Below are 55,445 nucleotides of genomic sequence, written 5' to 3'. Positions count from 1 at the left end.
CCAACCTGTCGGCCATCACTGGCATCCTCAACACCCAGGTCGGCGATCGCTACATTTTCTCCGGCAGCGCCACCGACCGGCCGGCGATCGCGTCGGCCGACGACATCCTGAACGGCACCACGACGCAGGCAGGCCTGAAGCAGGTTATCGCCGAGCGGCAGCAGGCCGATCTCGGGCTCAACGGTCTCGGGCGTCTCAACCTTTCGGCGTCGGCCACGATGCCGATCACGCTGGCGGAGGACGTCGCCGGCTCGCCGTTCGGTTTCAAGCTGAGCGGCGTGACTTCGTCGCTCACCAACGCCACGGTGACCGGACCGTCCGGCTCGCCTGCGGGCATTTCGGTCGACCTCACGGCGGGTAATCCGAATGCGGGCGACCAGATCAGCTTCACCTTCAAGCTGCCCGACGGCACCTCGGAATCGATCAAGCTGACGGCGTCGACCACGACGCCGGCGCCGACCAATACGTTCGCCATCGGTGCGACGCCGGCGGCCACCTCCGCCAATCTCAACGCGGCGCTCAACACGGCGCTGTCGACCCTGGCCAACACCTCGCTGACCGCCGCCTCGGCAATCGTCGCCGGTGACAATTTCTTCAACACGGCGAGCTCCGTTTCGGGAACGGCCGTCAACAACAAGGCCGCGACGCCCGCGCCGATCACCGGCGCGACGCTGCTGTCGGGACCGCTCAGCAGCGATTCGATCGCGACCAATTTCACCGCCGGCGATACCATCACCGTCAATGGGCAGACGCTGACCTTCGTCGCCTCCGGCGCCAACGGCAACAACCAGATCAACGTCGGCGACAGCGTGCAGACGCTGCTGTCTAAGATCGACACGCTCAGTGGCACGTCGAAGCCGTCGACGATCAGCGGCGGCGTGATCACCTTGCGCACCGACGACGCCGCCAGCTTCTCGGTGTCGAGCTCGAACGCGGGTGCGTTCGCGGCGCTGGGCTTCTCCGGCACGGTGACGGCGGCGACGCCGCCCTTGCGCGTCTCCGGCTCGCCGCTGGGGTCGGCGACCAGCCTCGTCAACGGGTCGGCCAACACCGTCGCCTGGTACACCGGCAACAGCGGTCCCGGCTCGGCGCGGTCGAGCGCGACCATCCGGATCGACACCGCGCAGAGCATTCAGTTCGGCGCCCAGGGCAACGAGTTCGCGATCCGCAACCTCGTGCAACAGACCGCGGTCTACGCCGCCGTCAACACGCCGCCGGCGGGAGCGAATGCGCCGCAGCAGATCGGCGCGCTCAGCCAGCGCATCGCCGCCAACCTGACGCCGCAGCTCGGTCAGCAGTCGATCTCGGACATCCAGACCGATTTCGCCAACGCCCAGACCACGATGAAAGACGCCACGGCGCGTCAGACCCAGGCCAAGGCCGCGATGCAGAGCATGGTCGACCAGACCGAGGGCATCTCGCAGCAGGAGGTGGCGAGCCAGATCCTGCAGCTGCAGACCAACCTCCAGGCGTCCTACCAGACGACGGCGATGCTGGCCCAGCTCACGCTCGTGAAATATCTGTAGCGCCCCGGGGGCGGCGGTTAGGTTTTCGTTAACCACGTCTCTTTAGCTTTTGTTCAGATCTGGGGCGAGAGCCTCTTTGTCTGGAGGCGGACGTGAGTGACGGAACCGACGAGCGCATTCACCTGGTGATCGCGACACCATGCTTCGGCGGCCAGGTGTCGAGCATCTATGCGAGCTCGATCTTCGCCCTGCAGCGCGAGTTGCGCGCCACCTCGAACGTCGACCTGACCGTCCACATGCGCGACGGTGATGCGCTGATCACCCGGGCGAGGGCGAATCTGGTCACCCTGTTCCTCAATGATCCCTCCGCCACGCATCTGTTGTTCGTCGATGCGGATATCGGCTTCACGCCAAGGCAGGTGTTCCGGCTGATCGAGTCCGGCGGCGACATGGTCGCCGGTGTCTATCCGGTCAAGAAGGTCAATTGGAACAAGGCACGCCGCGCCATCAACGACAACCGGATGGACGTGCCGGCGGCGTCGCTCGATTACGTGCTGGAGATCGACAATCCGGACCACGTCGCGGTGGTCAACGGCTTCACCCGCGTGCGCTATGCCGGCACCGGCTTCCTGATGATCCGCCGCCGCGTCGTCGAGGCAATGATCGCGCACCCGGCCTACGCGCCGCTGCAGTTCTTCCGCGAGCATTCGCAGGACGCGCTGGCCGGCTGCCCGAACCGCTTCGCGCTGTTCGAATGCATGATCGATCCTGAAACGGGCACCTATCTCAGCGAGGATTTTGCGTTTTGCAGGCGATGGACCGATCTCGGCGGTGAGATCTGGGCCGATCTCGACAGCCGGCTCGATCATGTTGGTCCGTCCGTGTTCCACGGCAATGTCGCCTCGCAATTCGCGTCGGCGGTGGCGGTTCCCACCGCTGCCGCGGCCGACGCAGCCTGATGATCCGCGCGATGACCCCGGCGGCAACCCGGTCGCACATCTCTCAGCCATCCCCGATCGACCGGCGCGAGCAGGGCGCCGCGACCGGACTGCGTGATCTGTTTGCCTTGCTCGGCGATCTCCTGATCGACGGCGGCGACATCCGCCTGGCGCTCGATCGCCCCTGGGGCCGCAACGTCTATGGCTGCGGGCCGTCGCCCGAACCCGATGTGCTGTGCTTCGCATCGAGCACGGCCTCGCCGATTTCGGAACGCGCCTATGCGCGTGTCGAGCTGGCGCGCGAGCAACTGATGCATGCGGCGATCTCGCTCGGCCTCGACGCGGCGCTCGACCGGCGCACCGAGGAGATGCGCTGCGAATTGCGTGGATATCTCGGCCTTGCCGACGAGGTCGACATCGTGTTCTCGCCGTCCGGCACCGACTCGCAACTGCATGCGCTGGCGCTGGTGCGGGCGGTGCTGGGTGAGGCCGTCACGAGCATCGTCGTCGGCGGCGACCAGACCGGCAGCGGCACCGCCACGAGCGCCCGGGGACACCATTTCAGCACGCGGACGGCCAACGGTCTGGCGGTGCGAATGAACACTCCGATCGACGGGCTTTCGGGCGACGCCGTGTCGCTGCCGCTGCTCGACGGCGCATCGATGCAGCCGCGCGCTGATATCGACGCCGAGGTGCTCGACAGCGTCGAGGCGCTGGTGCGGAACGGTCGTAGCGTCTTGCTGCAGGTCATGGATTCCTCCAAGCTCGGCTGGCGCGCGCCGGACATGGCCTGCCTAGACGAGGTGGCGCGGCGCTGGCCGGGGCGCGTCCAGGTCGTCGTCGATGCCTGCCAGATGCGGCTCGGCGCGGCGCGGCTGCGCGATCATCTCGAGCGCGGCCATCTGGTGCTCGTCACGGGCTCGAAGTTCTTCGGCGGCCCCGCCTTCAGCGGCGCGCTGCTGGTGCCCGCGGCCGCAGCGGCTGCGCTGCGCGGCGGGCATCCGATCGCGCCCGGCTTGTTCGACTACGTCAATCGCAGCGATTGGCCGCTCGCCTGGACGGATCTGCGCGCGCGCACGGCGCCGCGCGCCAATATCGGCCAATGGCTGCGCTGGGAAGCCGCGCTGGCGGAGATCGCGGCGTATCACGCCGTGCCTGAGACGTTCCGTCGGATGGCGATCCGGCAGCTCGGCGAGTCTATCGAAAGCCTACTGATGCTGTCGCCGGTGCTGCGTCCGATCACCACCCGCGTCCCCGCGCAGGATGGGAGCGATGGCGAATTCGGCTTTCCCACCATCTTCCCGTTCGCGCTCCAGCGCGATGGCGGTCCGCTCGGCCTCGGTGAGACGCAGGCGGTGTATCGCGCGCTGCAGCGCGACCTCGGCAGCCGCTTCACTGGACGCGCGGCCGAGGTTGCCGCGCGCCAGTGCCTGATCGGCCAGCCGGTGCGGATCGAACGCGCGCGCGAGGCGCCGACGGCCGCGCTGCGGCTGTGCATCGGCGCGCGCCAGGTGACGGACGCGTGGTGCGCTGACGTCACCGCCGCCCGGGTCAATCTCGATTCCGACATCGACCGCGTCGCCGACATCGTCGCCAAAACAGAGCTGCTCGTATCGGATCTGAGCAGCCAGGATCTCAGGGACATCTGCAATGCCGACTGATTTGCTCGCGCTGGCCGAGGCCAGCGGCGCAGGATATGCCGACCGGATCGGCATGGCCAAGCTCGCCAAGGCCGCCTTCGACGGCCAGGACCTGAAACCGATGTGGGCCGCCTTGCTCGCCAAGCTGCTCGACGGCCGCGCGGAGCCGGGCGAGGGGCTCGATCTCGCGCTGATCGCGCAGCTCATCGGCGAGAAATCGTCCGGGCTCGCGATCCAGTACGACGTGCTGCAGTCGCAGCAGCTCTACCGCGTTGCCTGCAACAGTGCGACGCCGCGGCTGCGCGTGCTCGCGCTCGCCGCGGCCACCGACATGGGCAGCAACACGCCGATCGAGTTCCTGCTCGAGGACAGCGACATCGAGCTGCTGCTGCTCTATGTCGTTCCGGGCGCGGACCTGCTGGCGCCTTTGCCCGCTCATGACGTCGCCATCGTCATCGCCTCCGATTCCGAGGATTGTCAGCACGCGCTGCGCGAGATCGATGCCGCCGCGGCGCGCTGGCCGCGTCCGCTGCTGAATCCGCCGGAGCGGATCTGGCATCTCGATCGCGACAAGCTGCATGCGCTGCTGGCCGGCATCGACGGGCTTACCATTCCGGCGACCATCCCCGTCGACCGCGAGCGTCTGATCGAGATCGCCGACGAGCGCGAATGGATCACGGACGTCGACCACTCGCTCGCCTTCCCGGTCATTGTCCGGCCGCGCGGCTCGCATGCCGGCGTCGGCCTCGAGAAGATCGATGAGCCGCTCGAGCTGTCGCTCTATCTCGACGAGCGCAGCGAGCAGGAGTTCTTCGTCTCGCGCTTCGTCGACTATGCCAGCGAGGACGGCCAGTTCCGCAAGTACCGCATCGTGTTCGTCGACGGCACGGCCTACGCCTGCCACATGGCGATCGCGCGGCGCTGGGACATCTGGTACCTCAACGCCAACATGGCCGGCAGCGAGAGCAAGCGCCTCGAAGAGGCGACCTTCATGCAGACCTTCGATATCGGCTTCGGCCGCCGTCACCGCAGCGTGCTCGATGCGATCGCCGCGCGCGTCGGCCTCGATTATTTCATTATCGACTGCGCCGAGACCAGGGACGGCGCGCTGCTGGTGTTCGAGGCCGACAACACGGCCGTCGTCCACAACATGGATTCGCCGGAGGTCTTCCCCTACAAGCCGCCGCAGATGCAGAAGATCTTTGCGGCCTTCGCGGCCATGATCGACAAGCGCGCCGCGTCGCGGGCGGAGCAGGCGGCGTGACCGCCGGGCTGCGCATCGATCCAGCATCGCGGACGGCGGAGACGCTCGATCCGCAACATTGGGACGAGATGCGCGCGCTGGGTCATCGCATGCTCGATGACATGATCGACTATGTCGCTGATATCCGCGACCGGCCGGTATGGCAGCCGATGTCGCCTGCGACGCGGCAGAGCTTTCGCAGCGCGCTGCCGCATGCGCCGACGGATCTCGCCGAGGTCTATCGCGATTTCGGCGAGCTCGTCGTTCCCTACGCGACCGGCAACGTGCATCCCGGCTTCATGGGCTGGGTGCATGGCGGCGGCACCGTGGTCGGCATGCTCGCCGAGATGCTGGCTGCCGGACTGAACGCCAATCTCGGCGGCCGCGACCACGCGCCGATCGAGATCGAGCGGCAGGTCGTCGACTGGATGCGCCAGCTGTTCGGCTTTCCGGCAAGCGCGAGCGGCATCTTCGTCACCGGCACGTCGATGGCGAACCTGATGGCGGTGCTGGTGGCGCGCCGCTCCGCGCTCGGCGCGTCGGTTCGCACGCTGGGCCTCGGTGACGACGGCCGGCGCTTGCGCGCCTACACCTCGAGGGCCGCGCATGGCTGCATCGCCAAGGCGATGGACATTTGCGGACTGGGCAGCGACGCGCTCGGCTGCATCGCGGTGGATGCCGCACATCGCGTCGACGTCGGCGAGCTGCGGACCGCGATCGCGCGCGATCGCGCCGCGGGACTGCATCCGTTTCTCGTCGTCGCCTCGGCGGGCACCGTCGATATCGGCGCCATCGACGGCCTCGCTGATATTGCCGAGCTCTGTCGTGCCGAGGGGCTCTGGTTTCACGTCGACGGCGCCTTCGGTGCGCTCGCGATGCTGTCAGCGGAGCTCGCACCGAAGCTCGCCGGCATCGAGCAGGCGGATTCGATTGCGCTGGATTTTCACAAATGGGGGCAGGTGCCCTACGATGCGGGCTTCCTGCTGGTGCGCGATGGCACCAAGCATCGCGACGCCTTCGCCTCGCCGGCCGCCTATCTGCGCCGCGAAACCCGTGGTCTCGCGGCGGGCACCGAGTGGCCCTGCGATCTCGGTCCTGATCTGTCGCGCGGCTTCCGGGCGCTGAAGACCTGGTTCACGCTGAGGACGTTCGGCACGGACGCGCTCGGCGCCGTGATCGCGCGAAGCTGCGAGCTCGCGCGCCATCTGGAGGCGCGGGTGCGCGCCGAGCCCGAGCTCGAGCTGTTGGCGCCGGTCAATCTCAACATCGTCTGCTTCCGCTATCGTGTCGACGATGCCGATGCGCTCAACGGCGAGATCGTCGCCGACATCCACGAATCCGGCCTCGCCGCGCCGTCGACCACGATGCTCGACGGACGGCTGGCGATCCGTGCCGCGATCGTCAATCATCGTACCGGGACGAGCGACATCGACCGGCTGATTGCGGCGGTCCTCATGTTCGGCCGCCAGCGCGCGGCCGGTCTCACGCCGTTGATCGAGGTCGATGCGCCGCCGCTGGCGCTCTGAGCGCAAACCGCATCTCGGCGTCGTCCGCTGGTCGATGACGACCGCCGGCGGAATGTTGCCGCGCGTGTCGAAACCTTTCCAAAGGTGGTTGACGCGTTGTGAACGACGGGCGCGTTTGTTGAATCAACGAGCCTTTTCAAAGGGCGTTCTTGCGCGATGACGCGGCAATGAGCCGCGCCGATGCGCCTGTTCCGCTGATTGAGGCGGCTGCGCACCACAGCCCTTCAGCGTTTGTTAGCCACTGCCATTCACCGTGACGCCCGTCGTCCGGGGTCGTTCAAATCGACCTGGGCTGCACCCTGATCTCGAAGGGATCGGGGTTTATTTCACACCAGAAGGGTATGAAAATGTCAGGTATCGTCCTCTCGGCGTCGGTGCGCCAGAATCTGCTGTCGCTTCAGTCGACGGCTCAGCTCCTCGCCACCACCCAGAACAATCTCTCCACGGGCAAGAAGGTCAACTCGGCGCTCGACAATCCGACCAACTTCTTCACCGCCCAGGGTCTCGACAACCGCGCTTCCGACATCTCCAATCTGCTCGACGGCATCGGCAACGGCGTGCAGGTGCTGCAGGCCGCCAACACCGGCATCACCTCGCTGCAGAAGCTCGTCGACAGCGCCAAGTCGATCGCCAACCAGGTGCTGCAGAGCTCCGTGGGCTATTCCACCAAGTCCAGCGTCACCTCGGCGGCTCTGACCGGCGCGACCGCCACCGACCTGCTCGGCTCCAGCTCGACGGCTGTGACCGGCTCGGTCGTGAACAACGACAATACCTCGAGCGCGGTGGCGATCACCGGCTCGACCAAGCTGTCGGGTACGGCAGGCACCGCGTCGAACAACCTCGCCACCGGCATCACCTCCGGTGAGACGCTGGTCGTCAACGGCACCACCTTCACCTTCGTCACCGGCACGTCCTCGTCCGGCACCAACATCGGCATCGGCGACAGCGTCAGCAACCTGCTGTCGGCGATCCAGACCCAGACCGGCGTGACCGCGTCGATCACCGCGGGTGCGATCACCCTGACGCCTCCGGCGGCGGGATTGACGCTCTCGGGCAGCACCGGCACCTTGGGCAAGCTCGGGCTGACTGCTGTCGGCGACGGCTTGTCAGGTCAGACCTTGACGGTCGGCGCCACAGGAGGTGGCACGGCGACCAGCATCACGTTCGGTCTAGGGACAGGACAGGTCAAGTCGCTGAACGATCTCAACGCCAAGCTCGCAGCCAACAACCTGCAGGCCACGGTCGACTCGTCCACCGGCAAGATCTCGATCACCACGACCAACGACGCGGCTTCGGCCACGATCGGCGCGATCGGTGGTACGTCGGCTGCGGCCAGCCAAGCCTTCAACGGTCTGACGGCGGCGGCTCCGGTGGCGGACGCGACCGCGCAGACGCAGCGCGCGAGCCTGGTCTCGCAGTACAACAACGTGCTGGCGCAGATCAACACGACCGCGAGCGATGCGTCGTTCAACGGCGTCAACCTGCTGAACGGCGACACGCTGAAGCTGACCTTCAACGAGAACGGCAAGTCGACGCTGTCGATCACTGGTGTCACGTTCAACTCGGCGGGCCTCGGCCTCTCGACGTTGACCTCGGGCACCGACTTCCTCGACAACAGCTCGGCGAACAAGGTCATCGGCGTGCTCACCACCGCGAGCTCCACGCTGCGCAACGAGGCCTCGACGCTGGGTTCGAACCTCTCGGTCGTGCAGGTTCGTCAGGACTTCAACAAGAACCTGATCAACGTGCTGCAGACCGGCTCGTCGAACCTGACGCTGGCCGACACCAACGAGGAAGCGGCCAACAGCCAGGCGCTGTCGACCCGCCAGTCGATCGCGGTGTCCGCGCTGTCGCTCGCCAACCAGTCGCAGGCGAGCGTGCTGCAGCTGCTGCGCTGATCCGCAAGCATCGCATCTCGACAACGAAGGCGGCGGGGGAAACCCCGCCGCTTTTCATTGGAGGGGACGAGGAGGGGGGCCGACGGTGCGGATGGCGTATTGCGACGAGCCCGTCAGGACAAAAAAGCCGGCCCGCCATGGGCGGGGCCGGGCCTTCGATCTACGATGTGTTCGGCGGAGGCTCAGGCCGCCGAGCTCACCGGCTTGTCCTGCTGTTCGGCTTCAGCCTGCTCGATCAGCTTCTTCTCATAGGCGACGAGCTTCTTGGCTTCCTTCAGCGCCTGGTAGAGATCGCCGTTGAGGATATGGCCGTTGATCGCCTCGATGATCGGCCAGGCGCTCGGCACCGTCGTGATGATGTCGCGCAGCAGGTTGAAATAGGTGCCGTGATCCGCGTCTGCCCCCGGCGAGATGTACATCAGCTGGACCGCAAGATAGACGAGCTTGGCCGGCGTGTCGGCCGTCTCCGGCGTCAGGATGTCCTTCTCGCGCAGGATCGGAATGTTCTCGCCGTCGATCAGGAGACGCGCGCGCTGGTCGGTGTTGGTGATCACGCAGGAGCCGATGATGATGCGCTCATGCGGCTTCAGTTCGACTTTCAGGGCCATTCTCATTCTCCGTTGCCGCATCGGCGTGGCGCCGAACCTGCTGCGTCGAGGCCGATGACCGGTCCAGCTGCCAGTCTAGATCGCGCGGGGAGTCTGCGCGCTCGATCGGTCGGCGCGCAGCAATCCTTTCCGATCATGGTTAACGGACGGTAAACGGCCGCGCACGCCCGGCGAATATGCGGTGTTTTCAAGGTGATCCGCGGCGAATCACCTCTGCGCGGCCGTGCCGATGCCGCGCATCGGGGACCGCGAGCGGCCGTGACTTCACTGTTTGTTAGCCGCTCGCATTTACCTTAACGCCCGTCGCCCGGTGGTGCAGTCACCGACGGGCTTCGCCTTGATCCTGAATGGATCGGGCAGTTTGTTTCACACCAGAAGGGTATGAAAATGTCAGGTATTGTTCTCTCGGCGTCGGTGCGTCAGAATCTGCTCTCGCTTCAGTCGACGGCTCAGCTCCTCGCCACCACCCAGAACAATCTCTCCACGGGCAAGAAGGTCAACTCGGCGCTCGACAATCCGACCAACTTCTTCACCGCCCAGGGTCTCGACAACCGCGCTTCCGACATCTCCAATCTGCTCGACGGCATCGGCAACGGCGTGCAGGTGCTGCAGGCCGCCAACACCGGCATCACCTCGCTGCAGAAGCTCGTCGACAGCGCCAAGTCGATCGCCAACCAGGTGCTGCAGAGCTCCGTGGGCTATTCCACCAAGTCCAGCGTCACCTCGGCGGCTCTGACCGGCGCGACCGCCACCGACCTGCTCGGCTCCAGCTCGACGGCTGTGACCGGCTCGGTCGTGAACAACGACAATACCTCGAGCGCGGTGGCGATCACCGGCTCGACCAAGCTGTCGGGTACGGCAGGCACCGCGTCGAACAACCTCGCCACCGGCATCACCTCCGGTGAGACGCTGGTCGTCAACGGCACCACCTTCACCTTCGTCACCGGCACGTCCTCGTCCGGCACCAACATCGGCATCGGCGACAGCGTCAGCAACCTGCTGTCGGCGATCCAGACCCAGACCGGCGTGACCGCGTCGATCACCGCGGGTGCGATCACCCTGACGCCTCCGGCGGCGGGATTGACGCTCTCGGGCAGCACCGGCACCTTGGGCAAGCTCGGGCTGACTGCTGTCGGCGACGGCTTGTCAGGTCAGACCTTGACGGTCGGCGCCACAGGAGGTGGCACGGCGACCAGCATCACGTTCGGTCTAGGGACAGGACAGGTCAAGTCGCTGAACGATCTCAACGCCAAGCTCGCAGCCAACAACCTGCAGGCCACGGTCGACTCGTCCACCGGCAAGATCTCGATCACCACGACCAACGACGCGGCTTCGGCCACGATCGGCGCGATCGGTGGTACGTCGGCTGCGGCCAGCCAAGCCTTCAACGGTCTGACGGCGGCGGCTCCGGTGGCGGACGCGACCGCGCAGACGCAGCGCGCGAGCCTGGTCTCGCAGTACAACAACGTGCTGGCGCAGATCAACACGACCGCGGCCGACGCCTCGTTCAACGGTGTCAACCTGCTGAACGGCGATACGCTGAAGCTGACCTTCAACGAGAACGGCAAGTCGACGCTCTCGATCACCGGCGTGACCTTCAATACCGGCGGTCTTGGCCTGTCGACCCTTACCTCGGGCACCGACTTCCTCGACAACAACTCGGCGAACAAGGTGATCACCCTGTTGAACTCGGCCAGCTCGACGCTGCGCTCGGAAGCCTCCACGCTGGGTTCGAACCTGTCGGTGGTGCAGATCCGTCAGGACTTCAACAAGAACCTGATCAACGTGCTGCAGACCGGCTCGTCGAACCTGACGCTGGCCGACACCAACGAGGAAGCGGCCAACAGCCAGGCGCTGTCGACCCGCCAGTCGATCGCGGTGTCCGCGCTGTCGCTCGCCAACCAGTCGCAGGCGAGCGTGCTGCAGCTGCTGCGCTGATCCGCAAGTATCGCATCTCGACGACCAAGGCGGCGGGGGAAACCCCGCCGCTTTTTTCGCCTGGTTTGGCCGTCCGGCCCGTATCAATACTGGCACGGAACCGGACGCGAGTGGAGCCCAGGATCGCAACCAGTCGTTAAGCAAGAAATTTAAAGCGCCATTAACCATGTTTTAAAAGTGGCTGGACTAGAACCTCCTGGTGAATAACTAGGAAGGTTTCACACATATGTCCGGTATCGTTCTCTCGGCTTCGGTTCGCCAAAACCTGCTGGCGCTGCAAAACACCGCATCGCTGCTGGCCACGACTCAAAACAACCTGGCCACCGGCAACAAGGTCAACACGGCGCTCGATAACCCCACCGAATTCTTCACCTCGCAATCGCTCAACAACCGCGCGAGCGACATTGCGAATCTGCTCGACAGCATCGGCAACGGTGTCCAGGTTCTCCAGGCTGCGAATACCGGTCTCACCTCGCTTCAGAAGCTCGTCGATAGCGCCAAGTCGATCGCAAGCCAGGTCCTCCAGGCCCCGACGGGGTACACCACCAAGTCGAGCGTGACCTCCGCGGTCATCTCAGGGGCGACGGCGAACAACCTGCTCGGCAGCTCCTCAAACAATTTCGTGACCGGCAGCGCGGTCAACAACGACAACCTCAGCTCGGCCGTTGCGATCACCGGATCCACCAGGCTGTCGGGTACGGCGAGCTCGACCTCGAACGACCTGGCGAGCAGCGTCACCACCGGCGATACGCTCGTGGTCAACGGTGTCGTGTTCACCTTCGTGGCCGGCTCGGTCTCGGCCGGTACCAACATCGGCGTCGGCGACACCGTCAGCAACCTCCTGGCTGCCATCGATTCGGTGACCGGAGCCACCGCAACGCCGTCCACGGTGGCAGCCGGCAAGATCCAGCTGGCGACAGGCACGGCGCAGGATCTGACAGTATCGGGCACGGCCCTGGCCAAGCTCGGATTGACCGCCGGCACGACCACACGAAATCCGCCAGCCTTGACAGGACAGACGCTGACAATTGCCTCGACAGGAGGCGGCGTCGCAACGAACATAACGTTCGGCACAGGTGCTTCGCAGATCTCGACGCTGGCACAGCTCAATACGGCTCTCGCGACCAACAACCTGCAGGCCAGCCTGAGCACGACGGGTCAGCTTACGATCCTCACCACCAACGAAGCGGCATCGTCGACGATCGGCGCGGTCGCCGGCTCTTCGACCGCGGCCAGCATGGCCTTTAACGGCGTGACGGCATCGACCCCGGTGGCCGACACCAACTCCCAGACGACGCGTGCCGGCCTGATCGCGCAGTACAACAACGTCCTGGCGCAGATCAACACCACGGCGCAGGACGCCTCGTTCAACGGCATCAACCTGCTCAACGGCGACACGCTCAAGTTGGTGTTCAACGAGACCGGACGGTCCACGCTGAACATCACCGGCGTGACCTTCAACAGCACCGGTCTCGGCCTATCGGCGCTGGTGGTCGGAAGCGACTTCCTCGACAGCAACTCGGCCAACAAGGTGCTCACGACCTTGAACAGTGCATCGACTGCGATCCGCTCTGAAGCGTCGTCGCTCGGTTCGAACCTCTCGATCGTGCAGATCCGTCAGGACTTCAACAAGAACCTGATCAACGTGCTGCAGACCGGCTCGTCGAACCTGACCTTGGCCGACACCAACGAGGAGGCGGCCAACAGCCAGGCGCTGTCGACCCGCCAGTCGATCGCGGTCTCCGCGCTAGCGCTGGCCAATCAGTCGCAGGCGAGCGTGCTGCAGCTCCTGCGCTGAGCGCGAACGCGCTGGAATGATATCTCATCGAAGCGGCGGGCCATGCCCGCCGCTTCTGCTTTTGGCTATGCCGTGCGTGGCAGCGCGGGTCTCCGTTCGATGTCGGTGGGTGAGCTGCGTGAAGGCGCCGTTGTTCGTGTAGTTCGCGCCGCCGAGGCGTGATGAACAACGTACGATCCTCGTCCGGACATTTTGAATCATCGCGTTCGCAAGAAATTAAGAGGTGCACCAAACAAGGCGATTTGCGGTGCTCCGTGACGCTACGAAACGAATTCCGCTAACGGCCGCTAACCATATTTTAAAGGCACGCAAAGTACAAAACCTGAGCAGTTTGGTCGTGTCCCTGCGTCAGTCCGGAGTAGTTGATGTCATATGCCGCTCAAGCCTATGCCCGCACGTCGCAGACGACGGCATCACCACGGGAGATCGAAGCTCAGGCTCTGTTGAAAGCGGCACGGCAGCTGCAGGAAGTCCAGGCCAATTGGAGCGGCCCTGATCGCAACATGTACAAGGCTCTGCTCTTCAATCGTCGCTTGTGGACGATCTTCATGAGCGCGATGGAGGCGGACGACAATCCGAATCCGCTCGACATCCGCCAGAACATCGCCAACATCGGCGTGTTCGTGATGAAGCAGACGATCGAGATGCAGATGGATCCGGATCCGGCGAAGCTCAAGTCGCTGATCGACATCAACTGCCACATCGCCGCGGGATTGTCCGGGCGGAGCTGACCGTCGGGGACAGGGGCGGGTGGCGCGTCGTGATGACCGATATCACCAGCATCCTGTCTGCGTCCTACAAGTCGAACCTGCTCAGTACGGCGCGAAGCAACAGCAAATACGTGGCCGTCGATCCGACGCTCTATCAGGGCGGCTGGAGCGGAAAATATGCCAACGGGAAGTCGTTCACGGTCTCGGTCTCCAACGTCAAGGGCTTTCACGCCAAGGTTCGCGACCAGAGCGAGGGCGTGAACAAGTATCAGGACGTGCTGATCAAGGATAATGCGTTGGGGATCGGCGATACGAAGTTCACGCTGACCGGCAACGGCAAGGCCCAGATCAAGAACGTGGTCACCGACGCCGCCTCGGGCCAGACCTATCTCGACACCGCCTACGCGACCCGGAGCAGTTGATCCGCCAAAGCTGCGCCGCTCGATACGGCAACGCCGCCCGGTGGGGCGGCGTGCAGGCGGCGGCGGAATGAAGCGGTAGGCCCCGTGGGGGCTCAGGCGGTGCGATCGGTCGCCACGACGCGCGGCACGTCCGCCTTCTGCATATCCTTCTGAAGGTCGAGCGTGTTGAAGTAGGCCCGGCGGCGCAGCACGGCCTCATCCGGATATTGGGTCACGACCTGATCGGTCTTGCGGTTGACCACCTGGAACACCAGGGCGGCAGCGGCGCGATCGTAATAGGCCTGCCGCGACACCGACAGATCGTTCGCGACGTTGACCGGGACGTCGTTGCGCACGGAGGCGCCAGGCTCGGCCGCGGTCACGGTCTGGCTGGGAGGAAGGTCCGTTGGAACAGCGCTCACCACCGCCTGGCTCGACGGCGGAATTATCGGAACGGACGCTGGCGTCCCTACCGCTCTTACGCTGAAATCGGAACTCATGGCAGCCTCCTCATGGCCATCGAGTCAATTCCCAACCCATCCCGCTTGCAACTATGCCGATGACCAATCAACGTTATGTTAGGAAATAGGATGAACGGCGCGTTGTGATTCGCCAGGGCCTTTTAAGCTTATCCGAGCGTTAAACGGCGACGGCCGCGCAGCCCTCGAGGCGGCGCGGCGCTGCAATGCAGTGGGGGGTGCCGGTGGTGAGGCTCAGAGCGTCCGGCTGACGGCGAGCGGGGTGAGGTGCCGTGCGCCCGGGGCGGCGCGGCGGCCGCCGGCGGTATACGTGCTGGGGATGTTCTTGCGCTGAACCTCGGCATTGACGCCGCGCACGATCTTTTCCGAGATCGCGTGCGCAGTCGCCAGCACGGTCAGGTTCACCTGCAGCAGGGCGCGGAAGGTGTCGTGGTGGCGGTGCAGGGTGGCGAGCAGCTCCGGCGCGGTCTGCTTCATGAACTCCTGGCTCGCCTTGAGGCGGCCCACGGTCGTGACGTAGTGGCGGGACAGCTCGGTCTTCTTCGGGCCGAACGCCATGCCTTCGCGCAGCTTGCCGGCGCGGACCAGCTCGGTCTCCTGCTCGATGACCGCGATCAGCTCGCTCATGACGCTCACCATCTCGTCGGCGAGCGCGCGTGCCTCTGCGGCGCTGGTGGCGGCGGCGTAGGTCGTCTTCTTCGCTTGGCCCTGTGCGGTCATTTCATAACTCCCTTCGGCGTGAGCGTTTGCCGCCCACGCGCTTGTCACGCGAACATTTACGCTTTGCCGTTGGCGCCGGAGCTGCTGCCGGCCTGTTGCAGGATGAGAGTGCGGAAGACGTCGTTGGAGATGCCGACGCCGCCGGCCTTGGCGAAGTTCTTGGAATATTGCTCCGTCAGCATCGAGCGCCAGACGCCGGTGCCCGGCGTGTCGCCGAACGGCCCTTCGCCCTTCACGCCGCTGGTCATCTGCGAAAACATGCTGTTGAGGAACATTGCTTCGAAGTCGGTCGCCGTCGCCTTGGCCCTGGCCTGCGCCTTGGGCGAGACCTTGGTCAGGGCCTCGGCGAGATCGAGATCGGTGCGCGGCGCGGTGACGGCCGCGGCCGTCGGCATGTTGAGAGCGACGCGGCCATGATAGGAGTCGATGAAGGACGTCGCCATCACATCACCTCGATGTCGGCTTCGATCGCACCCGCCGCCTTGATGGCCTGCAGGATGCTGATCAGGTCGCGGGGACCGATGCCGAGGCCGTTGAGGCCGTCGACCAGCTGCTGCAAGGACACACCGTCCTTGACGACCGCGAACTTCTTGCCTTCCTCGGTGACACCGACGCTGGTGCGCGGTGTGACCACGGTGCGGCCGCGCGACAGTGGATTGGGCTGGCTGACCTGCGGACTTTCGGAGATCGTGACGGTGAGGTTGCCTTGCGCCACGGCGACGGTCGCCACGCGCACGTCGCGGCCCATCACGATGATGCCGGAGCGCTCGTCGATGACGATCTTGGCGGCGAGATCAGGATCGACCTGCAACTGCTCGATCTCGGTCAGGAAGGCGACGACGTTGCCCTTGAACTCGGCGGGAACGCTGAGCTGCACCGTCGAAGGGTCGATCGGCTCGGCGGTCTTGACGCCGAGGAAATCGTTGATGGCGGCGGCGATGCGCTTTGCGGTGGTGAAGTCGGCGTTGCGCAGGGCGAGCCGCACGTTCGGCAGCCGGTTCAGGGCGAACTCGATCTCGCGCTCGATGATGGCGCCATTGGCGATGCGGCCGACCGTCGGCACGCCGCGCACGATCTTGGCGGCCTCGCCCTCGGCCTGGAAGCCGGAGATCGCGAGCGAGCCCTGCGCCACCGCATAGACGTTGCCGTCGGCGCCGAGCAGGGGGGTGACGAGCAGGGTGCCGCCCTGCAGGTTCTTGGCGTCGCCGAGCGCGGACACCGTGACGTCCATGCGCGTGCCTTGCGTCGCGAATGGCGGCAGGTTGCCGGTGACCATGACAGCGGCGACGTTGCCGGTGCGGATGGTGGCGCCGCGGATGTTGACGCCCATGCGCTCGAGCATCGCCTGCAGCGACTGCTTGGTGAACGGGATGTTGTTCAGCGTGTCGCCGGTGCCGTTGAGGCCGACCACGAGGCCATAGCCGATCAACTGGTTCTGGCGCACGCCCTCGATATTGGCGAGATCCTTGATCCGCGAGGTCGCATTCGCAGACATGACGGTAGATGCCAGCGCCAGCACGGCGGCGCAGGCGACCTGAAACAGGCGCGTGGTTCGGACGCGTCGCATCCTATGCTCCCCTCGAACTCTTCAAGTGATCACTCGGCCACTCCCATGACCGCATGATCGACGTTAACTATGCGAGCGTCGTGCCACGGCGATGCTCCGGGCTAACTCATTGAAAGAGTGTGAAATCGACTCGAAGCTTTGTCGCGGTCCAGGGGGACTCCGGGGGAACGAAGCTGCCGCCCCGGCAGAATTTGCCGGGCCGTTTACGCACCGTTAACCACGGCGGAGCCAATCTCCCGCTCGACACGCGAAGCTTGCGGGAGCCATCGATGCGCATCTACGGACCGAACGGCACGACCCTGGGCTCGTCGACCAGCTCCACGCGGAAAACCTCGTCCAGCGGCTTCAAGCTGCCTGACGTCGGCACCACGCAGGACACGCGCGCGACGCTCGCGCCCAAGCAGACGGCGAACATCGATGCGCTGCTGGCGCTGCAGGGTATCGAGGAGGAGCCGGCGGAGCGCCGCAAGCGCTCGGTCCAGCGCGGCAAGCGCGCGCTCGACGTGCTCGATGATCTCAAGCTGACGCTGCTGTCCGGCAAGCTCGACACCGCGATGGCGCTGCGGCTGCGCGATGCCGCGGCCGACCTGAAGCAGACCTCGGGCGACCCGGGACTGGATGCGATCCTCTCAGAGATCGAGCTGCGCGTCGAGGTCGAGCTCGCCAAGGCCGGGCGGAGCTGAGACGCTTCGCGCGTTCAAGCCGCCTTCGACGGCTGTTGCGCGTCGTAGCGCCGCTGCGCGGCGGTGACCTCCTTGAGATGGCGCTCGGCCCAGTCGCGCAGCGGATCGACCGCGGCGGCGAGCGTCAGCCCGAGCGGCGTGATCGAATATTCGACGGTGACCGGGACGGTCGCGATCGCGCGCCGCCGCACCAGGCCGTCGCGCTCCAGGCTCTTCAGCACCTGGGACAGCATCTTCTGCGAAATCCCTTCGATCGACCGCCGCAACTGATTGAAGCGCAAGGGGTCGTTGCGCAGCAGGATCAGGATCAGCACGGCCCATTTGTCGCCGACGCGATCGAGGATCTGTCGCGTTGGGCAGTCGGCCGAATAGACGTTCGCGGCTCTCATCGGTTACTCCGGCGTGACCAGGTGATCTTAAAGTGCGCTCTTAACACCAGCATTCGTTCCGCTATCTAGTCACTATCGGATACCGAGGCGGCTTCGTCCAGACCTCGGATCCGACCTCGTGATCTCGAACATAGGAGTCTCCCCATGAAGATCGCCGTCGCCGGCGCCTCCGGCCGTGCCGGGTCCCGCATTACCGCCGAGCTGGCCAGCCGCGGCCACCAGGTCACTGGCATCGCCCGCAACCCGGAGAAGATCGCCGGTCACGCCAACGTCAAGGCGGTGCGGGGCGATGCCAACGACCGCGCCGCGCTGGCAAAGCTCTGGGCCGGCCATGACGTCGCGATCAGCGCGATCCATTTCTCGGCCAGCGATGTCGAGACCCTGGTCGGGGCGGCCAAGGACTCCGGCGTATCGCGTTACCTCGTGGTCGGCGGTGCCGGCTCGCTCGAGGTCGCGCCGGGTGTGCGGCTGGTGACGACGCCCGGCTTTCCGGCCGCCTACAAGGCCGAAGCGGAGAAGGGCGCCGCGTTCCTCGATCGTCTGCGCCAGGAGAAGGAGCTCGACTGGACCTTCCTGTCGCCCTCGGCGATGATCGATTTCGGTGCCCGGACCGCCAAGTTCCGGCTCGGAACGGACCAGTTGCTGGTCGATGCCGACGGCAAGAGTTTCATCACCTTCGAGGACTTCGCGGTCGCGATGGCCGACGAAATCGAGCGTCCGGCGCACCGGCGGGCCCGTTTCACGGTCGGTTACTGAGGCCGTCCGCGGCGTCCCGCCGGCTGCGGCCGAATTTGCCTGTGCAACGGCCCGAACGGCGGGGCGCCCGTGCCGATCGAAATATTGTCTGTCACATGAGGCCGCTATATAACGCGGCCGCGAACGGGCGTATTCCGTCCGCCGGTGCCGAAACCGGCGCCAGCACGTACAGATGGGCTGACCTTGGAAAAGTTGAAGAACTACAAACCTTCCGAAAAAGAGCCTTTCATGAACGAACGCCAGCGCGACTATTTCCGCGCCAAGCTGCTGGCATGGAAGGAGGAGATCCTGCGCGAATCGAAGCTCACCCTGCAGGCTCTGCAGGAGGAGAACGTGAACCATCCGGACCTCGCCGACCGTGCGTCGTCCGAGACCGACCGGGCGATCGAGCTTCGCGCCCGTGACCGCCAGCGCAAGCTGATCTCCAAGATCGACGCGGCGCTCCAGCGCATCGAGGACAACACCTACGGTTATTGCGAGGAGACCGGTGAGCCGATTTCGCTGAAGCGGCTCGAGGCCCGGCCCATTGCGACGCTGTCGGTGGAAGCGCAGGAACGCCACGAGAAGCGTGAAAAGGTCTATCGCGACGAGTAGGTCGCGACACTGACCTGAACGAGCGGGGATTGCGGCCGCCTGCCGGGTGCGGCCGCAGTATCTGTTGACGGCTGAGACGGTGCTTGTGCGATCCGCACAGGCTGTGCGGGAGCGAGCGCAAGCGCCCTTGGTTTTCCGAACGTCAGGAACTTTTTCGCGCCTGCTGAATTAACTGCGGTTCCATCTCGGAACGCCGCGGGGAATCATGGGCGAGCCGGACATAGCCAGAGGCGCGCTGGCGACGATGCAGCGCTCCTACGGCGCCCTGAGCATCAAGGGACGCCTCCTTCTGCTGGCCGGCATTCTGTTCCTGCCCTGCGTCGGACTGATTGCCTATGTCATCGTGTCGATGGCGCAATCCGCCGACGCCTCAATTCGGCACGGCCTGTCCTATGCCGCGCAGACGATCTCCGGAGCTGTCGACGCCGAATTGCGGCGCTATATCGCGCTCGCCGAGGTGCTGGCGAAGTCTCCTGAACTCAGCGCGGCCGATCTCAGCGACTTCGAGGCGGAGGCGCGCCGCGTCGGTGCGGTCAGCGGCGAAGGCTGGATCATCGTGTCGGACGCGAGCGGCCGCATCCTACTCAACACCGGGGCGACGCCGGGCAAGCCGCTCGGCGAGCGCACGCCCGAAGGCCGGCACTCGCAGGAGCGCGCTTTTCAGTCAGGAAGGCCATCGATCTCCGACATCTTCACCGGTCCCAATTCCGGCGCGTGGGTGGCGACTGTCGATGTCCCCGTCGTCAAGGATGGCAAGCCGTTCCGTTGCCTGTCGATCGCCATGCCGGCCGCGAACTACACCCGGCTGCTGGCCCAGCAGCAACTGCCGGCCGACTGGCTCGTCGGCATCATGGACGGCCAGGGCCGCTACATCTCGCGCATTCCGAAGAACGCCACCACGATCGGGCAGCCGGCGTCGGCCGGCTGGCGGGCGACTGCCAAGGCCGAGGGGATCGCCGAGTTTCCATCGATCGAGGGCGATCGTGTCATCAACGCCAATGCGCGTCCCCAGCTGAGCGACTGGACGGTCGGGGTCGGCATCAAGCAGGCGGCTTTCGCCCAGGCGATCTCCTCGACGGTGCAGACCGCAACCATGGTGGCAACGACGATCTGCGCCCTGGCGCTGCTGCTGGCGGCCGGCATCGGCCGAAGCATCGCCCGGCCGCTCGAAAGCATCGCCGTCAAGAGCGCCATCCCCGGCGAGGCCGCGCCCTCCGATCCTCCGGAGGTCCGGGCGCTCAACGCCCGACTGGCTGCGGCCGAAAAGGCGCAGGCGGAGAGTGCGCGCGTCATCCAGGAGAATTTCGGAATGCTCGCCCAAGCCAGGGACGATGCGTCGCGCACGGCCGGGCAGCTCAAACTCGCCGCGAAATACGGACGGCTTGGCACCTTTACCTGGGACGGCAGATCCGGCGCCAGCCACTGGTCCGATGAGATCGAAGAACTCTATGGGCTCGCGCCGGGCACGTTCCCAGGGACCTATGACGCTTGGCTGGCGCTGGTGCATTCCGAGGACCAGGCGCGTGCCGATCGGGACAACAAGCAGGCGCTGATCACCGGCGAGCTCGATTCGGAGTGGCGGGTGGCGCTGCCCGACGGCTCGATCCGGTGGATCGAGGCGCGCGCCCGCATGTTGGGCGGCGAGGGCGGCGGCGATCCGTACATGATCGGCGTCAACATCGACGTCACGGCCGCGAAGGAAGCCGACCGCAAGCGCGAGCTGCTCGTGCATGAGCTCGCCCATCGCGTCAAGAACAGCCTCGCCGTGGTGCAATCGCTGGCGCATCAGCTGCTGCCGCGGCACGACGCCAAGGTCCGCGATTTCACGTCACGCCTGCATGCGCTGGCGACGGCGCACACGAGCCTTGCCGAGAACGACTGGCAGGGCGCCGATCTCGCCGCCCTCATCAGGAGTCAGGTCGCGCCGTTCGCCAGCACACCGGATCAACTCGCCACCAGCGGCCCCGCCATCCTGGTCCCGGTCGAGCTGACGACGCAGCTGGCTCTCGTCATCCACGAGATGGCCTGCAACGCCAGCAAATATGGCGCGCTCACCACGCCCAACGGTCACGTCGATGTCAGCTGGTCGTTGGCCCAGGACGCGCTGCATGTCCGTTGGCAGGAGAGCGGCGGCCCGCCGGCGCGCGAGCCTCCGGTGGTCGGCTTCGGCAGCCGGCTGCTGACCCGCACGGTCAGGCATCTGCAGCGCACATTTGCCGAGAGCGGGCTGACCTGCCAGTTCGAGCTGCCCTGGCTCACGACACGTGACGAGAGCTCGATGGCCGCAACGGGCGAGGCGAGTTGAGCGTCAGCGCGCGAAGCGCCACTCGGCTGGTCCTGACATGGCCTCACATGGCCTCGCCATCGCGCTCTGCCATACCCACGTCCGGGGTATCGACGCAGAGACGGCAATTCCGATGAGCGAGGTACTGGTTATGGGCGGCTGGTCGGTTGAAAGTGCCGCTTGCGCCCGCGGCCGCGCCGTCTCAAATTGTTGATGAAGCTGAGATGGGAGCCAAAATCTCGTTAATAAACAATCCGTTCACCATAAATCCTGCGATGCCGGTTCGGGCCGCGGGCCAGGGGAGTTGAAGGGCCATGGGAGCAGACGAGATCCTTGCCGCTGCGCAACTGATTGTAGATGCCCGCAAGCGGCGGGCGCCCTTGGGCGCTCTGCCGCCGCAGCTTCAGCCGAAGGATGAAGCTGCCGGCTACGAGATCCAGCGTGAAGTCCATTGGCTGCTCGCCGAACAGGCCGGTGACTTCGCTGGCTACAAGATCGGCTGCACCAGCAAGGTGATGCAGGACTATCTTGGTATTCCGCATCCCTGCTCCGGCGGGGTGTTCGCGCGCGGCGTTCACCAGACGGGGGTCGGATTGCGCACGGCCGACTTCGTCCGCGTGGGCGTCGAATGCGAGATCGCCGTGCGGCTCAAGCACGACCTGCTGCCGTTGGACGCGCCGTTCACCATGGATCGTGTCGTCGAGGCGATCGGCGACTGTCATGCGGCGATCGAGATCGTCGACGACCGTTATGTGCAATGGCAGACGCTGGGGGCGCCGACGCTCGTCGCCGACGATTTCTTTGCTGCCGGCTGCGTCCTCGGCCCGGCGCTCCCGCGCGCTGCCGTAGCGGACTTGGCCGCGGTGCAGGGCCGTGCCATCGTCAACGGCACCCTGGTCGGCGAGGGCACCGGTGCGGATGTGCTGGGACATCCGGTCCACGCGCTGGCCTGGCTTGCCAATCATCTCGCCGCCGGTGGTGACGGGCTCGAGGCCGGACAGCTCGTGCTGACCGGCAGCCTGGTCAAGACGATATGGCTGAGCGCGGGCGACCGGGTGCGGATGGAGCTGGACGGCCTCGGTGTGGTCGAGGCGGCGTTCATGTGATCCCGCGTCGAGGAAGACCTGCCGATCTCTGAGCGGGGCGTTGCTCCGCTCCAGCTAGACGAGCTCCATGCGCAGATGACGGCCTACGGCTCTGGCGGCGCGCGCCAGCGTGCCGAGCGTGACGGATTCATTGTCGGGATCGAGCAGCCGGTCGAGCTGGGCGCGGCTGGTCTCCATGCGGGCCGCCAGCTCGGTCTTGGAGATCGCCTCGCGCTTCATTAGCTCCTCGAGCTGCCGTACCAGCACGCGCTTGATCGCGCGCGCCGTCACGGTCTCGTAGAGACCGTCCTCCTTCAGAAAGTCGTCGAAGGCAGAGCCGACCTTGCCGGCAGTCTTAGGTGCGCGCATCACGAAATGTCTCTCATGCGTTTGACGGCCAATTCGATATCGGATGCCGGAGTCTTCTGACTCTTCTTGATGAAGGCATGGAGCAGGATCATCCGGCCGTCTCGCAAGCAAAAGATCACACGGGCGATCCGGCCCTGCGTGAGGCTGCTGCGAACCTCCCACAGTCCATGACTCAATGGCCGACACAGAGGAAGCCCGATCGGCCAAGCAAACTCGACGTCCTTGATATCCTCGCCGAGGATCCGACGATCCTCGGCAGGCAATTCCTTGAGCCAGTCCCGGACGGGTTCGCGGCCGGATGGCAGCGCGTAGAAGAACGCCGGTAGCCGTTTCATTGAAATGTACCATTTTTGGTACGTTCTGCAACAGGGAAAATGCTGAGCAGGCTCTCAGTTGATCGCCAAGTGAACGACACTTGTCTAGGCAAGTAAACGAACACGGCCTCCGGCAGGGGAGCTACCGGAGGCCGCGTATACATCGCCCGCTGCGCCTAGGTTCGCATTGGGCAATGTGGGAGCTCGCTTTCAGAGAAGGGCGGCGGCTGCGGATCATCTCATGACCAGTGTCGCGCTCGGCCAAGTCCTTGTCTGACCCTCCGGGGAGGGATTTTCATCGTGTCTCTTCATCCTTGTCCGATTGCCGACCCAAGACATTCAGGTCGGAGCTTTCGCGGCGACCGGGCGTGGTTGGCTCCGCCCGGCCTTTCGATGTGATCTCCGCCTCAGAACGGCAGCAGGATGTCCATCACCTGCTGGCCGTAGCGCGGCTGCTGGACGTCGGAGATCTGGCCGCGGCCGCCGTAGGAGATACGGGCCTGGGCGATCTTGGTGGAGTCGATGGTGTTGTCGCTCTGGATGTCCTCGGGCCGCACGATGCCGGCCACGATCAGCTCGCGGATCTCGTAATTGACCCGGATCTCCTGCTTGCCTTCGACGACGAGGTTTCCGTTCGGCAGCACCTGCGTCACCACCGCGGCGACGCTGGTGGTCAGGGATTCCGAGCGCTGGATGGTACCCTTGCCGTCGGAGGACGAGGTGCCGTCGGCGGTCAGGATGCGGCCGGGCAGCACCTTCTGCGCCTGCACGCCGAGCGTCTTCGCGCCGATGAAGTCGGTGATGCCCGAATCCTCCTTGTTGGTGCGGCTGCGCTGGGTCTCGTTGGCGAAATTGGCCTTGTCGGAGATGCTGACCGTGACGGTCAGGAGGTCGCCGACCTGACGGGCGCGCTGGTCCTTGAAGAAGGCGCGCGAGCCGTTGCGCCACAGCGAGTTCGGCGCGTAGGACACCGTCTCGGGCTTGGGCATCGGCATCTGCACCGGCTTGTAGCCCGGCTGCGTGGTCGGGTTGTCGATCTCCGTCAGCTTCGGCCGCTCGCCGATCTGCGACAGCCGGTCGATCGAGGAGCATCCGCCGGCCATCGACAGCACTGCGAAGGAGACCGAGACCAGCGCAACCCGGCGCAGGCTCGAGGCGCCCCGACCATCAAACTTGAACTTCGACATGAAACTTACTCGGCTTTCGGGGTGGCGGAGGTGGGAAGGCGGCTGGCGACGGCGACGGGCGCGGCGATGTCGGCTTCGGAGGTCTGCGCCGGCTTGGCGACGGCGATGTCGACGGAGACCTGGCCGCGACCCGAGACGCGGCCGGTCACGGTGCGCTTGGACTGCAGATTGAGCACGCTGACGACGTCGCCTTCGGTGCCCGACTCCAGCGCCTTGCCGCGCGTGGTGAGATAGATGCCGGCGGTCTGGTAGATCAGCGTGACCGCCTGGTCGCGCTGCACGAGGTCGGGCTTGGCGAGGTCGGTGGTCTTCAGCGCCTGACCCGCGCGCACCGCGCGGCGCATCTGCATGCCCACTGCGAGCTCGCGCGAGGCAGGCTCGCCGCCGCCGAGCTCGGCGCGCGGCCGCCGCTCGGTCTGCAGGTCGCCTGAGCGGATCATCTCGTTGCGATCGATGTTGCGGGTCAGCACCACGGCCTCGACGGTCTCGATCGCCGTGCCGGTGTAGCGCAGCTTGGTCGGGCTCGCGCCATTGGCATGGCCGAGCTCGAAGGTGATGTCGAAGCGGCCGCTGCGGGGGTCGAAGCGGGCGCTGGTCGGCGCCAGCGTGCCTGACGTCGAGGCCTCGAATTTGAGATCCTGCACCGGCTGGTCGAAGCTGATGCTGAGGTTCGCGGCATCGCCAAGTCCGTTGCGGTGATCGAGCGCCTGGGCCACTGCCGTGCTGATCTCCTTGGCGTCGATGGCGCGGGCCAGCCGCGTGACCGCAACCTCCTTGATGTCGCGGACCTCGACGCCGATGACCTGGTGGGTGCGCAGGGTCGCGATCACCTGCGCGGCCGGCAGCACGCCGGTCGTGCCGAGATCGGGCGCGCGGTAGACGGCGATATTGGCCGCGACGCCCGCATTGTCGATCAGGTCGCCGACGCGCACGATGTCGCCGGTGACGTTGACGGTGGAGCGCAGCACGGGCGCCTTGATCTGGTCGTCGGCCTCGCCGGCCAGCGCCGACAGCGCGGTCGAGGCGAGCAGGGCGGCTGCGAGCAGGAAGGGACGGACGGTGCGGGTCATGATGGCGATCTCCCTTCGAACCTCAGCGGAACAGCGCAGTGGTCGATTGCAGCATCTGGTCGGCGGCCGAAATGACCTTGGCGTTCATCTCATAGGCGCGCTGGGCGGCGATCAGCTCGCTCATCTCGCTGACGACATCGACGTTGGCCTGCTCCAGGCTGCCCTGGGTGATGCTGCCGAGGCCATCCTGGTTGGCGACGCCGTCCTGCGGTGCGCCCGACGACGGCGTGTCGGTGAACTGGTTGTTGCCGACCGGCTGCAGGCCGGCCTTGTTGATGAAACGGGTGACCTGGAGCTGGCCGATGATGTTCGAGGTGGTCGAGCCCGGCAGCGTCACGGAGACCTGGCCCTGCGCGTTGACGGTGATGCCCGAGGCGTTCTGCGGGATCGTGATCGTCGGCTGCACCGGGTTTCCCTGCGCGGTGACGATGCGGCCTTGATTGTCCATCTGGAAGGTGCCGTCGCGGGTGTATTGGAAGGTGCCGTCGGGCATCAGCACCTTGAAGAAGCCCTCGCCCGAGATCGCGAGGTCGAGATCGTTGCCGGTCTGCGACAGCGTGCCCTGCGTCATCGAGCGCGGCGTGCCGACGGTCTTGACGCCGCCGCCGATGTCGATGCCGACGGGCAGGATCGTGCCCTGGTCGGAGGACTGCGCGCCGACGCGGCGCATATGCTCGTAGATCAGGTCCTGGAACGCCACCGTCTGCTTCTTGAAGCCGGTGGTGCGCAGGTTGGCGATGTTGTTGGAGATCACCTGAACGTTGAGTTCCTGGGCCGCCATTCCGGTCGCAGCGGTGTGAAGCGCCTGCATGTCACGTCTCCTTCAAGATCTGTCAGGCCGGAACGTCGGCGAGTTTCTCGATCGCGTTCTTGCGCAGGTCGCTCTGGACCTGCAGCATGTTGGCGACCTGGGTGTAGGCGCGCATCACTTCGACCATCTTGCTCATCTCGCCGACCGCGCTGACGTTCGACTTCTCGATGTAGCCCTGCTGGATGGTCGACTTGGTGTCCTGCTGCGGGATGGCGCCGGCGGCGGCGTAGAGGTTGTTGCCCTGCTTCTGCGCGGCCTGCGGATCGGCGAAGTTGACGATGCGCAGCTTGCCGCGGATCGAGTCGGTGCGGTTGACGCCCTCGACCACCGTCACGGTGCCGTCGGGCGAGATGTTGACGTCGTGGTCGGTCGGCTGAAACACGATCGGACCGCCGGTGCCGAGCACCAGGTCACCGGCGGAGGTGACGAGCTGGCCGAGATTGTTCATGTGCAGGTTGCCGTCGCGGGTGTAGCGCTCGCCGGCCGCGGTCTGCACCGTCAGGAAGCCGTCGCCCGTGACGGCGACGTCGAGCGCGTTGCCGGTGCGCTGCATCGAGCCCTGCGAGAAGTCGCGATAGGTGCCGCGGTCCTGGACATAGGACACCCTGCGGGCGGCGCCCGGAAAATTGTCTTCATGCGCGCCGGAGGAGAGATACTCCTCGAACAGCTGCTGATCGGCCTTGAAGCCGTTGGTGTTGACGTTGGCGACGTTGTTGGCAACGACGTCGAGCTGCCGCTCCAGCACCATCTGCCGCGACAATCCGATGAGAAGCGCATTCTCCACCGGTCGATCTCCCCTTTTAACGAATCCCGTTCGCGGCACCTCTCCCAAGGCGATCTCGATCGGGTCTTCAACGAACCGTTCGGCTCTCCCAAGCCGGCGGGTTCGCAAGGGGTACAGCGAAAGCTGTGCCAACTCTGAATCTATCGATAAATCAACGATTTGGATTTAAGCCCGGGTTCAGAACGCCCGGCAATAACGTCTCGCTAACCATAATTGCCCGGCAAGTTTTTCCCACCGCCTCGGCAAAAGAAAGCTTCCGTTAACCATTGTTACCGTAGCGTTCCCTCAACAAAGCGCAGATGCGCTGGGAGCGTTGGTTTCGCGTCATTAAGCTTTCTGGCGGCATCGGCTCGATTTTCCGGAAGGATCCGAAAGCCATGGCCGAGAACGACGCCGGAGCAGGCGAAGGCGAGGAGCAAGCAGGCTCGCCGAAGAGCAAGCTCAAGCTGATCATCATGGTCGTCGGCGCGCTGGCGCTGCTCGGCGTCGGTGGTGCGGCCTATTTCTTCTTCTTCAGCCACAAGAACGACGAGCATCACGCCGAGGCGGCGCCGCCGCCGAAGCCGCCGGCCTTCGTCGAGGTGCCGGACCTTCTCGTCAACCTGGTCGGCAATCCCGGTGACCGCGTCCAATATCTGAAAGTGAAGATCGTGCTGGAGGTGAAGGAGGAGAAGCAGGTCGAGACGATCAAGCCGACGCTGCCGCGCGTCACCGACATCTTCCAGACCTATCTGCGTGAGCTCCGGCCGAGCGACCTCAACGGCTCGGCGGGCCTGTTCAGGCTCAAGGAGGAGCTCACCAAGCGGGTCAACGTCGCGCTGGCGCCGAACCAGGTCAACGCGGTGTTGTTCAAGGAAATCGTGGTCCAGTAAGGCAAAGAAGCTCAACGATCATGGCGGGCAACGATCAAGTCGACCAGGATGCGATAGCCGCGCAATGGGAAGCCTCGCTCGACTCGGAGGATCCCACAGAGGCCGCGGAAGCCGCAGCAGCCAATGAACTCACCGAATCGATGGCTCTGCAATGGGCCGCGATGGTCGAGGACGGCAGCCGCGATTTCGGCGCCACCAAGAACGGCGGCGAGCGGGTGCTGTCGCAGGAGGAGATCGACAATCTCCTCGGCTTCACCGCCGGCGAGGTCAGCCTCGACGACCATTCCGGCATTCGCGCCATCATCGATTCGGCGATGGTTTCCTACGAGCGTCTGCCGATGCTCGAAATCGTCTTCGACCGTCTGGTGCGGCTGATGACGACCTCCTTGCGCAACTTCACCTCCGACAACGTCGAAGTCTCGCTCGACCGCATCACCTCGGTGCGCTTCGGCGACTACATGAACTCGATCCCGCTGCCCGCCGTGCTCAGCGTGTTCAAGGCGGAGGAGTGGGAGAATTTCGGGCTCGCCACCGTCGACTCGACCCTGATCTATTCGATCATCGACGTGCTGCTCGGCGGCCGCCGCGGCAACACCCAGCTCCGCGTCGAGGGCCGCCCCTACACGACGATCGAGACCAACCTGGTCAAGCGCCTGATCGAGGTGGTGCTGAGCGATGCCGAGCAGGCGTTCCGGCCGCTGTCGCCGGTGCGCTTCACCATCGACCGGCTCGAGACCAATCCGCGTTTCGCCGCGATCAGCCGGCCCGCCAACGCCGCGATCCTGGTGAAGCTGCGGATCGACATGGAAGACCGTGGCGGCAACATCGAGCTGCTGCTGCCCTATGCGACGATCGAGCCGATCCGGCCGGTGCTGTTGCAGATGTTCATGGGTGAGAAGTTCGGCCGCGATCCCGTCTGGGAAGGCCACTTCGCCACCGAGATCACCAAGGCCGAGATCGCCGTCGACGCCGTGCTCTACGAGGCCGACGTGCCGCTGAAGCAGCTCATGAAGCTGAAGGTCGGTGACACCCTGCCGCTCGACATCCGTCCCGATGCGCTGGTCGCGGTCCGCTGCGGCAGCACCATGCTGACGGAGGGGCGGATGGGCCGGGTCGGCGACCGCGTCGCGATCCGTGTCACCAAGAATTTGCGCAAGCCGAATACGACGCTTGCGATGTTCGAAGGCTCCGAAGGCCAGAACAAGTTGATGGAGGCCCAATGAACCACTCCCTCGGATTGATCATCGAAAGCCTGGTGGCGGTCCTTTTGGTGCTGACCATCGGCTATTGCATGCTGCTGAATTCCAGGCTGAAGCGGCTGAAGGCGGATGAGCATTCGCTCAAAGCCGTGATCGCGGAGCTGATCACCGCGACCGAGATCGCCGAGCGGGCGATCGGCGGCCTCAAGCTCGCCGTGCGCGACGTCAACGACAATCTCGGCAATCAGCTCGCCGCCGCGACGCAGATGTCCGACCAGTTGCGCAAGCAGCTCGCCGAGAGCGACGGCGTGGTGCGCCGGCTGTCGCGCATCGCCAGCGCCGCGCGACCCATCACCTCGCCTGAAGCCGCGCCCGAGCCGGCGCCTGCGCCGGTGCCGGCGATCACGACCGAGCCGGTGCGCGTCTCCGGTGCCAAGGCGGTTGCCGCCGCGGCCCAGGCATTCTCCGAACGTCGAAGGACTGGTGGCCTTGCCGCATGAATGCGTTTCGTAACATCCGCGTCATTCCCGTCGTCCTGATCGCGGTGGCCTGTCTTGCGGTCCTGAAGGTGGCCGGCCTCGTGATCGATGGCGGCTACGTTTTCGACTATGACCCTCACCCGACCAAGCGGTCCTGGGCCCAGGAGAACCTGGGCTATCCGGGCCGCGAGGACAATGACATCGTCACCGGCTCCACGCACGGCGCACCGAAGGAGAAGAAGGAGGAGGCGCCCAAGCCCGCCGCTCCGGACACCAAGCCCGAGGGCGTGGTGATCAAGCCCGAGGAGAACCAGCAGCAGGTGTCGCCGGCGGAGAAGGCGATCCTCGAGCGGCTGCAGTCGCGTCGCCAGGAGCTCGACGCGCGCGCGAGAGAGATCGACATTCGCGAGAGCCTGTTGCGCGCCGCCGAGCAGCGCATCCAATCCAAGACGGAGGAGATGAAGGCGATCGAGGGCCGCATCTCCGGCGCGCAGGCCGCCAAGACCGAGGCCGACAACGCCCGCTTCAAGAGCATCGTCACGATGTACGAGGGCATGAAGCCGAAGGATGCCGCCAAGGTGTTCGACCGGCTCGACATGTCGGTGCTGATCGAGATCGCCTCGCAGATCGCGCCACGCAAGATGTCCGACATTCTCGGACTGATGACGCCGGAGGCGGCCGAACGGCTCACCGTCGAGCTGGCGCGCCGGGCCGGCGCCGACAGGCCCGAGACCAGCGCCGAGCTGCCGAAGATCGAGGGCAAGATCGTGCCCGTGAAGAGCAATTGAGCCGCATGTTTAATGCGCCCTTAAACGCCGACACCTAGATTTCCGGCGTGGCGGGGCAGGCGTATCCGTCAAGTTGCGGATGTCGAACCGGAAGCTTGTGACCATGGCGCGCACGACTCCCATTGGATTGCGGTCGAAGGCCCGCGCACGGGCGCGCACTGGCCTTGCGCTGCTGTCGGCCATCGTCATCGGCCTGGTGCTGTCCACGGTCGCGGCAGGCGCTGCGCCGGTGCCGGGCGAGGCGAGCCTGTCGGCTCAGGACGGCTATGCGCGGCTGGTGCTGAAATTCTCCGAGGACATCAACGCCGACGTCACCACCGCCGGCTCGATTCTGCTGATCAGGTTCGATCGCGCCGCCGCCGTTCCGATCGACCGCTGGGTGGACGCGGCGCCCGACTACATCTCGTCGGCCCGCGGCGACCCCGACGGCTCGGCGCTGCGGTTGTCGCTGTCGCGCAAGGTCCGCGTCAACACCATGACTGCGGGCGAACGCGTCTTCATCGATCTGTTGCCCGACAGCTGGACCGGCCCGCCGCCGCCGCTGCCGGCCGAGGTCGTGCGCGAGCTCGCCGAGCGAGCGCGCGCCGCCGAACGGGCGCTGCGGCTGCAGCGCGCCGAGGCGGAATCGAAGAAGCGGCCGCCGATCCGCGTGCGCGCGCTGGTGCAGCCGACCTTCGTGCGCTTCGTATTCGAGATCCCCGACGGTGTCGGCATCTCCTCGGTGCTCAACGACCAGAAGCTGTCGCTGTTCTTCACCGCGCCGCTGTCCTTCGATCTCGCCGACGCCAAGCTCGTCGCGCCGCCGAACGTCGCCGCGATCAACCAGCGCATCGACGGCAGCAGGACCGTCGTCGAGCTCGGCCTGGTCGGCGAGGTCGACGTTCGCGCCTTCCGCGAGGAGAAGAACTACAACATCGACGTCGCCTATCAGCAGCCGGACAAGAAGGTCTCCGCAGTCTCCTCGGACACGCTGCCGGGCGCCAAGGCGGCCGCGGCCGAGAAGCCCAACGGCAGCAAACCCAATGGCGACAAGCCGAAGCAGGCTGCGCAGCCCGAGATCGTGCCGCCGACCTCCGACACCATCGCCAAGGAGATGAAGACGGAGACCAAGCCTGCGGTCGCGGCGCCAGCCACCGAGCTCGCAGCCGAGCCTGCGCCGTCGGCAGCGGCTGCTGCCGCGCCGGCCGCCGCGAAGGCCGAAGCCGCGCCCGAGGCCCCCAAGCCTGAAGCTGCTGCGCCTGAAGCTGTCAAATCCGAAGCAGCCAAATCCGAGCCAGCGAAGTCCGAGGCGATGAAGTCGGAGGCGGGCAAAGCCGAAGCCGCCAAGCCTATCGAGACCAAGTCTGCCGAGATCAAGTCTGCCGAAACCAAGGCCGCCGAAACCAAGCCGGCCGAGAAGGCAGCTAATGGAGCCGCCACCCTGGAGGCCCTGCGCGACAGTGAGGGCCTGCGGCTCACCTTCGGCTTCGGCCAGGTCACGCCGGCGGCGCTGTTCCGCCGCGGCGACACGGTATGGATGGTGTTCGATTCGACCAAGCCCGTCGACGTCGAGCCCATCCGCGCCAAGGGCGGCGCGATCATCGGCGAGGTCAACAGGACGCCGCTCGACAAGGGGCAGGCGATCCGGATCCGCCTCAACCGCCCGCAGATGCATTCGCTCGGCAGCGACGATGGCGGGCGCAGCTGGACCCTGTCATTCGCCGACAAGGGCCTGACCAATCAGCAGCCGCTGATGGTGATGCGCAACGTCACCGATCCCGCGCTCGCCAATGTCATGGTGCCGCTCGCCAATCCCGGAGCCGGCATGCTGCACCGGCTGACCGACCCGGATGCCGGCGACACGCTGCTGGTCGTGACGGCGCCGCCGCCGATCCGCGGCTTCATCAAGCGCCAGGATTTCGTCGACCTGTCGCTGCTCGATTCGATCCACGGCATCGCGGTGCGTCCGAATTCGGATGACGTCGCCGTCGAGATCGCGCCCGACAAGGTGATCCTCGGCCGGCCGGGCGGGCTGACCCTGTCGTCGATCGGCTTCTCGCCGGAGCGGGCGCCGACCGCCGTACGGCCGATGTTCGACATCGACGAATGGCAGCAGAACCAGACCCAGCCGTTCGTGCCGCGCGAGGATCTGCTGATCAAGGCCGCGGCGAACGCCGAGCCGGAGCGGCGGGCGCAGACGCGGCTGGCGCTGGCGCGCTTCTACATGGCGCGAGCGATGTATCCGGAAGCGCGCGGCGTCACCAATCTGATGATCTCCGACGCCGACCCGCGCACCGACGAGACCGCCATGCTGATGATCCACGCGGTGGCGAGCATCCTGATGGGCCGGCCGGACCAGGGACTCAAGGATCTCGCCACTCCGTCGATCGGCAATAATTTCGATTCGCAGATGTGGAAGGGCCTCGCCTTCGCCCGCCAGGGCAAGTTTGCCGACGCGCGCGAGAAGCTGAAGAACGTCGAGTTCGCCATCGCCTCGCTGCCGCTCGACCTGCAGCGCGTCGTGATCGCGGATGCGATGAAGTCGGCGCTCGAGATCAAGGATTTCGCCGGCGCCGCCAAGCGGCGCGCCGAGCTCGACGTGATCGGCGTGCCCGCGGACATGAAGCCCGACATCGCCGTGCTGCGCGGTCGGCTCGCCGAGGCGATGGCGCAGGAGAAGGATGCGCTCGACGACTATCGCTTCGCCGTCAATTCCGACGACCGCCTTGCGGCCGCGGAGGCCAAGCTGCTGGAGATCAAGCTTCTGCAGAAGCGCGGCGAGATCAAGCCGCCGGACGCGCTGAAGGAGCTGGAGACCTTGCAGGCGATCTGGCGCGGCGACGCCATCGAGGTGCAGACGTTGCAGATGATGGCGCAGCTCTACGAGGAGGCGGGGCGCTATGCGGACTCGCTCGAGGCCGCGCGTCAGGCCACCCGCCTGATGCCCAACTCCGATTTGGCGCGGCAGGCCCAGGATGCAGCCTCCCGCCTGTTCTCGCAGTTGTTCTTGAACGGCAAGGCCGACGAGCTGCCGCCGGTCGATGCGCTCAGCATCTTCTACGGGTTTCGCGAGCTGACGCCGATCGGCCGCCGCGGCGACGAGATGATCCGCAAGCTCGCCGACCGCTTGGTCGGCATCGATCTGCTCGATCAGGCCGCCGAGCTTCTGCAATACCAGGTCGACCACCGCCTCGAAGGCGCGGCGCGCGCCCAGGTCGCCGCGCGTCTCGCCATGGTCTATCTCACCAACCGCAAGCCTGAACGCGCCATTGAGGCGCTGCGCACCACGCGCATCGCCGATCTCGCGGGCGAGCTGCGCCAGCAGCGGCTGCTGCTGGAAGCCCGCGCCAACAGCGACATCGGGCGTTACGACCTCGGACTGGACATCATCAGCAACATCGGCGGCCGCGAGGCGATCCGGCTGCGCTCCGACATCTACTGGGCGTCGCGGCGCTGGCGCGAGGCGTCCGAGCAGATCGAGCTCTATTACGGCGATCGCTGGCGCGATTTCCGCCCGCTCAATCCGGCGGAGCGCGGCGACATCCTGCGCGCCGTGGTCGGCTATGCGCTCGCCGACGACGCCATCGGCCTCGCCCGCTTCCGCGAGAAATATGCGCCGCTGATGACCGGCGAAGCCGACAAGATCGCATTCGACGTCGCCAGCAAGCCGGCGAGCGGCTCCAGCGCCGAATTCGCGCAGATCGCGAAGATGGCGTCGAGCGTCGATACGCTCGACGGCTTCCTGCGCGACATGCGGGCGCGCTTCCCGGATGCCACCGGCAAAGGACCGGACGGCGGCAAGGATGCTGCGAAGGCCCCGTCGGAGGCGACCGGCGCCTTGCCGCGCATCCAGGGCGTCAAGCAGGCGATCGCGGGTCGATGACGTCGTGCGTCAAGGCGTGTAGCCAGGAGGACCTGGCGACATGACGAAGCCGACCAAGACCGAAGCCGAGCTCATCGCGATGGCCAAGGCGGAGCTGAAGGCGCGGGTCGGTTGTCCCGACGGCATGGCGATCTCGGTGCTCCGCTGGGGCACCAAATGGAGCTCTGCGCCAAGGCCGATCCCGGCACGGCGACGCGCACCGGCTATCCGGAGAGCGTGTCGATGCTGGTGAAGATCGGCGACGAGCTGAGCAAGCAGTACGACGTCGCGGGGTGAGCGATTCTGAATCCGTCCGAAGCGCGCCAAGACGAAAGTTCGAGACTGCTTTGCGAAGCCAGCAGATCGGCAATTGTCGCGCTCGTTCAGTCAGAACCGTGCGGCGCAAGCGCTTCGATGATGCGGCAGTCGGCAACGGCGCCGTGCTTGCAGCGCCCTATGACATCGGCAAGCTCGTCACGCAGCGCCACGAGGTCCGCGATCTTGCGTTCGATCTCTGCGAGGTGTTGGCCCGCGATGACGTCGACCGCTTCGCATGAGCGGTCTCGCTGATCGGCAAGGTCCAGCAGGTCACGGACCTGCTCGATGGAGAAGCCCAAATCGCGGGCACGCCGAATGAAGCTCAGTCGCCCGAGCTGGCGGTTATCATAGGCGCGGTAGTTCCCCTCGGTTCTCGGCGGAACCGGTAGCAGACCGATCCGCTCATAGTACCGGATCGTCTCCACCTTGGTGCCGGTCCGCTTCGCGAGGTCTCCGATGGTCAGTCGCGACATGGCTTGACCCTGTAGTGGCTACAGGGTCCATATATGACGTCGCATCATCTTGTAAGAGGCGACGATATGGCTGGTTGTCATGATGACTGCTGTTCGTCTTCCCCTCCGAGGGAACTGGACAGCCCCCGCTGGCGTCGTGCGCTCTGGATTGCGTTGGTCATCAATGGAGCCATGTTTTTGGCCGAGATCGCAGCAGGCGTGGCGGCCGGGTCGGCCTCGCTGCAGGCGGACGCAATCGACTTCCTCGGTGATACGGCCAACTATGCGATCAGCCTCGGAGTGGCGGGACTCGCGTTGACCTGGCGAGCACGCGCCGCCCTTCTGAAGGGCTGGTCGCTCGTCCTGCTTGGCGTCCTTGTCCTTGCCTCCACTGTCTGGCACGCAATTGCAGGCACCCTCCCGGAGGCGAGGACGATGGGGGTCGTCGGCATGCTCGCTCTTGTCGCCAATGCAGGCGTGGCCGTCATGCTCTACCGTTTCCGCGTCGGCGACGCGAATATGAGGTCAGTCTGGATCTGCTCCCGGAACGATGCGCTCGGCAACATCGCCGTGCTCGCGGCCGCAGCCGGTGTGTTCGGCACCGGCACGGCGTGGCCGGATCTCATTGTGGCGGCGATCATGGCCGCGCTTGGTTTGAGCGGTGGCTGGCACATCATACAGCGAGCTCGCATCGAGTTGCGCGGCTCCTCCACATCGCGCCCCGTCGCAAGCCCAATCCGGGCGAACTGATCGAGGGTACGCGTCAATGGGAGACACGAGCCTACTGCCTCTCGCTCATCATGACAGGTGAAACCTACCCGCCGTAGCTCTGCACCAGGCTGCCGGCGACCAGCGACCAGCCGTCGACCAGCACGAAGAAGATCAGCTTGAACGGCAGCGACACCACGACCGGCGGCAGCATCATCATGCCCATCGACATCAAGACCGAGGCGACCACGAGGTCGATGATCAGGAACGGCAGGAACAGCAGGAAACCGATCTCGAAGGCGCGCTTGAGCTCGGAGATCATGAAGGCCGGCACCAGGATGCGCAGCGACAGGTCGTCGGGCGTCGCCGGCGGCGGCTCGCCCGAGAGGTCCATGAACAGCTTCAGGTCCTTCTCACGCACGTTCTTCTGCATGAAGCCGCGCAGCGGCACCGAGGCGCGCTGCAGCGCGTCCTCGACGCCGATCTGGTTCTCGACCAGCGGCCGGATGCCGTCCTCATAGGATTTCTGCAACACCGGCCCCATCACGAACGCGGTCAGGAACATCGCGAGCGCGATGATGACCGAGTTGGGCGGGGCGGTCGCAGTGCCCATCGCCGTGCGTAGCAGCGACAGCACGACCACGATGCGCGTGAACGACGTCATCATGATCAGGATCGACGGCGCGATCGACAGCACCGTGAGCAGCGCGATCAGTTGGACCGCGCGTTCGGTGACGCCGCCACCGCCGGCGCCGAGATTGATGCTGATGTCCTGCGCAGCAGCACGTCCCGCCAGTAAACCGGCGGCAGTCAGAACAGCGATGAAGACAACTCTACGCGGGGGAAGCAGCGATCTCACTGAGACGACTTCGGACGTCCGAGCAGCGAGGCCATCTCGTCCTCCAGATTCTCGAAGCTGGTCTTGACCGGCGCGGCTTGCGCCGGAGCCGGCTCGCTGCGTGCGGCCGCCCGGGGACCCGAGGCTGGAGCAGCCGACGGATCGGCCGATGGACGCCGCAGCGCGGCCTCGAGCCGTTGCGCCATCTCGGCCAGATTGGCTTCGGCGCTCTGATCGGCCGCTGCGGGCGGCGGCGCAACCGGCGGCGGTGGCGGTGGCATCTGCGCAACCGGCGGCAGCGGCGGCGCCGCCACGCGTTCGACGCGCTCGGCTGCGCGTTCAGCGCTCCGCACCGGCGGCAGCCGGGGCCCCTCGGAGGGGCGCGGCGCCTCTGCCGGCCGTTGCGGCTCGGCGGGGCGCAGCGGGCGCGGCATCACCGGTTCACCGCGGGGCGCCCGCTCGGGGCGCGGCTCCAGGCGGGCTTCGTCGCCGCCGCGCGGCTCTCCACGGACGTCCGCCCGGAGGTCCTGGCGGGGATCGGGACGGCGCGGAGGGAGCGGTGATTCCGGCGGGAACGCCGGTGCCGGCTCACGCCGCTCAGCAGCAGCCGGCCCCGTGCGGCGAACCTCATCGATGAACGACGGCCGCATCGGGCGCTGCGGCGGCTCCGGCATCTGCGGCTCGGCATGCTCGGCGGCCTCGGTCTTCGGCTCGTTGTCGGCCCAGGACGGCGCATCCGGCAGCGGCGCGATGCGCGCCGCCGGCCGCTCTTCATTGATGCCCGGCCGCTGCGGCAATTGCTCGCGCGCCGGCATAGCGCGCACGATGTTGGATTCGACCACGATGTCGGTCGGCCCGCCGATCATCAAAAGATGCTCTATGTTGTCACGGCGCACGAGCACGAGACGGCGGCGGCCATCGACGGCGGCGGCATCGATTACGGCAAGCCGGGGCATGCGGCCGCGATTCGGGTTGGTGCCGAGACGATTGCCCGCGAATCGACGGACCAGCCACGCGGCGAGGCCGATCAGAGCCAGCACCGCCACGAATGCAAAAAAGAACGTCAGTGCCTGCATCTCTGTCCCCGGCAAATACCGCGTCCTTTCGAAGTCTCTCGTCTGTCCAACGCATCGCCGGCAGCGAACGGAGCTTCAGAACCGGAACCAACCTGTTAACGCATGACGGCAGGAACTGCCGCTCGGCCTCTTAATAACCCATGAATCGGCCGGGCCAAAACGACTTCTTGGCGAGCCGCGCCGTCCCGTAATGATGCATCGGTCGGCTGGGACCCCGGCACTTTCCTAAGAAATCGTCAAAACCCCGGGAATGTCCCGGTGGGCATAGCGCCGTTTCTTAACTCCTTGTTAACCATATGCACGGCAATTTCTACCTACCCAAACCGTCCGGTAGCCGGACATAACCGAGCAGCGCCATGTCCATCAACGATCTCCCCGTGTTGTCGGCGTTGCGGACCAAGATGCAATGGCACCAGGAGCGCCAGCGCGTGCTGTCGGAGAACGTCTCCAATTCGGATACGCCCAACTTCAAGCCGAAGGATCTGGTTGAGCCGAAGTTCGATTCAACCGGCCAGGCGGTCGGCGGCTTTGCGCCGCTGTCGCTGACCCGGACCAGCACCGCGCACATCGCACCGTCGTCGGGCGAGAGCGCGAGCTTCGACCAGAACCGCAAGGCCGGATTTCAGACGAGGCCCGCCGGCAACGCGGTGAGCCTCGAAGAGGAGATGCTGAAGGTCTCCGCCAACCAGATGGACTATGCCGCGGCAACCTCGTTGTACGGCAAGAGCCTGCATCTGTTGAAGACGGCAATCGGCAAGGCCTGAGCCGGAGTTGAGGACGGAGACCGACAAGCATGGCAAACGACTCCAGCGATTTCCTGCGCTCGATGAGCATTGCGACCTCCGGCCTGCGTGCGCAGGCGGGGCGTATGCGCGTCATTTCCGAGAACATCGCCAATGCCGATTCGACCGCCGCCAAAGCGGGTGGCGATCCGTATCGCCGCAAGGTCCCGACATTCACCTCGGCGCTCGACCGTGCGCTTGACGCCAAGGTGGTGGCACTCGGCAAGGTGGTGCCCGATCAATCGTCGTTCCGCGTCAAATACGACCCCAGTAACCCGGCCGCGGACGCGTCCGGCAATGTCAAGTACCCCAACGTCAATCCGCTCATCGAGATGACCGACATGCGCGATGCACAGCGGTCCTACGAGGCGAATTTGAACATCATCGGCGCCACGCGCCGCATGATCCAACGCACACTCGACATTCTGAAGACCTAGGACAGGAACGAAAGTCATGGCCTCCCCAATCTCCGCAGCTAATGCCTATGCGAATTCCGCCCGCGTGCTCGACGCCGGCGGCTCGAGCGGTGCCTTCGGCAGCCTCGGGCGCGTGCGCGACGTGCTAGGCAGCGGCAACGGCGCCGACAAGGGTGGTCCGTCATTCAGCGCGGTGCTGAAGGATGCGATCGGCAGCGTGATGGAGGCCGGCCGCAAGTCGGACAGTCAGGCGGTCGCGATGGCCGCGGGCAAGGCGAACGTCATGGATGTCGTCACGGCGGTCGCCGAAACCGATGTCGCGGTGTCGACGCTGGTGTCGGTGCGCGACCGCGTGATCCAGGCCTATGAAGACGTGATGAAGATGACGATCTAGGCGCAGCTCGTAACGAATCAGGGATTTGCCGTCTGCCGCGACTGCGCGCGATGCGCGATGAGGCGGGGGCCGGACCGGAACCGATCGACAGTGAGGAACGACAGGACATGACAGGAGCTGAAACGCTCGATGTGGCGCGCGATGCGATCTGGACCATCGTGCTGGTCTCCTCGCCGCTGATGGTGGTCGGCCTCGTCGTCGGCGTGGTCGTCTCCCTGTTTCAGGCGCTGACGCAGATCCAGGAGCAGACTCTGGTGTTCGTGCCGAAGATCATTGCGATCTTCGTGACGCTGCTGCTGGCGCTGCCGTTCATGGCCGATGCGCTGCATTCGCACATGATGCGGATCTCGTCGCGAATCATCGGCGGATGAGGCAATGTCCGGGGCAGCAGGGCTAGCCTGCGTGAGGGCGCTGCTAGCGGTCGCGAGGAGCAGTGCGGGGGGCGCTGCTGCTTTCGGCCGTGAGCTGGCGGCCTTTCGGGCGAACTCTTCGCAAGCTGTCTCGTCGCAGGCTGTCTCTTCAAAGACCGTCGTGCCGCACCAGCATGCGGTCGAAAGGGCCGTGACGGCGGACGATGCGCATCGATATTTCCTTCCTTCCGGCGCTGGCCGCCGTGTTCATGCTGGCCTTCGCGCGCGTCGGTGCGATGGTGATGCTGCTGCCGGGCCTCGGCGAGGTCAACATCCCCGTCCGCATCAAGCTCGCGACCGCGCTGCTGCTCACGATGATCGTGCTGCCGCTGCACCGTCAGGCCTATCAGGTCGACCTGCAGGCGTTGTCGCCGCTCCTGGTGATGATGGTGCACGAGATCGTGATCGGCATCGTGCTCGGCGCAACGGCGCGGGTGACGCTGTCGGCGCTGCAGGTCGCGGGCTCCGTGATCGCGCAGCAGATGGGGCTCGGTTTCGTCACCGCGGTCGATCCGACGCAGGGCCAGCAGGGCGTCCTGATCGGCAACTTCCTCACCATGCTCGGCGTGACCCTGCTGTTCTCGACCGACAGCCATCACCTGGTGATCGCGGCGCTCAGCGACAGCTACAAGATCTTCGCGCCGGGCGAATTGATCCCGAGCGGCGACGTCGCCTCGCTGGCGACCAAGGCCTTTGCCACGGCGTTCAAGATCGGCCTGCAATTGTCGGCGCCGTTCCTGGTGTTCGGGCTGGTCTTCAACATCGGGCTCGGCGTGCTGGCGCGGCTGATGCCGCAGATGCAGGTCTATTTCGTCGGTGCGCCGCTCTCGATCCTGATCGGCTTCCTGATCTTCGCGCTGGTCCTGACCGCGATGATGGGAACGTTTCTCGGCTATTTCGAAGGCGTCATGCACGAGATGATGCCGCGGTGAGGGGGCCGATCGATGTCCGATGAGGCCGATTCCGAAGACAAAACAGAAGACCCGACGCAAAAGCGGCTGGACCAGGCGCTCGAGCGCGGCGACGTCGTCAAGAGTCAGGAGCTCAACACCTGGTTCGTGATCGCCTCCGCGACCTTGGTGATGTCGACCTTCTCGGGCTCGATCGGCACCGCGGTGCTGGTGCCGATGCGCAACCTGATCGCCAATTCCTGGATGATCCACACCGACGGCGCCGGCCTGCTGGCGCTGGCGCGCAGCCTGTCGTTCGCCGTGATCGCGGCGATCGGCGTGCCGATCCTGATGGTGATGCTGGCGGCGATCGCCGGCAACATGATGCAGCATCGCCTGGTCTGGTCGGGCGAGCCGATGAAGCCGAGCCTGAGCAAGATCTCGCCGCTGGCCGGCGCCAAGCGCCTGTTCGGCAAGCAGGCCGCGGCCAATTTCGCCAAGGGTCTCTTCAAGCTCGTGCTGCTCGGCACGGTCATGGTCATGATCCTGTGGCCGGAGCGGCTGCGCTTGGAATCGCTGCTGCATATGGACGTCAGCGAGCTGCTCGGCGTCACGATGTCGCTGACCACGCATCTGATGGGCTCGGTGGTCGCGCTGCTCGCCCTGGTCGCGATCGGCGACTACCTGTTCCAGTATCGGCAATGGTACGAGCGGCAGAAGATGTCGGTGCAGGAGATGAAGGAGGAGTTCAAGCAGTCGGAAGGCGACCCGCACGTCAAGGGACGCATCCGGCAGATCCGGCAGCAGCGCATGAAGAAGCGCATGATGGCTGCGGTTCCAAAGGCCTCCGTGATCATCACCAACCCGACCCACTACTCGGTCGCGCTGTCCTACGAGCGCGGCATGTCGGCCCCGGTCTGCGTCGCCAAGGGCGTCGACAACATCGCCTTCAAGATCCGGGAGGTCGCCAAGGCGCACGACATCCCGATCGTCGAGAACGTGCCGCTGGCGCGCGCGCTCTACGCCACGGTCGAGATCGACGAGGAGATCCCGGTGGAACATTATCACGCCGTCGCTGAGATCATCGGCTACGTGATGGGGCTGCGGCGCAACCTCTCGGGGCGCCCGCGATGACAACCGATTCGGTCCCCGGACGGACCGCAAAATACGGATAAATCATGGAATATCGGCTTGACGGGCTTGCGCTTGACCCGTCGATTCAGGCAGGTGGAAGGGGGAGCCGCGCGAACGGGCTGGGGCTCCCAGCCGACAGGTCGCGTCCCCGAGCCATGAGCGCCGATTCCGACAACGATGGGTTACAGGATCAGGTGGGCCTGCCGGAGCGGCCGCGCCGCAGCGGCAGCATTCTGCTGATCCTGCTGGTGGCGTTCGGTCTCGTCGCGGTCGCGATCGCGTTGATGACGATCGGCCGCGCCCAGGCGCAGCCCTACATTCTCGGGCTGCTGTCGCTGCTTGCCACCGTCGGCCTGTTCAATCTGTTCGCGTTCGCCGCCGGCATCGTCCGCTTCGCCGACAAGGCGACCGACGATCCGGTGATGGGCGCGATCGCCGATCACGCCTTCGATGGCCTCGCGGTGACCGATCCGCGCGGCCATGTCGTCTACGCCAACGCTGCCTATCTCAGCATGACGGGAGCGGCGACCGCGCAGGAGGCGCGTCCCGTCGAGCGCGTCTTCATCGGCAATCCCGACGTCTCCGAAGCGGTGTTCCGCCTGCTCAAGGCGGCGCGCGAGGGCAAGCGGCAGCAGGAGGAGGTACGCATCACTGCGGCCGAAGGCGCGCAGGGGCGCTGGCTGCGGATGCGCGTGCGCCCGCTCGGCCAGACCAAGCGCCACGCCCGCTACGCGGTGTGGTCGATCGCCGACATCACCCGGGATCGCGAGCGCCAGGAGGACGTGTTCCAGGAGCTGCAGCATGCGATCGAATATCTCGACCATGCGCCGTGCGGCTTCTTCTCGGTCAATCCGGAAGGCAGCCTCGTCTACGTCAATGCCACGCTCGCCAACTGGCTCGACTACGATCTCGCCGAGATCGGCTCGGGCGGGCTGAAGCTCGCCGACGTCGTCTCCGGCGACGGCGCGTCCTTGCTGAGTTCGATCGTGGCGGTGCCCGGCGAGGTCCGCACCGAGGTGTTCGACATCGACCTGAAGATGCGCGGCGGCAAGACCATGCCGGCGCGGCTCTACCACAAGCTCGCCTTCGGCGCCGACGGCAAGCCCGGGTCGTCGCGCACCCTGGTCATCAGCCGCGCCCGCGACGAGCGCTCCGATCCGGAGCGCGCCGCCGAGGTGCGCTTCATGCGCTTCTTCGACCATACGCCGATGGCAATCGCGACCGTCGACCGCGGCGGCGCCGTCGTAAGGGCCAATGCGCGCTATGCCAAGCTCGCGCAGAGCGTCAGCGGCGATGTGGCCGCGGCGAAATCGATCTTCCGCACCGTCAGCCAGCGCGACCGGCATCTCCTGATCGCCGCGATCAACCAGGCCTCGGAAGGGCAGGCGGACATTCCGCCGGTCGAGGTGATGCTGGAGGGCGCGAAGGAGCGCTTCGGCCAGTTCTTCGTCACCGCCGTCGACGAGGACGAGCGCGAGACGGAAGCTGCGATCGTCTATCTGCTCGAGACCACCGAGCGCCGCGCGCTGGAGAACCAGATCAACCAGTCGCAGAAGATGGAGATGGTCGGCCAACTCGCCGGCGGCATCGCCCACGACTTCAACAACGTGCTCTCGGCCATCATGATGGCCAACGATTTCCTGCTGAACGCGCACAAGCCGACCGACCCGTCGTTCCAGGACATCATGCAGATCAAGCAGAACGCGACGCGCGCCGCCACCCTGGTGCGACAGCTGCTGGCATTCTCGCGCCGCCAGACCTTGCGGCCGCAGGTGCTCGATCTCGGCGACGCGCTGTCGGACCTGACGATGCTGTTGCGCCGGCTGATCGGCGAGAAGGTCAAGCTCGACCTCGTGCACGGCCGCGACCTGTGGCCGGTCAAGGTCGACGTCTCGCAGTTCGAGCAGGTGGTCGTGAACCTCGCGGTCAACGCCCGCGATGCGATGCCCGACGGCGGCAAGCTCTCGGTGCGCACCGCCAACGTCTCGGCCGACGAGGTCGCGCAGGCCGCCTACAAGGGCATGCCGGTCGCCGACTACGTCCGCATCGAGATCAGCGACACCGGCACCGGCATTCCGGCCGAGATCCGCGAAAAGATCTTCGAGCCGTTCTTCTCGACCAAGGAGGTCGGCAAGGGCACCGGCCTCGGGCTGTCGACCGTTTACGGCATCATCAAGCAGACCGGCGGCTTCATCTATGTCGACAGCGAGGTCGGCAAGGGGACCTCGTTCCAGATCTTCCTGCCGCGGCACATCGTCGTTCCGGAGGTCCAGACCGAGCCGCACGCGGTCAACGGCGCCGCCAAGGAGCCGGCCGCAGCGGAAGCGTCGAAGCCGCGCGCCGACCTGACCGGGCAGGGCACCATCCTGCTGGTCGAGGACGAGGAGGGCCTGCGGGCGCTGAACGCGCGCGGCCTGCGCTCGCGCGGCTACAGCGTCATCGAGGCGTCGAATGGCGTCGAGGCGATGGAGGCGCTGGAGGAGTGCGATGGCGTGCTCGATCTCGTGGTGTCCGACGTGGTGATGCCAGAGATGGACGGGCCGACGCTGCTTAAAGCGATGCGCGAGCGCAATCCGGAGATCAAGATCATCTTCGTCTCGGGCTATGCCGAGGATGCGTTCGAGAAGAGCCTGCCGGAGAACCAGCAGTTCGCGTTCCTGCCAAAGCCCTTCACGCTCAGCCAGCTCGTGGCGGCGGTCAAGGAAACCATGGCGCCGCAATAGGTTACCGGAGTTCCTTGGGAAGTTCCTTGGGAAGTTCCTTGGCAAGGCGGCCGAGCGCCTTCATCCCGCGACCCAGCGCCGCAGCCGCGCGGCCTCGTGCCGCCTTCCCTTTTCGCCGGTTGTGCCCATCTTACAGGCATCCCCATTCCGGGGAGTTATGGGAAACACAGATGAGCTTCATGCAGCGCAAAAGCGGCCTCCTCAAGGCGATGGCCGTGGCCCTTTCACTGGCGCTGCCGACGGTGCTCGCCGTCTCGGCGGCCGACGCCCGGATCGGCGGCGGCTCCAGCTCGGGCTCCCGCGGCACGCGCACCTTCTCCGCGCCACCTCCCACCTCGACCGCGCCGGGATCGGCGTCGCAGTTCAACCGCACCATCACCCAGCCGGGCCAGCCCGGCGGCTTCAACACGGCCGCGCCGTCGCGTGGCGGGCTGTTCGGTGGCCGCGCGGGTGGCCTGCTCGGCGGCCTCGCTGCCGGCTTCCTCGGTGCCGGCCTGTTCGGCATGCTGTTCGGCGGCGGGCTCTTCTCCGGCCTCGGCGGCTTCGCCTCGATCATCGGTCTGATCCTCCAGGTCCTGCTGGTGGTGTTCCTGGTGCGCATGGCGATGGCCTGGTGGCAGCGCCGCAACCAGCCGGCCTATGCCGCCGGCCCGGCGCCGTCGCCCACCGACGGCCAGCCGAGCCTCCGCTCGGGCCTGAGCGGCCTTGGTGGCTTCGGTGGCTTCGGCGGTGGCAGCAGCACGCCGCCGCTGCAGATCCTGCCGGCCGACTACGAGGCGTTCGAGCGGCTGCTCGGCGAGATCCAGTCCGCCTGGTCGAACGAGGATGTGGGCCGCCTGCGGCTGCTGTCGACGCCGGAGATGGCCTCGTATTTCGAGCGCGATCTCGAGCAGAACCAGGCCCGCGGCGTGGTCAACAAGGTCAGCGCCGTGAAGCTGCTGCAGGGTGACCTCGCCGAAGCCTGGCGCGAGAATGGCGCGGACTACGCCACGGTCGCGATGCGCTTCACCTTGGCCGACAAGACCATCGAGCGCGCCTCGGGCCGGGTGGTCGACGGCTCCGACCAGCCGCAGGAGGTCACCGAGATCTGGACCTTCCTGCGCCACGCCGGCGCCGATTGGCAGCTGTCGGGAATCCAGCAGGTCAGCTGAGCCTGACTTGAGACCCTCATCAGGCGCCGCGGAGCAATCCGCGGCGCCTTTGCTTGTGGAACAATTCCCATCTCTCGCGGGCCCGATGGCGGCTGTTTCCAGGCCGATCTGAAGCGCAGGGGCGGTGACGGGCTGCTATACTGCTTCGCGGCGAACTAACACTGCGTCCGTTGCGTCGTCCGAGCCGAACGTGTGGGCGCATCACTGCGAGGATGGCCCATGCGTTACGAGCTCTACTACTGGCCCATGATCCAGGGCCGCGGCGAATATGTGCGGCTCGCGCTGGAGGAGGCGGGCGCCGCCTATCGCGACGTCGCGCGCGAGGACGGCATCGGTGCGATGACGGCGATGATGGAGGCGGACAGCGACACGCCGCCCTTCGCGCCACCGTTCCTGAGAGCGGGCCGCCGCGTCATCGGCCAGACCGCCAACATCCTGCTGTTTCTCGGCAGCCGCCATGGCCTTGCGCCCAAGGCCGAAGGCGGCCAGCTCTGGGTGCATCAATTGCAGCTCACCGTGACCGACTTCGTCGTCGAGATCCACGACACGCATCATCCGCTGGGGCCGACGCTGTACTACGAGGACCAGCGCGCGCCGGCCAGGAAGCGCACCGCCGAATTCTGGAGCGAGCGGGTGCCGAAATTCCTCGGCTATTTCGAGCAGCTCCTGTCGAAAAGCGGTGGCGCCTACGTCACCGGGCGCAGGCTCACTTATGTCGACCTGTCGCTGTTCCAGATCGTCGCCGGCCTGCGCTACGCGTTCCCGAAGCGCATGATGGCGTTCGAGCGCAACATCCCGAGCCTCGTCGCGCTGCATGACCGCGTCGCCAGCAGGCCGAACATCTCAGCCTATCTCGCCAGCGAGCGCCGCATCGCCTTCAACGAGGACGGCATCTTCCGCCACTACAAGGCGTTGGATGCGTGAAGGCGAAGCCCTGCGGCGCCGCGCTTGACAATGTATAAGCATTTGCTTATATATCTGGCATGATCGTCGAAGCCCAGCTGACATCCGTCATGAAGACGCTTGCCGACCCGACGCGGCGGGCCGTGTTCGAGCGCATCGCGCGCGAGGGGGAGGTGGCGGCCACCGGCCTGGTGAAGGGCTCGCGCGTGTCGCAGCCGGCGATCTCACAGCATCTCAAGGCGCTGCGCGACGCCGGGCTGGTCAGCGAACGGCGCGACGGCCGCCACAACTACTATAGCGTCACGCCAAAGGGATTGGCGCCGCTGGTCGACTGGCTCGGTCATTACCGCGCATTCTGGCATGAGCGTATTGCCGGCCTCGAGGCACTATTGAAGGAGACCGAGTGATGGGTGAGACGCATGCGATCGTGGTGGAGAAGCATCTGCCCCATTCGCCCGACAAGATCTGGCGCACGCTGACCACGAGCGACCTGATCGCGAAATGGTTGATGCCGAACGACTTCGTCGCGGCCACCGGGCATCGCTTCACCTTCCGCACCAAGCCGGTGGGCGACTGGGATGGCGTCGTTCACTGCGAGGTGCTCGCCTGTGAGCCGCCGCATCTGCTCAGCTATTCCTGGAAGGGCGGTTCGGACTCCAACCCGGCCTACGGCTTACGGCTCGACAGCGTCGTGACCTGGACGTTGACGCCGGTCGAGGCCGGCACGCATCTGCGGATGGTCCATGACGGCTTCGTCTTCCCGGGCAACAAGTTTCAGTTCGACATCATGGGACAGGGGTGGAGTCGGATCGGCGATGCCATCACACGTATAGCGGCGGATGCCTGAGGCGCCGCCGCTATACGAAGTTGGCCTGAGGGTGTGGGATCGTCAGGCGAGAATGTCGACGCGGGTGCCCTGGCCGGGCGGCAGCGGCGGACGGGAGGCTTGCTTCTCCGCGGCCGCTTCGTCGCCGGTCTTGTCGGGCTTGAAGGCCTGGCTCTGCTGCGTCTGATTCCGGGTCTGCGTGTCTTGGGTCTGCGGCTTGGTCGTCTCGGTCGAGACCGGCGGCGGTGAGGGCGGCGGCGATGACGACGAAACGCTCGAAACGGACATGGTCCAGCTCCTCGCTTGGTGTTGCGATGAGCGTGGCCATCCCTGACGAAAACTTCGTCAACCAGATCGCTCGAATTGTCTGCAACTGTCGGTGGCGCGGCGAATAGTGAACGGGTCGCTGCCGCCGGCGCAGAAACGACAGGGCTGTCGCGTCACCCCGGCCTATTGGTCCTTGCTGCGGCTGATCGTGATCGAGGACTCGGTCTTGGTCCGGGCGCAACGCATGTCGAGCCGGCGGTAGCGGCTGGCGACGTCGTCGCCGCGGAAGATCCCGAGCCGGCGGTAACAGCGTGTGACGCCGCGTTGCATGTCGTCCTTCGGCAAGGTGAACACGATCGCCGCCGCGCTCGCCATCAGGTCGATGAAGGCCGGCGGCGGCTTGCGGTCGGTTTTTCCGAACAATTGATTGCTGAAGTTCTTAGACGAGCAGCCGAGCGTGAGCTCGCGCGCCTTGGGATGGGCGAGATAGACCGTGCCCGCCGCGGTCTGTCCGATCCGGACGCCGTCGATGCCGTTCCTCAATTCCTTGGCGATGTCGTCGCAGCGATCCGCTTGCGCGGCCTGCGGCAGCAGCAACGTGCTGAGTGCGACGAGGACGGCAAAGACGGCCGTGCGGCCAAATGAGCATTGATAGAAATGCATTCCAAATACCCCCGCGCCATTGAAGCCTGCGCGCGGAGGTCATGCAAGCGCGATGCGCCGCGGCCGCACAAGATCGTCGGCCGACGTGACCGCGTGTTGACGGGCCGCGGTCACCTGCCGGCGGCAGCGGCGCGATCGCTTCGTCAGAACCAGCAGCGGCCCGGATGCGACAGCGATACGCCCGCGGCGCGGCGCTCGCAGTCATTGCCGTAGGTCTGGAAGTTGCAGCCGCACACCGGCATGTAGATGCGATTGCAGAACGTCGGCTTTCGGCGGCAGACACCCATCATGTCGAACCGGCCACACTGGCCGGCTGGGAATTCGCAATAAAGACCGGCATTGCAGGAGATGCCGGCAAATCCGCCGCACGCACGACCGGGACCGACCGCGCCGGCGCTGCCCGGGAGCATGGTGGTCAGGGCAAGAGCAATTGTGATGGCAACGAAGAGACCTCGTTTCATGACGCCTCCAGGAGGAAAATGAATAGGTGAACAATCTAAGGTTACATAATTCGGCGACCGATCGCAATCGATCTCGCCGTACGACATTGCGCCGGTCGCGGCGTCATGTTGCGGCGACCTCGCGGGCCGTCTCGATCAGCAGGTCGAACGTCTCGTCGGGCGCGTGCTGCACGACATCGTGCCCGCACGCAAATGCGTGCACGCGCCACGCGGGATCGCTGCGCAGCCGCTCATATTGCGCGGTGAACGGAGTCGCGCTCCATCCGCTGGCGTAGACGAAGGTGCGCTGCAGAGCCGCCGGCGCCGGACTGTGGAGCTTCAGGGCCTGGATGAAGGTCCCGAGCGGATGGGGCCGGCGGCGCGGATCGGAGCCTTCGCGCGGCAGCGCCGTCAAGCCGTCTTGCCCGGCGCGTTCGATCACGAACCGGCGATACGCGTCGCCGGCGAGATCCCACCATGACTGACCGTTCTCGGGTGCGAAGGCATCGAGATAGACCAATGCCGCGAGCCTTTCCGGCACGCGGTCGGCGACGCCGGTCGCGACCATGCCGCCATAGCTGTGCGCGCACAGAATGACCTCTGACAGGTCCTCGACCGTCAGCAGATCAATGACGTCAGCGATGTGGGTGTCGAGATTGACGGCATGGGCGGCGCGGGCCGGTGTCTCCTCCAACCCGCTCAAGGTCACCGCATAGGCGTCATGGCCGGCCTGCTGGAGCCTGGCGCAGAGCGAGTCGTACATCCAGCCACCGTGCCAACCTCCTGGAATCAGGACAAAACTTGCCATGATCGTACCCCTCTGCCGCTGTGCCGAGACATGTCTTGCAAGGCTTCCGACGGGTAGCGTATCAGACCTGTCAAGACCGCTTTGGGCGGCCATTTCTAGAACCCCACGAGCTCGCCATGAACGCGCCCACCGCCTTCCCCGACCAGTCCAAGCCCGTCCCGCCCTACAAGCACACGCCGCTGTTTCCGCTCGGGCCGGACACCACGCCCTACAAGAAGATCACGGCCGAGGGCGTGCGGGTCGAGAATGTCTTGGGCCGCGACATGCTGGTGGTGTCGCGCGACGCGTTGCGGACGCTGTCCGAGGCCGCGTTCGGCGAGATCAACCATTTCCTGCGCCCCGGCCATCTGAAGCAGCTGCGCAGCATCCTGGAGGATCCGGAGGCCAGCCCGAACGACAAGTTCGTCGCGCTCGACTTCCTGAAGAATGCCAACATCTCCGCCGGCGGCGTGCTGCCGATGTGCCAGGATACTGGCACCGCGATCATCATGGGCAAGAAGGGCTGCAACGTCATCACCGACGGTGACGACGAGGCCGCGCTGAGCCAAGGCGCGCGCGACGCATACTTGCGCCGGAACCTGCGCTACTCGCAGGTCGCGCCGCTGTCGATGTATGAAGAGAAGAACACCGCCAACAACATGCCGGCGCAGACCGAGATCTACGCCGAGGGCGAGGACGCCTACAAGTTCATGTTCATGGCCAAGGGCGGCGGCTCGGCCAACAAGAGTTTCCTGTTCCAGGCGACGCCCTCGGTGCTGACCAAGGACCGGCTGCTGGCGTTCCTGAAGGAGAAGATCCTGACGCTCGGCACCGCGGCATGCCCGCCCTATCACCTCGCCATCGTGATCGGCGGCACCTCGGCTGAATTGTGCATGAAGACGGTGAAGCTCGCCTCCGCCCGTTATCTCGACGCGCTGCCGACGCAGGGCTCCCCGGACGGCAACGCCTTCCGCGATCTCGAGATGGAGCAGGAAATCCACAAGATGACGCAGTCGCTCGGCGTCGGCGCGCAGTTCGGCGGCAAGTATTTCTGCCATGACGTCCGCGTCATCCGCATGCCGCGTCACGGCGCGAGCTTGCCGATCGGTCTCGGCGTGTCCTGCTCGGCCGACCGCCAGGTGCTCGGCAAGATCACCAAGGACGGCGTCTATCTCGAGGAGCTCGAGCATCATCCGGCGCAGTATTTGCCGGAGGTCGAGCAGGCGCTCGGCGGCGAGGTCGTCAAGATCGACCTCAACCAGCCGATGAAGGACATCCTCGCCACTCTGTCGAAGAACCCGATCAAGACGCGGTTGTCCCTGACCGGCACCATGATCGTGGCGCGCGATGCCGCCCATGCCAAGCTGCGCGAGCGCCTCGACCGTGGCGAGCCGCTGCCGGACTACTTCAAGAACCATCCGGTGTATTACGCCGGTCCGGCCAAGACTCCGGACGGCTATGCCTCCGGCGCGTTCGGCCCGACCACCGCGGGCCGCATGGATTCCTTCGTTGACCAGTTCCAGGCGGCCGGCGGCTCGATGGTGATGGTCGCCAAGGGCAACCGCGCGCCGGCGGTGCGCGAGGCCTGCAAGAAGCACGGCGGCTTCTATCTCGGCTCGATCGGCGGCGCGGCGGCGAACCTCGCCGAGCACTGCATCAAGAAGGTCGAGGTCGTCGAATATCCCGAGCTCGGCATGGAAGCCATCTGGCGCATCGAGGTGGTGGACTTCCCCGCCTTCATCATCATCGACGACAAGGGCAACGACTTCTTCAAGGAGCTGAACCTCGGCTGAGGTGAGGTGCGCGATATTTGTTGCAGCGGCCGGGAGTAATCCCGGCCGTTTATTTTGACAGTCTAGAGGAAGTCGGATCAACTAAACGAGTTAGTCCAGCACGGCGGCTAAGGATTGCCGTGACTGGCCGCTTGGTTGTTTATGGCTGCACGAATCTCGGGAATTTCTTTTAGCTGATTCAGAAGATCAGCTCGTACCTTGGTGTCGTTTCGTTCCCAAATTGTACCATGAAGCGTGAGTAACCGCTGTTGAACCGTATCCAGCTTGGTCAGTGCCGGGTCTAGGTCGGACTGGGTAATTACATAGATTGTATCGAAGTTGATTGGGATGTCTCGCGAGAGGACTTGGGAACTTTGCTGGAGGTTCACGAAATGCGTCATGTTGGTGAGCTTGTCAGCCGGTTCTCTAATTAGGAGGGCATCTTCTAACTGATCAGAATATCCCCAAGACCAGTGCGCTAGCTTGTCCCTATACTTCATGGAAGAGCGAATATCGATCTTCATGATCGCTTCTACTACATGGAAGTGATCTTCCGTTAAAGTTGCTCGTGCCGCCGAGCTTATTGTTCGAAGCTGAGCCGATCGATTCTCTAATCCGCTCCAGATGGCGAGAACCGCTTTTTGGTTTGCGTGAAGAAGCATTGCGAGAAATAGTCCGAGAAGACTCTCTATCTCCGACCATTCCGCAATGTACTGTGCTGTTCTAATGCCAACGTTTGGTCGTTTGAGCATTACTGAATTGCTGCCCCATTCAGTGGCGCAGCTAGGTTTCACGCGCGAAAGCGGCTGCATGTGAAGAACCATCTAGCAAAGTCTTAAGTTCGGAAAGTGTGCCGATGCTACTATCTCAGCATGTATTTGGGCAAGAATATAATCCGCTCTATTGGGGATGCTAGCAATAGCGTGTTGCGTGGGAAGTGTCGATGATGATGGCTGTGACACGCAACCAACCCGTCATAGGGCTTGATGGATTCCGCAATGGTTGGGTCGCGGTCGCGATCGACGGTGCCGGGCGCGCGATCAGCTTTCCTGCTGACATCTCCACCGCACTCGCGGCCCCCTTCACCCGTGCCGCCATCGACATCCCCATCGGCATGACCGATGACGGCGAGCGCGCCTGTGACAAGCTCGCGCGCGACAAACTCGCGCCGCACCGCTCCCGTGTCTTCACCGGCGCGCGGCGGTGGCTGTGGGAGGACCACACCGATCCCGACGAGGCGAACATCGAGGCGTCGCGGCGCGGCCAGACACGCGCGTCGCGCCAGCTCTGGCACCTCGGCCGCAAGATCATGGAGGTCGACGCCTTCGTGCGCGCGCATCGCGACTGCGACCTCCGCGAGGCCCATCCGGAGCTGGTGTTCCTACGCCTCAACGGTGCGCCGCTGCCGTCGAAGAAGACGGAGCAGGGCGCCCGCTTGCGGCGCGACCTGTTAGTTGCGGCTGGCTTCGTCGAGATCGACGACTGGGTCACCCGCGCCCGTCTCGGCACCGGCGCCAAGCCCGACGACCTCCTCGACGCCTGCGCCGTCGCGCTCGCTGCCCGCGACTGCGCCGGCTGCGTGCCGGAGGGCGAGGCGCCGCGGGATGCACATGGCGTGGCGATGCAGGTCTGGTTTTGATGTGGCATTGCCCTTGGGCCATCGAGACGAGCTAACCTCTGCCTGAAGGGGCAGGGGGGCGAATTCGGGGCCAGTCCTTCACACCGCCGTCACCGTCCGCGGACGATCCAGTAGACACTGGCACCTCGGCTGACCAACGCCGTTTCGGGGGGGGGGGCTGGATGCCCTGCCTTCGCGGGGCATGACGATCTCGGGCAATTGGCGCGAGCGCCACCCCAGCGCACCGGGCCAAGGCTTGCGGATGATTCTGAAAAAATTAAATCTATTGCTATTTTTTCGAAATCATGTTTTCCTCCCGCCATCCCGTCCCAAGCCGAGGGGCGTAGCGCGCGATCGTCACGACACGCGGGGCGGGGAGCGGTGGCCGCGATCATGTCGCAGCGTGTCTACGGGCGCGCGGACGAACGATGTGTCGCGGACGTGAAGTCGCAGCGTCCTGACACCCCGTTGCCGGTGTTACGTTCGCGACGGCGCTAACGCGCCGCGCGGATCATGGTGGCCAACAAGCCGGTGCACCAGGGAGACTGCGTATAAGCGTGAAGACCATCGCGCAGGGAAGGCCGGGCGTTTTCGGCTGCACCTGTGGTACCTGCCGCCTGCATTTTTTCTCGCAGGCGGGCCGCAGGCGTCAGCCGACGCCTGGCCTTCCCTGCGCCCTCTGCATTTTGAAGAGGGACATGTCGATGCATCCCTCGGGCGATGTTCGCTGCGAGGCTGCGTTCGCGTGTCCGGGCTGTTTGAGATGTGAAGCGGAACGAGCCGGACAAACGCTGCCGTAGGGTGGGCAAAGCGTCCGCCCGCGGGGCGGGGTGCGTGCCCACCGTCGATTGGCGCACTGCGGAGCTAATGGTGGGCACGGCGCGCGTGGGGCCGCCACGAAGCGGCGGCCGGCGTGGCGTGCCTTTGCCCACCCTTCAGAACGGTGATCAGGCCCGCGCGCCGGTGAACGGGAAGCTGCCCATGAAGCCGATGCCCATCTCGCCGGAGATGGTGTCGCCGGCGACCTTGCCCTTGAAGTCGAGCGTCAGCGGCATCGGGCTGGTGATGGAGACCTTCCAGGCGACGTCGTCGCCGTTGACGGTGCCGTCGAAGATCTCGGCGGAATCGCCCTCCGCGGCCTGGGTCCCCGTCAGCGTCGCGCCCGAGCTCTTCACGCTCAGCGTCGCGCTGCGCTCGCCCATCGGCGTATTCAAGGTCAGATTCCAGTTGCCGTCCACAGCCATCGATCGTTCTCCTGGCGTTGCCATCCCGCACCCCGAAGCACTGTTCGAGGAAGCCTCGGGGCGCCCCTATAGCGCATCTTTGCTGATAAGCCCAATACGGCGATCGGTTGCGTCACGCGCGCGCGGCCCGCAAGCGGTTGGCGACCACGAAGCGGAAGGCGACGAACTGCAGTGCAAAAGCCGCGACCTTGGCGCCGCCCGCGACCACGGTGATGTAGAGCACCCACAGCTTGATGTCGCCGGTCATGGCGACCGCGATGGTGCCGAGACCGAGCGCGAACATCAGCGCCGCCCAGGCGAAGCCGGCGACGTTGACGTATTCCGGAATGGTCTCCGCCACGATCGGCGGAACGTAGCGCAGCATCCAGCCGCGCTTGAGCATGATGAGGCCGATGGCGAAATGGCCGATCGCAGGCTTGGCGAACATGAAGCGCGGGTCGTTGGTCAGCAGCGTGACGCCGCCGAGCACGATGACGAGGCCGACGCTGGCATAGGCCATGAAGCTGAGGCTCACGCCCCTGACGCGGGCGTAGACCACCTGGACCACCGCGACGGCGACCGCGGCGGCCGTGGCCAGCACAACGTTATCGGTAGCGATATACAGGATGAAGAAGACCGCAGCCGACAGGAAGTCGGCCGTCAGTTTGGCAAACACGTCCTTCACGCACGTCTCCCTGGGGCACACCCCGTCACGAATCCTGGCCGGACATTGCGGCCGCAGTCGGTGCGGCGATGTCTTTCGTCTTACGATACTCAGGATACCAGCGCGTGAAATAAAGTGCACTGTTGCGTGCGGCAAAGGCGATGGCGAGGCCGGTCCAATAGGGCAGGCCGGGGACGTAGAGCGTCATCAGGTTGCCGACCATCATCAGCAGCGCCGACAGCGTCCAGGCGCCGGTGATGACGTAATTGGCGCGCAGAAAGCCGGGAATCGCCACGGTTTCCGGCGGGACCGCCTCGAGCGCATATTGCAGCGTGAACGGAGTGCGCAGCAGCATCGAGCCGAGCGACAGCGCGAAAATGCCGCAGTCGACCGCCAGGCGCACCGCCGAGGCGCTCAGCGTCGGGTCGATGAGGCTGAGGTAGGCGGCTACGCTTGCGAACACGATCGCCGAGCCCAGGCCGAGGATCTTGATCGAACGTCCCTTGGCGACGTCGAGCGCAATCACGGCCAGGCACATCACCGTGGCTACGGC

General features: G+C 65.6%; 57 protein-coding genes and 2 pseudogenes (2 of these 59 running past the window's edge). 36 read left to right on the top strand and 23 right to left on the bottom strand.

From position 1 onward, the window contains the following. The 6 genes from QX135_RS19145 to QX135_RS19120 form a co-directional block, all read left to right on the top strand. A protein-coding gene (locus tag QX135_RS19145; RefSeq protein ID WP_316161880.1) for a flagellar protein crosses the window boundary here: on the top strand, positions 1-1,526 show its 3' portion. Its footprint begins 346 nt before the window's first position; the window shows 1,526 of its 1,872 coding nt (coding positions 347-1,872); the start codon falls outside the window, past its left edge; it ends in the stop codon at positions 1,524-1,526. A gap of 92 nt (positions 1,527-1,618) precedes the next feature. Beyond that, complete coding sequence (locus QX135_RS19140) at positions 1,619-2,425, top strand: hypothetical protein (protein ID WP_315738799.1); 807 nt, start codon at positions 1,619-1,621, stop codon at positions 2,423-2,425. An 11-nt stretch (positions 2,426-2,436) separates the two neighbouring features. Beyond that, on the top strand, positions 2,437-4,065 hold the full coding sequence (locus QX135_RS19135) for a hypothetical protein (protein ID WP_316179109.1): 1,629 nt from the start codon (positions 2,437-2,439) through the stop codon (positions 4,063-4,065). A gap of 52 nt (positions 4,066-4,117) precedes the next feature. Next, on the top strand, positions 4,118-5,308 hold the full coding sequence (locus QX135_RS19130; protein WP_316179344.1) for a hypothetical protein: 1,191 nt from the start codon (positions 4,118-4,120) through the stop codon (positions 5,306-5,308). A gap of 68 nt (positions 5,309-5,376) precedes the next feature. Then, entirely contained in the window at positions 5,377-6,813 is a 1,437-nt protein-coding gene (locus QX135_RS19125; RefSeq protein ID WP_315774106.1) for an aspartate aminotransferase family protein, read from the top strand. Between the two features lie 347 nt (positions 6,814-7,160). Further along, complete coding sequence (locus tag QX135_RS19120) at positions 7,161-8,711, top strand: flagellin (RefSeq protein WP_316234212.1); 1,551 nt, start codon at positions 7,161-7,163, stop codon at positions 8,709-8,711. Between the two features lie 182 nt (positions 8,712-8,893). On the opposite strand, the gene flbT is transcribed toward QX135_RS19120, so the two are convergent. Beyond that, a complete protein-coding gene (gene flbT, locus QX135_RS19115) occupies positions 8,894-9,319 on the bottom strand; it encodes a flagellar biosynthesis repressor FlbT (protein ID WP_315715996.1) in 426 nt (141 codons plus the stop codon). Positions 9,320-9,706: 387 nt separating this feature from the next. Here flbT and QX135_RS19110 point away from each other — a divergent pair, with 387 nt between their 5' ends. From QX135_RS19110 to QX135_RS19095, 4 genes are all read left to right on the top strand, one after another. Next, positions 9,707-11,257, top strand: a complete 1,551-nt coding sequence (locus QX135_RS19110) for a flagellin (protein ID WP_315738795.1) — start codon at positions 9,707-9,709, stop codon at positions 11,255-11,257. Positions 11,258-11,483: 226 nt separating this feature from the next. Next, a complete protein-coding gene (locus tag QX135_RS19105; protein ID WP_315738794.1) occupies positions 11,484-13,055 on the top strand; it encodes a flagellin in 1,572 nt (523 codons plus the stop codon). 365 nt (positions 13,056-13,420) lie between these two features. Beyond that, positions 13,421-13,786 carry a flagellar biosynthesis regulator FlaF gene (flaF, locus tag QX135_RS19100; RefSeq protein WP_315738793.1) on the top strand — a complete coding sequence of 122 codons (366 nt, stop codon included), beginning with the start codon at positions 13,421-13,423 and terminating at the stop codon, positions 13,784-13,786. Between the two features lie 32 nt (positions 13,787-13,818). Next, positions 13,819-14,187, top strand: coding sequence for a hypothetical protein (locus QX135_RS19095; protein ID WP_316179113.1), 369 nt, complete (start codon positions 13,819-13,821; stop codon positions 14,185-14,187). Between the two features lie 92 nt (positions 14,188-14,279). Here the strand turns inward: QX135_RS19095 and QX135_RS19090 are convergent, their stop codons facing one another. The 4 genes from QX135_RS19090 to QX135_RS19075 all read right to left on the bottom strand — a co-directional run bounded on the left by QX135_RS19090 (position 14,280) and on the right by QX135_RS19075 (position 16,932). Beyond that, entirely contained in the window at positions 14,280-14,666 is a 387-nt protein-coding gene (locus tag QX135_RS19090; RefSeq protein ID WP_315738790.1) for a hypothetical protein, read from the bottom strand. Between the two features lie 213 nt (positions 14,667-14,879). Then, positions 14,880-15,365: a hypothetical protein gene (locus QX135_RS19085; protein ID WP_315738789.1), complete on the bottom strand. Its 486-nt coding sequence runs from the start codon at positions 15,363-15,365 to the stop codon at positions 14,880-14,882. A 56-nt stretch (positions 15,366-15,421) separates the two neighbouring features. Next, on the bottom strand, positions 15,422-15,808 hold the full coding sequence (flgJ, locus tag QX135_RS19080) for a flagellar assembly peptidoglycan hydrolase FlgJ (protein WP_315756568.1): 387 nt from the start codon (positions 15,806-15,808) through the stop codon (positions 15,422-15,424). Further along, positions 15,808-16,932 (bottom strand): flagellar basal body P-ring protein FlgI, encoded by a 1,125-nt coding sequence (locus QX135_RS19075; protein WP_315738786.1) that lies wholly within the window; start codon positions 16,930-16,932, stop codon positions 15,808-15,810. The genes flgJ and QX135_RS19075 overlap by 1 nt, the downstream gene beginning before the upstream one ends. Positions 16,933-17,201: 269 nt before the next feature. Here QX135_RS19075 and QX135_RS19070 point away from each other — a divergent pair, with 269 nt between their 5' ends. Beyond that, a complete protein-coding gene (locus QX135_RS19070; RefSeq protein ID WP_315738785.1) occupies positions 17,202-17,615 on the top strand; it encodes a flagellar assembly protein FliX in 414 nt (137 codons plus the stop codon). A 14-nt stretch (positions 17,616-17,629) separates the two neighbouring features. On the opposite strand, the gene QX135_RS19065 is transcribed toward QX135_RS19070, so the two are convergent. After that, entirely contained in the window at positions 17,630-18,004 is a 375-nt protein-coding gene (locus tag QX135_RS19065) for a helix-turn-helix domain-containing protein (protein ID WP_316179118.1), read from the bottom strand. Positions 18,005-18,148: 144 nt separating this feature from the next. Here QX135_RS19065 and QX135_RS19060 point away from each other — a divergent pair, with 144 nt between their 5' ends. The 4 genes from QX135_RS19060 to QX135_RS19045 all read left to right on the top strand — a co-directional run bounded on the left by QX135_RS19060 (position 18,149) and on the right by QX135_RS19045 (position 22,744). After that, positions 18,149-18,760, top strand: a complete 612-nt coding sequence (locus tag QX135_RS19060) for an NAD(P)-dependent oxidoreductase (protein ID WP_316179120.1) — start codon at positions 18,149-18,151, stop codon at positions 18,758-18,760. Between the two features lie 228 nt (positions 18,761-18,988). After that, positions 18,989-19,354 (top strand): RNA polymerase-binding protein DksA, encoded by a 366-nt coding sequence (gene dksA / locus QX135_RS19055; protein WP_170323279.1) that lies wholly within the window; start codon positions 18,989-18,991, stop codon positions 19,352-19,354. Positions 19,355-19,559: 205 nt separating this feature from the next. Continuing rightward, positions 19,560-21,659: a sensor histidine kinase gene (locus QX135_RS19050; protein ID WP_316179122.1), complete on the top strand. Its 2,100-nt coding sequence runs from the start codon at positions 19,560-19,562 to the stop codon at positions 21,657-21,659. 293 nt (positions 21,660-21,952) lie between these two features. Next, positions 21,953-22,744 carry a 2-keto-4-pentenoate hydratase gene (locus QX135_RS19045; protein ID WP_316179124.1) on the top strand — a complete coding sequence of 264 codons (792 nt, stop codon included), beginning with the start codon at positions 21,953-21,955 and terminating at the stop codon, positions 22,742-22,744. A gap of 54 nt (positions 22,745-22,798) precedes the next feature. Here QX135_RS19045 and QX135_RS19040 read toward each other — a convergent pair whose 3' ends face one another. The 6 genes from QX135_RS19040 to flgF all read right to left on the bottom strand — a co-directional run bounded on the left by QX135_RS19040 (position 22,799) and on the right by flgF (position 27,258). Beyond that, positions 22,799-23,092, bottom strand: coding sequence for a helix-turn-helix transcriptional regulator (locus tag QX135_RS19040; protein ID WP_315738781.1), 294 nt, complete (start codon positions 23,090-23,092; stop codon positions 22,799-22,801). After that, positions 23,092-23,427 (bottom strand): type II toxin-antitoxin system RelE/ParE family toxin, encoded by a 336-nt coding sequence (locus QX135_RS19035; RefSeq protein ID WP_315738779.1) that lies wholly within the window; start codon positions 23,425-23,427, stop codon positions 23,092-23,094. Before QX135_RS19035 ends, QX135_RS19040 begins: the two co-directional genes overlap by 1 nt. A 386-nt stretch (positions 23,428-23,813) precedes the next feature. Next, on the bottom strand, positions 23,814-24,593 hold the full coding sequence (gene flgH, locus QX135_RS19030) for a flagellar basal body L-ring protein FlgH (RefSeq protein WP_316179127.1): 780 nt from the start codon (positions 24,591-24,593) through the stop codon (positions 23,814-23,816). A 5-nt stretch (positions 24,594-24,598) separates the two neighbouring features. After that, positions 24,599-25,666: a flagellar basal body P-ring formation chaperone FlgA gene (gene flgA / locus QX135_RS19025; RefSeq protein ID WP_315739125.1), complete on the bottom strand. Its 1,068-nt coding sequence runs from the start codon at positions 25,664-25,666 to the stop codon at positions 24,599-24,601. Between the two features lie 19 nt (positions 25,667-25,685). Beyond that, positions 25,686-26,474 carry a flagellar basal-body rod protein FlgG gene (gene flgG / locus QX135_RS19020; protein ID WP_315738775.1) on the bottom strand — a complete coding sequence of 263 codons (789 nt, stop codon included), beginning with the start codon at positions 26,472-26,474 and terminating at the stop codon, positions 25,686-25,688. 22 nt (positions 26,475-26,496) lie between these two features. Beyond that, positions 26,497-27,258: a flagellar basal-body rod protein FlgF gene (gene flgF, locus QX135_RS19015; RefSeq protein WP_316179130.1), complete on the bottom strand. Its 762-nt coding sequence runs from the start codon at positions 27,256-27,258 to the stop codon at positions 26,497-26,499. Between the two features lie 377 nt (positions 27,259-27,635). Between flgF and fliL the strand changes: the two genes are divergently transcribed. The 6 genes and pseudogenes from fliL (at position 27,636) to QX135_RS18985 (ending at position 34,734) form a co-directional block, all read left to right on the top strand. Then, complete coding sequence (gene fliL, locus QX135_RS19010) at positions 27,636-28,130, top strand: flagellar basal body-associated protein FliL (RefSeq protein ID WP_315738773.1); 495 nt, start codon at positions 27,636-27,638, stop codon at positions 28,128-28,130. 20 nt (positions 28,131-28,150) lie between these two features. Further along, the gene (gene fliM, locus QX135_RS19005; protein WP_315738772.1) at positions 28,151-29,353 is read left to right on the top strand and encodes a flagellar motor switch protein FliM; all 1,203 of its coding nucleotides are present in this window, start codon (positions 28,151-28,153) and stop codon (positions 29,351-29,353) included. Continuing rightward, positions 29,350-29,829, top strand: a complete 480-nt coding sequence (locus QX135_RS19000) for a DUF6468 domain-containing protein (RefSeq protein ID WP_315716016.1) — start codon at positions 29,350-29,352, stop codon at positions 29,827-29,829. The genes fliM and QX135_RS19000 overlap by 4 nt, the downstream gene beginning before the upstream one ends. After that, positions 29,826-30,596 (top strand): flagellar protein FlbB, encoded by a 771-nt coding sequence (locus QX135_RS18995; protein WP_315812663.1) that lies wholly within the window; start codon positions 29,826-29,828, stop codon positions 30,594-30,596. The genes QX135_RS19000 and QX135_RS18995 overlap by 4 nt, the downstream gene beginning before the upstream one ends. Positions 30,597-30,699: 103 nt before the next feature. Next, a complete protein-coding gene (locus QX135_RS18990) occupies positions 30,700-34,458 on the top strand; it encodes a tetratricopeptide repeat protein (protein WP_315812662.1) in 3,759 nt (1,252 codons plus the stop codon). A gap of 40 nt (positions 34,459-34,498) precedes the next feature. Beyond that, positions 34,499-34,734, top strand: a pseudogene (locus tag QX135_RS18985) (hypothetical protein). An 86-nt stretch (positions 34,735-34,820) separates the two neighbouring features. On the opposite strand, the gene QX135_RS18980 reads toward QX135_RS18985, so the two are convergent. After that, a complete protein-coding gene (locus QX135_RS18980) occupies positions 34,821-35,228 on the bottom strand; it encodes a helix-turn-helix domain-containing protein (RefSeq protein ID WP_316179132.1) in 408 nt (135 codons plus the stop codon). A gap of 33 nt (positions 35,229-35,261) precedes the next feature. Between QX135_RS18980 and QX135_RS18975 the strand changes: the two genes are divergently transcribed. Next, entirely contained in the window at positions 35,262-35,957 is a 696-nt protein-coding gene (locus QX135_RS18975) for a cation transporter (RefSeq protein WP_409999350.1), read from the top strand. Between the two features lie 64 nt (positions 35,958-36,021). Here QX135_RS18975 and fliP read toward each other — a convergent pair whose 3' ends face one another. Both fliP and QX135_RS18965 read right to left on the bottom strand, forming a co-directional pair. Beyond that, a complete protein-coding gene (gene fliP / locus QX135_RS18970) occupies positions 36,022-36,774 on the bottom strand; it encodes a flagellar type III secretion system pore protein FliP (protein ID WP_315738765.1) in 753 nt (250 codons plus the stop codon). Further along, a complete protein-coding gene (locus tag QX135_RS18965) occupies positions 36,771-37,829 on the bottom strand; it encodes a flagellar biosynthetic protein FliO (RefSeq protein WP_315812660.1) in 1,059 nt (352 codons plus the stop codon). The genes fliP and QX135_RS18965 overlap by 4 nt, the downstream gene beginning before the upstream one ends. A gap of 356 nt (positions 37,830-38,185) precedes the next feature. Here QX135_RS18965 and flgB point away from each other — a divergent pair, with 356 nt between their 5' ends. The 12 genes and pseudogenes from flgB (at position 38,186) to QX135_RS18905 (ending at position 47,479) form a co-directional block, all read left to right on the top strand. Further along, positions 38,186-38,593 carry a flagellar basal body rod protein FlgB gene (gene flgB / locus QX135_RS18960; protein WP_315756551.1) on the top strand — a complete coding sequence of 136 codons (408 nt, stop codon included), beginning with the start codon at positions 38,186-38,188 and terminating at the stop codon, positions 38,591-38,593. Between the two features lie 29 nt (positions 38,594-38,622). Further along, positions 38,623-39,048, top strand: a complete 426-nt coding sequence (flgC, locus tag QX135_RS18955) for a flagellar basal body rod protein FlgC (RefSeq protein ID WP_315716023.1) — start codon at positions 38,623-38,625, stop codon at positions 39,046-39,048. Between the two features lie 16 nt (positions 39,049-39,064). Further along, complete coding sequence (fliE, locus tag QX135_RS18950; protein ID WP_315738761.1) at positions 39,065-39,421, top strand: flagellar hook-basal body complex protein FliE; 357 nt, start codon at positions 39,065-39,067, stop codon at positions 39,419-39,421. Between the two features lie 107 nt (positions 39,422-39,528). Further along, a complete protein-coding gene (gene fliQ / locus QX135_RS18945; protein WP_008965881.1) occupies positions 39,529-39,792 on the top strand; it encodes a flagellar biosynthesis protein FliQ in 264 nt (87 codons plus the stop codon). Between the two features lie 203 nt (positions 39,793-39,995). Further along, the gene (fliR, locus tag QX135_RS18940) at positions 39,996-40,763 is read left to right on the top strand and encodes a flagellar biosynthetic protein FliR (protein WP_315738760.1); all 768 of its coding nucleotides are present in this window, start codon (positions 39,996-39,998) and stop codon (positions 40,761-40,763) included. A gap of 12 nt (positions 40,764-40,775) precedes the next feature. After that, on the top strand, positions 40,776-41,855 hold the full coding sequence (flhB, locus tag QX135_RS18935) for a flagellar biosynthesis protein FlhB (protein WP_315738759.1): 1,080 nt from the start codon (positions 40,776-40,778) through the stop codon (positions 41,853-41,855). A gap of 155 nt (positions 41,856-42,010) precedes the next feature. Next, the gene (cckA, locus tag QX135_RS18930) at positions 42,011-44,578 is read left to right on the top strand and encodes a cell cycle histidine kinase CckA (RefSeq protein ID WP_316179135.1); all 2,568 of its coding nucleotides are present in this window, start codon (positions 42,011-42,013) and stop codon (positions 44,576-44,578) included. Between the two features lie 179 nt (positions 44,579-44,757). Next, positions 44,758-45,729 carry a Tim44 domain-containing protein gene (locus QX135_RS18925; protein WP_316179347.1) on the top strand — a complete coding sequence of 324 codons (972 nt, stop codon included), beginning with the start codon at positions 44,758-44,760 and terminating at the stop codon, positions 45,727-45,729. A gap of 56 nt (positions 45,730-45,785) precedes the next feature. After that, positions 45,786-45,888: pseudogene (locus QX135_RS18920) on the top strand (lectin); the annotation flags it as partial. A 60-nt stretch (positions 45,889-45,948) separates the two neighbouring features. Beyond that, complete coding sequence (locus QX135_RS18915; RefSeq protein ID WP_316179137.1) at positions 45,949-46,653, top strand: glutathione S-transferase; 705 nt, start codon at positions 45,949-45,951, stop codon at positions 46,651-46,653. 59 nt (positions 46,654-46,712) lie between these two features. Next, positions 46,713-47,039 (top strand): metalloregulator ArsR/SmtB family transcription factor, encoded by a 327-nt coding sequence (locus tag QX135_RS18910; RefSeq protein WP_316179139.1) that lies wholly within the window; start codon positions 46,713-46,715, stop codon positions 47,037-47,039. Then, complete coding sequence (locus tag QX135_RS18905) at positions 47,039-47,479, top strand: SRPBCC domain-containing protein (protein ID WP_316179141.1); 441 nt, start codon at positions 47,039-47,041, stop codon at positions 47,477-47,479. Before QX135_RS18910 ends, QX135_RS18905 begins: the two co-directional genes overlap by 1 nt. Positions 47,480-47,521: 42 nt before the next feature. Here QX135_RS18905 and QX135_RS18900 read toward each other — a convergent pair whose 3' ends face one another. The 4 genes from QX135_RS18900 to QX135_RS18885 form a co-directional block, all read right to left on the bottom strand. Next, positions 47,522-47,746 carry a hypothetical protein gene (locus QX135_RS18900; protein WP_315738755.1) on the bottom strand — a complete coding sequence of 75 codons (225 nt, stop codon included), beginning with the start codon at positions 47,744-47,746 and terminating at the stop codon, positions 47,522-47,524. Positions 47,747-47,908: 162 nt separating this feature from the next. Then, entirely contained in the window at positions 47,909-48,388 is a 480-nt protein-coding gene (locus QX135_RS18895; RefSeq protein ID WP_316162764.1) for a hypothetical protein, read from the bottom strand. Between the two features lie 143 nt (positions 48,389-48,531). Then, complete coding sequence (locus QX135_RS18890; protein WP_316162763.1) at positions 48,532-48,849, bottom strand: hypothetical protein; 318 nt, start codon at positions 48,847-48,849, stop codon at positions 48,532-48,534. 103 nt (positions 48,850-48,952) lie between these two features. Beyond that, positions 48,953-49,636, bottom strand: a complete 684-nt coding sequence (locus QX135_RS18885) for an alpha/beta hydrolase (RefSeq protein WP_316162761.1) — start codon at positions 49,634-49,636, stop codon at positions 48,953-48,955. A gap of 116 nt (positions 49,637-49,752) precedes the next feature. Between QX135_RS18885 and QX135_RS18880 the strand changes: the two genes are divergently transcribed. Continuing rightward, positions 49,753-51,408 carry a fumarate hydratase gene (locus tag QX135_RS18880; RefSeq protein WP_315786412.1) on the top strand — a complete coding sequence of 552 codons (1,656 nt, stop codon included), beginning with the start codon at positions 49,753-49,755 and terminating at the stop codon, positions 51,406-51,408. 107 nt (positions 51,409-51,515) lie between these two features. Here the strand turns inward: QX135_RS18880 and QX135_RS18875 are convergent, their stop codons facing one another. After that, the gene (locus QX135_RS18875; protein WP_316234211.1) at positions 51,516-52,211 is read right to left on the bottom strand and encodes a hypothetical protein; all 696 of its coding nucleotides are present in this window, start codon (positions 52,209-52,211) and stop codon (positions 51,516-51,518) included. 119 nt (positions 52,212-52,330) lie between these two features. On the opposite strand from QX135_RS18875, the gene QX135_RS18870 reads away from it, so the two are divergent. After that, on the top strand, positions 52,331-53,026 hold the full coding sequence (locus QX135_RS18870; protein ID WP_316179146.1) for a DUF429 domain-containing protein: 696 nt from the start codon (positions 52,331-52,333) through the stop codon (positions 53,024-53,026). Positions 53,027-53,952: 926 nt separating this feature from the next. On the opposite strand, the gene QX135_RS18865 is transcribed toward QX135_RS18870, so the two are convergent. The 3 genes from QX135_RS18865 to QX135_RS18855 all read right to left on the bottom strand — a co-directional run. After that, positions 53,953-54,249 (bottom strand): hypothetical protein, encoded by a 297-nt coding sequence (locus QX135_RS18865; protein ID WP_315739925.1) that lies wholly within the window; start codon positions 54,247-54,249, stop codon positions 53,953-53,955. 112 nt (positions 54,250-54,361) lie between these two features. Next, positions 54,362-54,913: a septation protein IspZ gene (locus QX135_RS18860; RefSeq protein WP_315739924.1), complete on the bottom strand. Its 552-nt coding sequence runs from the start codon at positions 54,911-54,913 to the stop codon at positions 54,362-54,364. A 25-nt stretch (positions 54,914-54,938) separates the two neighbouring features. Further along, on the bottom strand, positions 54,939-55,445 hold the 3' portion of the coding sequence (locus QX135_RS18855; RefSeq protein WP_315777516.1) for a hypothetical protein. 78 nt of this gene lie beyond the right edge of the window; only the last 507 of its 585 coding nucleotides appear in the window; its start codon lies off the right edge, out of view; the stop codon is at positions 54,939-54,941.

It is taken from the genome of Bradyrhizobium sp. SZCCHNR1098 (genome assembly GCF_032489375.1).
Lineage (GTDB): Bacteria > Pseudomonadota > Alphaproteobacteria > Rhizobiales > Xanthobacteraceae > Bradyrhizobium.
Note: the sequence above shows the minus strand (reverse complement) of the source record. Positions and strands in the feature narration are given on the sequence as shown.

Bases quoted from the DNA above. Each gene is read 5' to 3' on its own strand.
- flaF (WP_315738793.1), top strand. From the start codon at position 13,421: ATGTCATATGCCGCTCAAGCCTATGCCCGCACGTCGCAGACGACGGCA.
- QX135_RS18865 (WP_315739925.1), bottom strand. From the start codon at position 54,249: ATGGCTGTGGACGGCAACTGGAATCTGACCTTGAATACGCCGATGGGC.
- QX135_RS18980 (WP_316179132.1), bottom strand. From the start codon at position 35,228: ATGTCGCGACTGACCATCGGAGACCTCGCGAAGCGGACCGGCACCAAG.
- QX135_RS19135 (WP_316179109.1), top strand. From the start codon at position 2,437: ATGACCCCGGCGGCAACCCGGTCGCACATCTCTCAGCCATCCCCGATC.
- QX135_RS19040 (WP_315738781.1), bottom strand. From the start codon at position 23,092: ATGCGCGCACCTAAGACTGCCGGCAAGGTCGGCTCTGCCTTCGACGAC.
- flbT (WP_315715996.1), bottom strand. From the start codon at position 9,319: ATGGCCCTGAAAGTCGAACTGAAGCCGCATGAGCGCATCATCATCGGC.
- QX135_RS19105 (WP_315738794.1), top strand. From the start codon at position 11,484: ATGTCCGGTATCGTTCTCTCGGCTTCGGTTCGCCAAAACCTGCTGGCG.
- flhB (WP_315738759.1), top strand. From the start codon at position 40,776: ATGTCCGATGAGGCCGATTCCGAAGACAAAACAGAAGACCCGACGCAA.
- QX135_RS19095 (WP_316179113.1), top strand. From the start codon at position 13,819: ATGACCGATATCACCAGCATCCTGTCTGCGTCCTACAAGTCGAACCTG.
- QX135_RS18975 (WP_409999350.1), top strand. From the start codon at position 35,262: ATGACGTCGCATCATCTTGTAAGAGGCGACGATATGGCTGGTTGTCAT.
- QX135_RS19045 (WP_316179124.1), top strand. From the start codon at position 21,953: ATGGGAGCAGACGAGATCCTTGCCGCTGCGCAACTGATTGTAGATGCC.
- flgJ (WP_315756568.1), bottom strand. From the start codon at position 15,808: ATGGCGACGTCCTTCATCGACTCCTATCATGGCCGCGTCGCTCTCAAC.
- QX135_RS19060 (WP_316179120.1), top strand. From the start codon at position 18,149: ATGAAGATCGCCGTCGCCGGCGCCTCCGGCCGTGCCGGGTCCCGCATT.
- QX135_RS18990 (WP_315812662.1), top strand. From the start codon at position 30,700: ATGGCGCGCACGACTCCCATTGGATTGCGGTCGAAGGCCCGCGCACGG.
- QX135_RS18880 (WP_315786412.1), top strand. From the start codon at position 49,753: ATGAACGCGCCCACCGCCTTCCCCGACCAGTCCAAGCCCGTCCCGCCC.
- QX135_RS18925 (WP_316179347.1), top strand. From the start codon at position 44,758: ATGCAGCGCAAAAGCGGCCTCCTCAAGGCGATGGCCGTGGCCCTTTCA.
- QX135_RS18905 (WP_316179141.1), top strand. From the start codon at position 47,039: ATGGGTGAGACGCATGCGATCGTGGTGGAGAAGCATCTGCCCCATTCG.
- fliR (WP_315738760.1), top strand. From the start codon at position 39,996: ATGCGCATCGATATTTCCTTCCTTCCGGCGCTGGCCGCCGTGTTCATG.
- QX135_RS19075 (WP_315738786.1), bottom strand. From the start codon at position 16,932: ATGCGACGCGTCCGAACCACGCGCCTGTTTCAGGTCGCCTGCGCCGCC.
- dksA (WP_170323279.1), top strand. From the start codon at position 18,989: ATGAACGAACGCCAGCGCGACTATTTCCGCGCCAAGCTGCTGGCATGG.
- QX135_RS18915 (WP_316179137.1), top strand. From the start codon at position 45,949: ATGCGTTACGAGCTCTACTACTGGCCCATGATCCAGGGCCGCGGCGAA.
- flgH (WP_316179127.1), bottom strand. From the start codon at position 24,593: ATGTCGAAGTTCAAGTTTGATGGTCGGGGCGCCTCGAGCCTGCGCCGG.
- QX135_RS19085 (WP_315738789.1), bottom strand. From the start codon at position 15,365: ATGACCGCACAGGGCCAAGCGAAGAAGACGACCTACGCCGCCGCCACC.
- QX135_RS18875 (WP_316234211.1), bottom strand. From the start codon at position 52,211: ATGGTTCTTCACATGCAGCCGCTTTCGCGCGTGAAACCTAGCTGCGCC.
- QX135_RS19065 (WP_316179118.1), bottom strand. From the start codon at position 18,004: ATGAGAGCCGCGAACGTCTATTCGGCCGACTGCCCAACGCGACAGATC.
- fliL (WP_315738773.1), top strand. From the start codon at position 27,636: ATGGCCGAGAACGACGCCGGAGCAGGCGAAGGCGAGGAGCAAGCAGGC.
- QX135_RS19125 (WP_315774106.1), top strand. From the start codon at position 5,377: ATGCGCGCGCTGGGTCATCGCATGCTCGATGACATGATCGACTATGTC.
- flgB (WP_315756551.1), top strand. From the start codon at position 38,186: ATGTCCATCAACGATCTCCCCGTGTTGTCGGCGTTGCGGACCAAGATG.
- fliE (WP_315738761.1), top strand. From the start codon at position 39,065: ATGGCCTCCCCAATCTCCGCAGCTAATGCCTATGCGAATTCCGCCCGC.
- QX135_RS19035 (WP_315738779.1), bottom strand. From the start codon at position 23,427: ATGAAACGGCTACCGGCGTTCTTCTACGCGCTGCCATCCGGCCGCGAA.
- QX135_RS18910 (WP_316179139.1), top strand. From the start codon at position 46,713: ATGATCGTCGAAGCCCAGCTGACATCCGTCATGAAGACGCTTGCCGAC.
- QX135_RS19090 (WP_315738790.1), bottom strand. From the start codon at position 14,666: ATGAGTTCCGATTTCAGCGTAAGAGCGGTAGGGACGCCAGCGTCCGTT.
- fliQ (WP_008965881.1), top strand. From the start codon at position 39,529: ATGACAGGAGCTGAAACGCTCGATGTGGCGCGCGATGCGATCTGGACC.
- QX135_RS19130 (WP_316179344.1), top strand. From the start codon at position 4,118: ATGGCCAAGCTCGCCAAGGCCGCCTTCGACGGCCAGGACCTGAAACCG.
- QX135_RS19050 (WP_316179122.1), top strand. From the start codon at position 19,560: ATGGGCGAGCCGGACATAGCCAGAGGCGCGCTGGCGACGATGCAGCGC.
- QX135_RS19120 (WP_316234212.1), top strand. From the start codon at position 7,161: ATGTCAGGTATCGTCCTCTCGGCGTCGGTGCGCCAGAATCTGCTGTCG.
- flgG (WP_315738775.1), bottom strand. From the start codon at position 26,474: ATGCAGGCGCTTCACACCGCTGCGACCGGAATGGCGGCCCAGGAACTC.
- QX135_RS19000 (WP_315716016.1), top strand. From the start codon at position 29,350: ATGAACCACTCCCTCGGATTGATCATCGAAAGCCTGGTGGCGGTCCTT.
- QX135_RS19070 (WP_315738785.1), top strand. From the start codon at position 17,202: ATGCGCATCTACGGACCGAACGGCACGACCCTGGGCTCGTCGACCAGC.
- flgC (WP_315716023.1), top strand. From the start codon at position 38,623: ATGGCAAACGACTCCAGCGATTTCCTGCGCTCGATGAGCATTGCGACC.
- cckA (WP_316179135.1), top strand. From the start codon at position 42,011: ATGAGCGCCGATTCCGACAACGATGGGTTACAGGATCAGGTGGGCCTG.
- QX135_RS18885 (WP_316162761.1), bottom strand. From the start codon at position 49,636: ATGGCAAGTTTTGTCCTGATTCCAGGAGGTTGGCACGGTGGCTGGATG.
- QX135_RS18900 (WP_315738755.1), bottom strand. From the start codon at position 47,746: ATGTCCGTTTCGAGCGTTTCGTCGTCATCGCCGCCGCCCTCACCGCCG.
- QX135_RS18995 (WP_315812663.1), top strand. From the start codon at position 29,826: ATGAATGCGTTTCGTAACATCCGCGTCATTCCCGTCGTCCTGATCGCG.
- QX135_RS18895 (WP_316162764.1), bottom strand. From the start codon at position 48,388: ATGCATTTCTATCAATGCTCATTTGGCCGCACGGCCGTCTTTGCCGTC.
- QX135_RS18890 (WP_316162763.1), bottom strand. From the start codon at position 48,849: ATGAAACGAGGTCTCTTCGTTGCCATCACAATTGCTCTTGCCCTGACC.
- fliM (WP_315738772.1), top strand. From the start codon at position 28,151: ATGGCGGGCAACGATCAAGTCGACCAGGATGCGATAGCCGCGCAATGG.
- QX135_RS18870 (WP_316179146.1), top strand. From the start codon at position 52,331: ATGATGATGGCTGTGACACGCAACCAACCCGTCATAGGGCTTGATGGA.
- QX135_RS18965 (WP_315812660.1), bottom strand. From the start codon at position 37,829: ATGCAGGCACTGACGTTCTTTTTTGCATTCGTGGCGGTGCTGGCTCTG.
- QX135_RS19110 (WP_315738795.1), top strand. From the start codon at position 9,707: ATGTCAGGTATTGTTCTCTCGGCGTCGGTGCGTCAGAATCTGCTCTCG.